This is a genomic window from Pedobacter sp. Leaf132, from assembly GCF_920984695.1.
GTDB lineage: Bacteria > Bacteroidota > Bacteroidia > Sphingobacteriales > Sphingobacteriaceae > Pedobacter.
The window spans coordinates 1-57,671 of the sequence record NZ_CAKLBO010000011.1 but is presented as its reverse complement, the minus strand read 5'-3'; the positions used below and the strand labels follow the sequence as shown (position 1 = coordinate 57,671).

The window sequence follows — 57,671 nt, the reverse complement described above, 5'->3', positions numbered from 1 at the left end:
GTAATGGGTAAAACTGTACCATGGCGTGGATGAAAATCCATGTTTACGGCTTCATCAATTACTTTGAAACTGTTCAAATCGGTACTTTTTATAAACTGATATTTACCTTTCATGTACACATCATACATTAGGATGTATTCGTTACTATTGTTTAATTTAAAAACGCCGGCACCTTCTACAGCATCTTTAGTTTGCTGCAAATATTTATCTTGAAGCACATAACCTCTGGTTAAACTTGATGAAACAGCCTTTTTTATTCCATTTCCATTTCCTTCAGTTTTGAAAAAAAGATTATATTTTCCATTGCTGTAAATAATATCACCATCTATACACGAGCCATTAGTCGGACTAAAAAATAATTGTTTAGGCTCGCTTTCCAAATCTGTAAAATCCTTATTGGCATAGGCATAATAAATAATATCGGGCTGATTTCCATGTTTCATAGACCAGTATACCATATATTTTTTAGCCTCTGAATCGTAAATTGTTTGGGGCGCCCAAACCCTTTTTAAGCTATCCTGGTTTTTAAATCGGGTTTGAATATTTACAACTTTGGATGTCCAGTTCACTAAATCTGTTGATTTTAAAAGCACCATTGCCCGGTTAGAATCCCAGCCTTTTGCCGATTCCATATCCGTTGCAACCATATAGAATGTTTTTCCATCCTCGCCTCTTAATATATGTGGGTCTCTTACACCACCTGTAGAACTAATTTTTGCCGAAGAAATAATCGGTTGATTATTATTTAGTGCTTTATAGGTATAACCATCTTTACTGATGGCAAAATGTATGGCTTCCTCATTTTTATCATTACCAGTAAAATAAACAAAGAGATAGGCATCTAACTTTTGCTTATCACTCACTTTTTTCTGCGCAAAAATTTGCAATGGAGCAAAAGCCAGCAAAACATACATCCAAAACACTATTTTCATATCAATTTATATTGTTCGATTTTAATTATTAAACTAATTAGGTACAACCCATTTAAGCACTTTTACTTCAGTTGGCTTAATTTCAGCTTTACCTTCTCCATCAACCTGAGTTACATTTTGTACAAATAAATTAAGTATCTGCTTATTCTTCCACAATTCTGTATCGTACGATGGCTCCCAATCTCCCACGCTATATGAAGTCAAATCATTGATTGACCATTTATTGCTTAAAATATCCTGATTAGTTGCAACCGAAACTTTGCTACCTCTTTCCTCATCACGAAATACTACAGCTACGCCATATTTATTTTGTTTTCTCCAGGTGATAATCTGCGGACGCGAAATTGGAATCTTTTTGGTACCGCCGCCTTTAAGTGTAAAATCAGTTTTTCTAAAATTTAAACTATTCACTTTCCAGCCCAATTTATCCATGTACACTATATGATATTGAGGAAGCTCAGCAGGCTTGTTTCTCCAATAACCGGCAATAAATGCATAGCCATGATCATCAGCAAACATTGAGGTTTGGTTAATTAATTCGCTGTTTTGGGGAATTTTAAGCGCATACTCTGCATTCGATTCTGTAATTGGCAGTACATATTTTTCGCCATTACTTTTAATCCAAGTTAAACCACCATCTATAGATTTTGCATAAGCTAAATCGTGGTTACTTGCCACATCCGGACTTTCTCTCCACACCCAGGAGATGTGCAACCCACCCAATTGATCTGTAGCAACCTGCCAGTAAGCATTTCTTTTGCCCTCGCCGTTTATTAATCCATCCTGTACCCGAACCCATGTTTTGCTTTTGATGGAATATCGGTTAATCATCAAATTTCCGTTACCAGAGCCACCATCACGATAGAAAAACATTAAATCGCCGTTGGCGAGCTTATAAAATTCAGGATAACTTACTTTACCTTCTTTATCATTGAGCATTGCCGATTTCTCACTTAATTGGAGTGAGCCCGGTGCTATAGATTTTGCATAATTTAATTGGTTATTGTGTTGCCCCCATGAAATATGCAAATATCCGGAGCCATCAACCGCAATGCTTATAGATTTATGCGCATCCGTTGCATCGCCCTTGTAAGCTGTTTTTTGGCAAATCCAGGTTTTATCTTTTGCAGATCGCTTTGCTAAAACAACAAACTGATTATCATCATAAAAAGCCGAAAATTGTAATTTTTTATAGCTTACAATAGAGTTTTTGCGAAAAATAACTGCATTAACAGAATTTTTAGACCAACCATCTTTCGCTATTACACCAGACTGATAATTTTGTGCAGCACAATTAAATCCAACAAAAAACAAACAGACAATTAGTTTAAAGCCAAAGATTAATTTGAAAAGTATTTGATGATTTATTAACCTACACATATTATTGAGTTTTGCTAACACCTTCTGATGTCATGATTATACGCCTAATGGTTCCGTTAGCATTATAATGCAAATAATCGATACAAACCGACCTTCTATAACTGCCACCTTCGGTATTGATAGCGCCATTATGATAAACAAAATAACTTTTCCCTTTAAAATCGATTATGGATTGATGATTTGTATTTGAATTGCCTGCAATTTCATTAATAATGCCTTTATATTCCCATGGACCGTTGATGTTTTTACTCATCGCATACACTATTTTTTCAGGAAAGCCTGATGCATACGAAAGGTAATACCAGCCTTTTCTTTTGTGTACCCACGGCGCTTCGGTAAAGGCCGGCACACTTACCATTTGAATTGGTCCATCAAACTCAACCATGTTGGCTTTTAATTTTGCGTAGTAGCACTTGGTATTTCCCCAAAAAAGATAAGCCTGACCATCGTCATCAACAATTACTGTCGGATCGATATCATCCCAGCTAATATCTGTAGCCTTTGTCATATCGTTGGTTACTAAAGCTTTGCCTATTGCGTCTTTAAATGGGCCACGTGGGTTATCGGCAACCGCAACACCAATTGCCTTTCCTGGTATTGTAGCGTGTGCAGTAGCTACATACCAGTAAAATTTTCCATTACGTTCAATAACCTGAGATGCCCAGGCATCGCCTTTTGACCAACTAAAATCTTTATAACTCAGGGGCGATTTATGCGCTTTCCAGTTTTTCATATCGGCAGAAGCATAACATAACCATTCATTCATTTCATAATCATTTTTGCTTTTTGGTGCAACATCATGGCCTACGTATAAATAAACAGAATCGCCATAAACCAAAGCTGACGGGTCTGCTGTGTATTTATCTGTAATAATTGGATTTCCTTTAGCCTCCAAAACCTGCTGGGCATTTGCTTTAAAAGCAAACGGAATATTTAAGCCGCTTATTAGTATTACTGTTATTAAATTCTTCATCAATTAAGGTTTTACAGTGATACAATATTATTCAACTACAGCTACAAAACCACCAAAAGGTTTAATAGTTATTTCAGTTGATTTTAATTGTAAATCAGTTTTTTTGAAAGAAAATTCTGAATCACCATCGGTAATTAGAGTGGCTTTATTTTTTCCAAATTGAGAAAGATCAATCGTAACTGTTTTATTTTGTTGCCCGCTGTTTATCCCGGCTAAATACCACTTATTGCCTGCTTTACGAGCCATAATAACATATTTACCAGGGTAACCATCTATAAATTTAATGTCAGTAAAAGATGCCGGGAAATTTTGCAGATGTGTTTTGATAAAATCCGGAACACTTGCAATTCCTTCTGGAGTTTCTGCCAAATGCTGTACACCCGACTGAAAAATTATAGGCAAAGCCAATTCAAAAACGCTGCTTGTTTTCCTATTTATATTCGGGATTTTTGTGAGAGTCATGGGTGTAAAATCCATCGGATCGAAAACATTCCGCGTAAAGGGAATTGTGGTGGCATGGTATGGCGCTTCATTTGCGTTATTTTGGTCGAACGTGATAAATTCCATACCTTTTATAGATTCCATTGTAACCAAATTTGGATAAGTACGCTGCCAACCTCTGGGTAAAGTAGCGCCATGGCAGTTTACGTTTAAACCGTATTTAGCAGCATCCTCAAAAATTTCCAGGTAATATTTAATCATGGATTGCCCATCACCGCCAAAAAAGTCTACCTTAATGCCTTTTATACCCATTTTTTGAAGCATGGCAAATTCTTTTTGCCTGTTAGCTTTTGTAGTGAGCTTGTTTTTCGGTGTATATTTAACGGTATTCCAATCTCCTGCAGAGTTGTACCATAAAATTAAACCTACATTTTTTGATTTAGCATAATCAGAAAGTTGCTGCATTTTCTCGAAGCCAATTTTTGTATCCCAATCCACATCAATTAAGCAATATTCCCATTTCATATCAGCAGCAAAATCTATAAACTTTTTTTGCACATCATAAGTAATGGAATTATCTTTCAAAATTATCCAGCTCCACGATGCTTTTCCTAAAGGATAATCGGCAGGATTGATATTTGGCTTTTGTGGATAGGCTAAATCTGTTCCCAGAGTAGATTCTGTTATTGTTTTTAAACTTCCTATGGTAAGAATTCTCCAGGGCGTAAACCATGGCGAAATAGATTCTGGTTTAACATTACCGCCTGTAAAAGCTTCACGCTCATCAGGAAAACCGATTTCGTAGTTTCCATCCGGAGAGTTTTGCTTTAAACGCGTTGCACAATAATTTCCATCTAAACCGGCTTCAGAAATTAAGACCCAATTATCACGATAGTGAAAAAGTGCCGGATAAACCCAACCTGCAGCACTTGGAGCGGCTTCGCCTACATTAATTTCTTTTTTATAATATTCTTCATAAGATGGATTTGTGCTTTCCCAACCTGTTTTTGCAACACTCATTGGCTGCAACCAGGCTTTAGTTTCAGCGAAGAAATTGTAAGAGGTTTGTTCTGATAAAATACGTTTTACCGCAGCATCTTTATCCGGAAAATGATATCGGAAAGCAATCCCATCGTTTGATACCTGAAAAATGATATCCAGTATTTTACCGGATGCAGTTTTTAAGTGAAAAATCCGTTTTTTAGCCTGATAATGATTGTTTAGTCGCTTTGCGTTTTTGAGCGTATAAGTATCGGATACATTTGTAATATTGGAAACCGATAAAAGCGTTAAATGTGACGAAAAATTTTCATCAGCTCTAACCAATCCCAGAGCAGAAGCTTCTAAAACCTGTTCATTTTTTTTAAAGATGGAATAGTAAGCTTTGCCATTGCTCATTTTAAATTTAACGGTAAGGTTGTTATCAGGACTTGAAACAGCATTGGAATTTTGAGCCTTTAAAATACCATTTGAGAAAAGCAACAGAAAGATTAGCGAAGTAAATTTATAAAACATAGTTTTTGGTTAAGGAAATGGTAATCGAGTATTGAGCTACTGATTTTTCCACCGAAATATTTGGTTAATCGAAGTAGCAAAATTTTAAAAGTATAAACAGGGGGTCAAATCACTTTTTAAGGGGGGTATTTTGGTAAAATGAATATTCGTGGTCTACATTTAATTAAAGGAATTGAGGTTGTAATATTTATGAAAGGTTTTTCTATGTTTCTTTACAAATTCTGAAGGCGTTAAATTAAATAGCTTCTGAAAGTGTGTTCTGAAATATTTTATATCATTAATGCCAACTCTAAATGCCGCTTCGTTAATATTTAAATTGGTATTGATAAGCAGTTCTGCAGCTTTCCTTAATCGTATAAAACGCACAAAACTACTTATAGACTGGCCTGAGGTTGCCCTGATTCGCTTGTAAAGATTAGAATGGCTCATACCTAAAGCTGAGGCTAAAATCTTCACATTAAAATCTTCTTCCATTATATTTTCTTCGATTATGGTGATGCACTTTTGAAGAAAACCTTTGTCTTCTTCAGATACTTTGTGCGCATCAGATTTTAAGGTTATTTCATTATAAAAATAAGATTGTAGATTTTGCCTGTTTTTTATAATTCCGTGAATTTTTGCCGTAAACAATTCCTTATCAAAAGGCTTTGTAATAAAATCATAAGCACCAACTTCAATCCCACTCAAGCGTACCTCATCACTTGGGTCGGCGGTGAGCAATATTACCGGTATGTGGCTTAATTCTGAATCTTCTTTAATGGCTTTGCAAAGCTCTATCCCATTAAGCACATCCATGTTCACATCAGAAATTACAATATCGGGCAATACTTCTTTACAAATTTTTAAGCCTTCAAGCCCGTTTATAGCCTTGTAGATTTTAAATTTATTCTGAAAAATCTGTTTTACATAGTCGATAATTTCCGTATTATCATCCACAACTAAAATGGAGTGTAAATCAGAAATAAGTAACTCTATGTTTTTTTTACTCTCGTTGCTTTCATAAATTTCTGATACTTCATCTTCATCTTGCGCAATAAGTTCGTTAACATATACCAAATGATTATCGGTATAAGCTGGCTCTACATTTTCTGTTGCTACACCAAGCGGCAACTCAATGCGGAAAGTGGTGCCAACATCTTTCAAGGATTCAAATTTTATTTTACCCTTATGCAATTCAACGAAAGTTTTAACCAGATATAATCCAATACCAAAACCAATTTTTAATGATTCTTTAACCGTTGCTTTGTAAAATTTATCAAAAACTTTTTCTCCAATTTCATTTGGTATGCCTGGTCCGCTGTCGCTTATATCAATATTTACTTTAGTATCGTTAGCAGAAATTTTTAACCTTACCGATCCATTCGCCGGTGTAAATTTCATGGCATTAGAAATTAAATTGAACAGGATGATTTCGAGTTTATCACGATCTGCAAAAATATCTATTGAATCATCTTCACAATCGAAAACGTAATTAATGTTATTGTTTTTAGCCATGTAGGCAAAACACAAGAAAATTTCGTGGGCAAATTTGGATAGATTAATTTTGCTCAGCTTTAGCTCCTCATTTTCATTCTCCATCTTTCTAAAAAGCAAAAGCTGATCTACCAAACTGAGTAAACGTTTAGAGTTGCGGTAAACTACAGTTAAGTCGTTTTTTTCATGCCCGGCTTCTTTTGCACTTAAAATATCCTTTATTGGATTTACAATCAGGGTTAATGGCGTTCTAAGTTCGTGGGAGATATTGGTAAAGAAATTAAGCTTCTTTTCGTTCAGTTCTTTCTCACGCTCCATTTTTAAATTGGTTATCTCCACTTCATGCTTAAGGTTTCGTTGTTTATTTCGATAACGCTGAAATACATAAATTACAGCAGAGATTAAGATAAGATAAATGGAATAAGCCCACCACGTTCTGTACCATGGCGGCAAAATCCTGATAATAATTGTTCGTTCGTTATTGGTCCAATTGCCTTCGGTATCGGTACTTTTTATTCTAAGTTTATACTCGCCCTCATTTAGCCTTGAGTAATAAGCCGTTGAGAGTTTGTTTACATAGTTCCAGTTTCTATCCCAGCCCTCCAGATAATAGGCATAAGCAATTTGATCCTGAAAAGAAAACTCGATTGCAGCATAATCTACCGATACCGCCAAATTATATGGAATTGATATCTGTTGAAGATCGACAATTGAGGTGTTTTTATAATTAGGATCTACATCAATCGGGACATTGTTTATCTTAAAATCAGTAAGTACAATTTTCGGCGTTCTACGATTTTGTTGAATTTTATCAGGATAAAAGATGTTAAAACCTTCTATTCCACCAAATAAAAAAGTCCCGTCTTTAGCTTTTAGTGCTGCATTATAATTAAACTGATTGCTCTGCAACCCATCAGATGTATAATAATTTTTAAATTTTTTCGACTTTAAATTATATTGAGAAATACCATTATAGGTGCTGCACCAAAGGTTGTCATTATCATCGGGCAATATATTTAGAACCGAACTGCTCGGTAATCCATCTTGTTGAAAATACCTTTTATACTTTCCAGATTGTGGATTAAAACAAAGCAAACCACCTCCTTCTGTACCTAACCAAAGCATATTATTCGAATCTTGAATAATTGCCCTGATGGCCATGTTAATGTTGTAATATTTATGTTTTTTAGAAAGCCTGTCTATCTTGATAAGCTGCGTGTAATTGCCTGCCCATAGATTTCCCTTACTATCTTCGATGATGCTATGTATGTCTTTTAATCGATTATCAAACAGCTCAAATTTATCTGTTGTTTTATTGTACAGGTATAGCGCACCTCCCCTAGTTGTACCTGCCCAAATGTTTTTCCTTTTATCCTGATAAAGTTTCCAAATATTAATGTCGTCTGTACCTTTTTCCGGATTGAAGCAGGCGTAATGTATAAATTTTGCTGATTTTTTATCAAAACGATCGATGCCCCCGCTAAAGCTACCCACCCAAACATTCTGTTTATCATCGCACAGAATGCTGGTGATAAAATCACTTTTCAACGAAGCATTATCGGCAGTTTTTGTGTAATTAACAAATGTATTTTGCTTTCTATTCCAAACACTTAAGCCGCCGCCATCTGTTCCAATCCAAATATTCTGCGTACTATCTTCGCAAAAAGAAAGTACAAAATTACTAATCAGCGAGTTTTTGTTAGCAGCATCATGTTTAATGGTTTGAAATTGCGCCGTTGTCTGGTCTATAATATTTACGCCGCCTCTAAGTGTGGCAATCCATTTTCTGTTCTGTTTATCCTGTATAACCTGCCCAATTGAATTACTGGTAACAGAGCCTTTTTCACGGCCTTGCAGAAAACTTTTTAGGCTATAATTCTGAGTATTTAAAACCCTAAGACCATTCCCATCTGTAGATACCCAGAGCTTATCATCTTTATCAACCATCAAATTCATGATATTATCTGATGACGGATAATTTTTTACAAGTGTTAGTTTTTTATCAACCTTATTAAATTGATAAAGCCCATGTTCTGAACCTAACCAAAGTAAGCCTCCATTTCCTTCGGTAATGCAGGTTAAATTTTTAATTTTTGCATCAACAACAGTTATGTTTTTAAGATTTGAATTATACCTGCAAAAGCCATAATCCTTTGCATAGAACCAAAGATTTTGAGATTTATCTACAAATAAAGCTTTAATTGCAAAGCGCTTATTTTTCTTTAGGTTGATGTTTTCGGCAAGGGTTTGGCCATTTGTTAAAATAAATAAACCATGCTCATCAGTAGCGATAAAAACATTTAAATTTTTATCAACCACAATGGCATTTACAGAAAACTGAAAATCTTTGAGCTTATTGTTTTCGCTGTACTTTAGGTTATGAAATTTAGAATCTGAATAATCATAATAAGAAACACCTTTTTGTGTGCCAATCCACACCCGGTTATGTTCTCCGTTAAGCGCCGTAATGTGGTTATTAATTAATGAATTTTCTTCACCCCAATTATTCCGAAATATTTTGAAATTATATCCATCGTAACGATTAAGGCCATCATAAGTTCCCATCCATACAAAACCAAATCTATCTTGATAAAGAGAATTTACAATATTGTTTGAAAGCCCATTTTCTACCCCTATATACTTAATAGATAGCGAGTTATTTTGAGCATTACTCTTACTAAGAAAAATAAACAGAAAAAGAAAGATGGAAAAATTCTTTATCATGGCTACTACAAGAGGAGATTTAAGTTTGGCTAAAACTCAAGATACAAAATAAATGTCTTCATGACGTAAATAAATTCCAACAAAAGAAATTCTGTGTTTGCTTAACATCTATCTACCGAGATAGAAAATTAAGTTTCCACCGTTGGTAAGTTGTTTGTGACTGATTTGATGATTCTTTAAAAGCTTGCCATTTAGCATAATCTTTGTAATAAATTGAGCTTTTTCTGCTGCTTTTACAACCGATATTTTTAAATGTTTTCCGCTATTAAAGTTAACATCAACTTTAGAAAATTGAGGTTTAGTTATTTGATAATTGCCAGAAACCGGATCTACCGGATAGAAACCCAATGCGGCAAAAACATACCAGGCAGACATTTGTCCGGCATCATCATTTCCACTTAAGCCTCCCGGACCATCGCTATATTCATCATTCAAAATTTTAGATACCTGAATTTGGGTTTTCCAGGGCGATGCGGTATAGTTATACAGAAAAGGAATCTGATGACCTGGCTCATTTCCATGCCAATATTCCTTTTTAATAAAGATAGAATCCAGTTGATTTTCGAGTTGTTTTGGACCTCCCATTAATTTTGTAAGTCCAGGCATATCATGCGGCACATAAAAAGTATATTGTCTGGGCGTACCTTCGGTAATATAGGGTTCACGCCTATCGGCATTAAATGGCGAATACCAATTGCCATTTGCAAATTTACCTCTAACCATAGCAACAGCAGGGTCAAAAACATTTTTATAATTCTCAGACCTTTTCTTCAGCGCCAAATAATCTTCTGTATGATTTAAATCTTTAGCAATTGTAGATAATGCATAATCATCATAAGCATATTCCAATGTTCTGCTAACCTGCTCTTTTTTATGAAATGCATCCGGAATGCCATCATCCATTGGTATAAATCCATATCTTAAATAGCTATTAATGCCTCTTCTACCTTTACCATCGAGGTATTTTGTAGAATCGGGCATTATAAATGCATTCTGCCGCATTAGTTGATAAGCATCATTAACATTATAATCTCTAATGCCTTTATTGTAAGCCGATGCCAAAAAAGCGGTACTATGGTCGCCAATCATTGCAGCGGTATAACTATTCCAACATGGAAAAATAGGTAACCAGCCACCTTGCTTACCTTTTAAAACAAGAGACTTTGCAAAGGCGTTAGCCAAATCAGGTTTTAACAATTCTACCAAAGGTAACTGCGCCCGATAAATATCCCACATGGAGAAATCATCATAATAATTTCCCTTATCCATTACTGCTCTTTGGTAATTACCAGAAAATACCGGATAGCCACCATCTACATCATTAAATAATCGTGGATGTTGTTGCGCATGGTACATTGCGGTATAAAAAATTCTTTTCCTCTTTTCATCTTTATCAGAAACTGATACTTGCGAAAGCGATTTTTGCCAATCAGCTGTAGTTGCGGATACAACCTTTTCAAAAGAGCTATCGTTTATTTCTTTCGCTAAATTTAATTTGGCAGAAGCAATGCTGGTAAAGGATGTTCCGGAATAGATGAGTATGGTTTCGCCTTTTTCGAGTTTGAATCCCACATAAACACCTAAGTCTTTTTTGTTACTAATGGATTGAGTTTCATAAATTTTATCTTCAGCGAATACACCACTTATAGCAAATTGCTTTTTAATGCTGATGTAGAAATAACCACTAAAACCTGCCGGTTGACCTGTGCCTTGATAAATCCGGTGCACCGGATTTTCTCCTGAGATTTCGCCGCTTGCTTTATTTACTTTGATAGAACCTTTGTTTTTATCGCTGTTTGGCGTGATTAAAATATATACACTATCTGTTTTAAGCGCCGTAATTTTCATCACGCCGCTGCGTAAAGTTGCGCTTAGCTCTACATTGAGATTATAATTAGGCAAATTAACCTTGTAATAAGATGGAGTTGCTACTTCACCGTTATGCGTATAATCTGCTGCATAGCTTAAGGCATTAATTTTCAATTTACCCGAAATTGGCATAATGGTAAAACTTCCATAATCTTGCGTGCAAGAGCCACTAATCCAATGGCTTGCCCTAAAACCATAGATTTTTTTGTTGTTATAATAATATGGAGCAAGGCATTTAACCTCGGTAAGTTGCGTTTGGGGCGTCCATTGGGTCATTGCAAAAGGTGGCGCCACTGCAGGAATGGTATTGGCCAGGCGCTCGGTTTTATCTTCTATATGCTGGCTTGCTGGCGTGGTACTGGCAGATGTACCCGAAAATGGCTGCACATATTTAACCAAATTTTGCTGCTGAGCACTAACAGCAGCGCAACATAAAATACTAAACAACTGACCAACAATGCAATACCAAAAAATATTACCTAATCTAGCTGATGTAGTTTGATGTACCTTTTTACGCATAGTATGATAATTAATCAATTTAAAGCTTTTTAACCGGCAGTTTTATATTATCCGGAAATTTGGAGTTATCAATAGATAATTTAGGTGTATCCTTTACTAGAATTACATTTTCATTAGCGTTTTCTGAAATATTTAACCCATTAATACGAATGGCATCAGCATCATCAAATGCCATTGCCGGTCTAAAATCTGATGATTGATAAGTAAACCTGACATTATTAAAGGTGATATCTTTTGCATGCCTAACATAAAACCCCCATGATGGCAATTCGCCAAACATATTAAATTCCGGGTAGCCCGCTATGTTTTCATCAACATTGTTAAGCTTATCATTTGAAATGAATGCGGTTTCTTTATTAGAACCACCGCCGTAGGTAACGTCAATGTTTTCGAGCGTTACATTTGTGATGTAATGCCCCGGTATGCCGACAATTGATGCTGGCAACAAATTATGAGGGGCAGATTTTGGCAAGGGACCTTCTATCGGATATCCAGCATCTGGTTTTGCATTTGGAATAGTTGCTTTAACATTTGCAATTCGGATATTTTTTACTGTGCTGTAATTATCAGTTTTGTTTCTATGCCCAAGGCGAATAAAAATGGCATTACCTATGTAATTTCCAATAACACCATCTACATCTACCCCATCTATAAAACCCCCATCAACTGCTTCTAAAGCAATAGCCGAACGATATGTATTATAAACAAAGATATTTTTAACCTTAATATTTTTGAAACCGCCATAAGAACCGGTACCAATTTTAAATCCGTTTGCGCTCGATCTTATCTTGCAGTTTTCTACATAAATGTTTTCGCAAATACCAGGCATGCCTTCAGATTTTAAGCAAATGCCGTCATCAGCTGCATCAATTTCGCAGTTTGTAATCTTAACATTTTTTGAGTTTACAATGTCGATACCATCATTGTTCCAATAGGCTGTGCTTTCTATCTTCACACCATCTACAACTACCTCATTGCATCTTACAAAATCCTGAACCCAACCTGCGCTATTTTTTAATGAAACATTTTTAACGCTTACATATTCGCAGTTTATAAAAGTAACAAGTTTTGGCCTGCTTTTCTCTGAGGGCCGTTTTGCAACCCAGGTTTCATCCTTAAATTTACCTTCATGCAATAAGGAGATTAGATTTTTGACCACTTCAGCACCTCTGCCGTTTATTATTCCTTTGCCAGCTATCGAAACATTTTTCTGTCCGTTGGCCGATATTAAGGCTTTGGCAGAGTCGCTTCCATAATGCAAACGATTTGTGCTTCCTAATAACTCTGCATGCTCACTTACAAAAAGGGTTACATTATTTTTCAACTCAATTGCTCCGGTAACAAATTGCCCTTCTGGGATGTAAACCTGCCCGCCAGATTTTGAAGCAGCATTTATTGCTCGTTGTATAGCTTCTGTATTTACATGCGACAGACCTGTTTTTGCACCAAAATCAATAATGTTATAGACCTTATTTTGTGCATTAAGGCATAAAGCGCTCACTAAGAATAAAATGATTATCTGAATTTTTTTCATCAAATTTTATTGATTTATTGATGCGCCGCAGCAATAATTTTGCGATATTTTGTATGTAAAGCGATTGCAGTTTGTACGGGATTACCAACCGTATTTAGTGGATAATCTTTTCGCATGTTAACCCACTTCCATTCCCATTTACTTACCTCATCGTTAAATTGCGCTATATTAATTGGCTTTTTCTGTTGTATAGAATGTTCCATTTTGCCGAAAAATAGTTCCCAACGCGGTTTATAGAAATCGTTTAATAAGCCACTCCATTGCCTGCATGCGTATTCATTTAACGGACTTTTTGCATCGCCCCAAAGTGTAATTAAATCTTTAGCATTCATTTCATATAAAGCCTTTTCTTCAGCGTTATTGCCCCAGGCTCTTGCCTGGTTTACCCACGGACCAAGCATAAAATCTTTACGTGTGGCTAAAAGCTTATCCATATCACTTATCAAATCTAAAAATTTGGCTTTTTCTATTTGATAAGTTTTTAAATCGCCTTTTTTATAAGCCTCTACAAATTTCCTATGAACGGGTAAAGCGTAATTTGCAAGCACTTGTCTGGTTACATCAACAATATCATATTGAAAACCATCACTCGTTTTACAAGCTGATGAAGCTTTTACAAACTCATCCCAGGCTGGTAATAAATCTTTTTCATTATAATTTAAAGTAGTTTTTGCCCATCTGGTTAGCGAATCCAGTGTCGGGCGGGCTTGTATTATAGATTCAGCACCATCTCTAATGTATTTATCTTTTGGCACTGTATAAACGGTTTTTCTTAAAATATCCCATGCTTTAACTGCATTAGCGTTTTCAGTGCCGTACCTGTTTCTAACAAATTTTGGCAACCAGGTGTTAACATTAATCGGGGTAGATTGCCAGGTATTGGCCATCATTAATTCATAAAGTACCGGGTTTTGCTCAATCCCTTCCATACTTAAACCAATACCACTCATTTTTCCGCTTTGCGGATTGTTAAGTGCATCGGCAGGCTCGGTAGCAACCACATCCATGCGACCAAAAAGATTTGTATTGCCGCCAAAATTGTGCAGCATATTCCAAATCCAGGGTTTACCATAAAATCCGTTTGTACGTTTCCAAACGGGTTCTATTTCTGTGGCTAAATCTAAAAGAATCATTTTATCATCTGGCACAGCTTTTAAAAGGGCTTCCGTTTGAGGGTCTTTCCAGAATTTTCTATCGCTGTAAAAAAGCCAGCCTTGCATCACCCAAACGGCTTTAGGATCTGCGGCAGACATGCCCGCATAAACTTTTGCAGTAAGTTTGCTCAAATATTCTGGCTCAGAAGATGGTGGTTCATTTTCATTAAAAGTATCTGCAGAGTACAAATGATCTGTTCCTAACATTTCCGTTTGTTTCAACAAAAATTTCTTACCAATTTCAGCAAACATCGGGTCTTCGGCATCCAAAATATAGGTATCTGCAAAACCGTTAGTCCAGTTTGTGGCTTTCAATTTCGCATTCGGAAATTTATTTTTAAATGCAGCCGGAACGTGACCCGTAAATGCAGGCAATACAGGTTTCATACCTAAAGCCCGTTGGCGGTTTAGTATTTTCTTTTGTAATTCGAAATGGCTTTTCATCCAGCTTACAGGAAGCGGACCACCCCAACCATCAATATTGCCCATCCAAAACCACGAAAAATAAGCAGGGCCTGTAAAAAATCCCTTCAGTTCATCGTCAGAAAAACCCATTTCTTTGTACAATAAATACCAGGTATATTCTTCGCCGGTAATGGCTAAAGGCATGTTAATACCATGTAGGGCCATCCAGTCTATTTCCTTTTCCCATCTTTCCCAGTCCCACCAGCTCATGCTGTAATTAAATGTGCAATAATTTAGGTAATAGCGGTACTCATAAGGCGTTAGTTTCCTAACTTTTTTACCAAGCAAAGGTAGCTTAGCGGGCAATTTTAAATTAGTGCCATTCCATGTAATTTGGCAATGCGCATATTCTGTTAAATAATGATAAAATGCAGATGCAATGGCTACTCCACTACTCCCCCTTAAAACAATTTTATTTTGTTTGCTTTCGATTTCGAAAACGTCTTTACCATTTTCTGAAGCTATGCTTTGTGTAGTAAAATATTGATGGTGTTTTGGCAAAACACGCTCAATAAGCTGATTAGAAGCGGTTAAAAAATCCTGCGACCATGTTTTACAAGAAATGAAGGTGAGCAGAGAAACGGATAATAATATTCTGTATTTCATATTTTTAAAAACCACTTTTTATCGTACAAAAATTTTAATAAGCAAATTTGAATAATGAAAACGCCGAACCATAACGCAGCTTGGTGATAATCATCAGCTAAAAAATTAATAAGGCCACCAAACACGAAACCAGAACTAGATTCGAAATTGAAGAGACCATGAGCGCAAACATAAATTAATATAGAATTTGTACCAATCCAAACAAAAGGCAGGCTCCATTTATAAATAGATTTTACATCGATGGTGTAATAAAATAGTGCAAAAATTAAGATGCTAAAACCCCCAGCATAGAGCACGAAAGAACTTGTCCACATGGTTTTATTAATTGGAAAAACTAAGCTCCAAACTAAACCTAAAATAATACATAAAATTCCGGCAAGTGCCATAAACATTGTTTTTTTTGTAGGATTTACTTTTGGCAAATCAGCCTTTAAAAATGTACCTGCAAAAACGCCCATCATTGCAGAACAAATGGCGGGTATTGTACTAAGCAACCCTTCCGGATCATAAAAAACCCTGTGCAGCTTGCCCGGCAGAAATAATCTATCAACATAAGCTGCGAGGTTGCCTTCGGGTGTTAAAACCCCGCTTCCAAAACCGGGCACAGGTACAAAGATCATTAGCAGGTAATACCCTAACAAAATACCAATGAACCAGTAAATTTGCTTTTTTAGCGAGCTGTTTAAATAAATTAGCGCAGCAAAAAATGTAGAAAGCCCAATTCGCCCTAATACACTTGCAAAACGGGTGTTTTCATATCCGTTAAATTTAAATAAGCCGTTTATAATTACACCAAGTGTGATAAGGATTAAGGTTCGCTTTATTAAGGCGTAATATATTTTTTTAGAATTCTGTTCTTGCGGATTTTGAAGATATTTATGATAAGAAAAAGGCATTGAAACTCCGGATATGAAGATAAAAAGCGGGAAAATCAAATCATAAAAAGTAAATCCATTCCAAACAGAATGGTGCAATTGATTGCTTACACCTATAAAAAACTTTTCGAAAAAAGATAGCGAATTATTGGTGCCAATAGTCCAATCAGTTGCATTACGAACCAGTCCGTTTTTTTTCATAATGGCATCTGCAATGCCATGAAAAATGCCTTCGCCATTTACAATCCAAAACATATCAAAGCCCCTTAAAGCATCTAAAGAAATTAATCTTTTTGGCTTAGCACCTGATTCTGTTTTAGCTGTTTGTTCTGAATTCATTTTATGGTTTTAACGCAGCAAGCTGCCGTTAAAGATTATTTAGTAATTGTAGTATTATAAATTACTTCGCCTTCATCATTAATGGTTTGCACTTTAATTTGATTGTTGGTTACGCTAAATAAGAAAAATCCATATTCAGAGGCGACCATTTCGGCATAAGGAATTAGTTTTACAGCTGTTTTTTCTGAAGCTGCACCCGATATAAAATGGTGAGTTTTCCCGGCAGGCTTAATGTGTTGCAAACTATGCTCATGCCCGGTTAAATAAACATCAACATCATATTTTTTTAATGTAGATTCTAATGATGAACGAACGGCTTTTGTATCGTAACCTTCGGTTCGGCTGCCGCCTGTATATATTGGATGATGACCAACCACAATTTTCCATTTTATGGATGGATCAGCTTCGCTTAGTGTTTTGGCCAACCATTTCTTTTGTGCAGTAGTATCTTGTCCTTTAACATTCGGGCCATATTCTGCGTTGTTGTAAAATTCCTTTATTAATGGATTTGTATCGATAAAGGCAATCAGAACCTGATTATTTACATCACCGTTTATCGGGAATTTCTTTGCGTAATAGCGAGCCGGCATTTTCCATCTACGACTAATTTTTGAATATTCTACCTGTGCATCGGGATTTGATTTATAATCGTGATTTCCTAAAACCACGTACCAATCCCATTGAAGAGAGAAATCTGTGTAAATATCTTCAAAAGATGTTCTAAAAAGCGGATCTTGGGCACTAATCACTCCACTAGGGTAAAAATTATCGCCAGTAGAAATAATGAATTGGGCCTTAACATCTGTAGCGGTTATGCCCATTTGTTTGGCTACTTGTTTCTGATGGTCGGCGCCATTACGTCCCCAATCGCCCATGGCAATAAAATTAAGTGCTGCTGGTTCTTTAGCAATAATTTTAGGATAGGCTGAATTTGCTGGTGCAGATTTTAATAAAACCTGTGCATTTGCAAAAACACACATTAGCGAGAAGGATAATACAAGTAGTGGTTTAATCATAGGTTTAGTTTGGGATGTGATTTATAAAATATAAAAATCATAAAAAAAGTTATTTCCCCAATAAGAATCGGAGAAATAACTTTTAAGAAAAAAGGATTAATTATATCCAGGATTCTGTTTTAGTTTCGGATTTAAAATTAGTGCCGAAGCAGGTATAGGCATTAAACGGTGGTAGGTCTGTGCATCGGTTTTGAAACCCCATGTACCTTCATATTTACCAAAACGAATCATATCATTACGGTGCCAGCATTCCCAAGCCATTTCTCTGCAACGCTCTTTGTACAAATCTTCCAGCGTAACTGATGTCCAGGCTGGCGAAGTGGTACGAACCGCTCTTAATTGATTGACTAATGATAATGCAGTTTGACCTTGAGTAGGCGTAGCTCCGCGAAGAATCGATTCAGCTTTCATTAACAAAATATCTGAATATCTGAATACAGGTACATCATTGTTTTGATTTCTGCTGGATGAAGTACTGTCACAATAGAATTTATTGTTTCTGTATCCCATGTTCCACGCAATTTCATCATTTCCAGCATCAAATGGTCTCGCTGCATCTCTAAGTGTAACTGCTGGCGTAATATCAACCTGGTAAGTAAGTGCAGCAGAACCATCTGCTCCGGTATAAAACTGATCATAACCTTTTTTTGTTGTTGCTACAGTTACTGGTCTGCCATCGTAAAAAGTCTGCAATCCTTTAATCCATTGAGCATTTCTTTTGTCATTCGCATCATTAAAATTAGCGTAGTATTCTGGCAAAGTGCTCATTGGTGCACTAGGTGTAAACTTTAAGCTAAATTTTTGTTGTAAAGAACGAGGTAGCGAGTAACGCGAATAAATCATATTACCACTGCTAAAACCCGGATCGAAAGGAATAGCAAAAATGAATTCTTTAATTTGAGGTCCATTATCGATGAAAAACATTTTTCTGTAATCGCTTTCTAAACCGTAAGGATTACCGGATGCAGTAATAATAGCATCACATGCAGCTACCGCTTCGTTATACTTTGGTGTTCCAATATATACTTCAGCATTTATATACATTTTTGCTAAAATAGCATAAGCCGTGTATTTGTTTGGCCGACCATAAGTTGCAGCACCAGTTGCACTGCTTAAATTTGGTAGCACCTCTTTAAGTTCAGTCTCAATAAAACTGAATACTTGAGCTCTGGTTTTAGTTTCTGGTGGGGTTGTTTCTCCAAAAGTGGTCACCACTGGTATATTTCCCCATAAATCCATCATCATAAAGAAAGCTAAAGCTCTTGTTGCTCTTAATTCTGCTATCGCAGATGTTTTGGCAGGCGATTCAGCAGCATCTTTAAGTAAAAATAAACTTTGATTTGCTTTACTTATCGTTCCCGATAGCCAGCCCCAACCACTACCAACGTGTCCGTTATCTTTAGTCCATGTATGTTTATGATGGTTTTCAAAAACACCACCATCGTACCAGTTACCTCCACGAGCCGGCATAATAGCTTCATCAGTACTTAAAGACTGCATGAAGAAATAGTCCGTACTCCAGTTTTGACGTAGTTGAGTGTAAACCTGTCCAGTTAATTGAATATAATGCTGTTCGGTTTGTGGAAATGTTTCTGGAGTAAGTTGTGTCTCCACTTTCAAATCCAATTTATGGCAGGAAGTTAGTACGCCTAGCGATAAAGCTGTTCCTGCGATGTATTTGATAAGATTTTTCATCTTCTTATTGTTTAATTAAATGACAAGTTTAAACCAAATAAAAATGTTCTGGTTTTAGGATAGAAGTTATTGGTATCTACACCAGGAGCAGTACCACCTTGGTTAATCTCCGGATCGATACCTTTATATCCTGTTATAACAAATAAGTTATTAGCAGTTGTATATAAACGGATAGAATTCACACCTGGAATTAATCCTCTTTTGAAAGTATAACCTAGTGTTGCGTTGTCTAAACGTAAATAGCTGCCGTTTTCTAAAAATCTGCTAGAGTATTTTGGGGCATTAAAATCGGCTGTCGATTCATTTTCTACCTCAACCGGGATATTAGTAAATTGTGCTGTACTCGGGCGGAACAAATCTGCACGGGTTACGTTCATAATTTTTAAACCTAACGTAGCTCTCATAAACACACTTAAATCGAAATTTTTGTAGCGTATATTGTTTGACCAACCTAATAATACTTTTGGCTGCGCATCTCCCAGCACATAATAATCTGTTTTATTAACTGGAGTTGTTGTTAAATTACCTGCTGCATCATAATATTGTGAAACACCATTTGCATTTTTGCCGGCATATTTGAAAGTATAGAATGTTCCAATCGCTTTTCCGGGACTAAGAATTTGTAAAGTAGCACCACTTTGTCCGGCACCATCTGGAGAAACACTTAATCTATCTTCAATATTAAATCTCGGATCGTCCGATAGAGAAATAACCTTGTTTTTGTTATGCGCCAAGTTAAATCCTGTTGTCCAGCTAAAATTATCTGTAAGTACCGGCGTTCCGTTTAACACAAATTCTATACCCTTATTGCTAAGGCTTCCAACGTTTGCAGTGTAAGAACCTGCTGGATATAAGTTGTTATCAACACCAAATGATAAAATTAAATCAGTTGTTTTCTTATCATACAAATCAACTGAACCAGATAAACGGCCATTTAATATACCGAAATCTAAACCGATGTTCGTTGTAGCTGTTTTTTCCCATTTCAAATCCGGGTTTTCATTTTGGATAGCACCGTAAGCACCTTCTCTTGGCGAACCATTATAATAAAACTGCCCAACATTACCATAAATAAGCTTAGTTGTAAGTGGAGCAAATCCTAAAGAGTTACCTGCGATACCATAACTAGCTCTTAATTTTAAAGTTTTAATTAGCCCAACGTTTTTAAAGAAGCCTTCCTGGTCAATATTCCAGGCTGCACCAACAGATGGGAAAATTCCCCATTTTTCGTTGCTACCGAACACGTTAGAACCATCTCTTCTAATCGAACCTTGTAGCAAATATTTGTTTTTATAATTATAATTTACCCTTGCAAAGTCAGAAATCATTAAAATTTCCTGAAAAGTAGTGCCCGGGTTATAATCAACTCTAAAATCAGTTACTGCATAAGGATTTCCTAAACCTAAATTGTTATAACCTACCTGATTAATTGGAAAGTTGGTTGAACTGGTTTGGAAACCATCATTGTTTAATGATTGTTGGTAAGAATAACCAACCACAGCATTAATATCATGGTCGCCAAATTTCTTATTCCAGGTTAAATAGGTTTCGATAATTTTATTTGTGTTTTGATAAGCATTTCTAATTGCCAAACCATCTTTACCGGTTAACGTTACAAAACCAGGATTTGCCGGTGGGTCTGGCGTATTCCTAACATTGTTATATCTTGAGGTATAAACACTGTTGTAAAATGCACCGTAAACGTTTTGGCTATTCTGATATGAAGCCGAAACATCGTAAGAGAAACCCCACGGTAATTTTAAGTTTACTGTTAAATTCCCTAAAATATTTTTGTTTTTTAGATTCTCTTTACCATTATCAATCATCGAAACCGGATTGTAGTAACTACTCTGAATTAAGTTGTCAAAATAAGTTCCGTCTGGATTTTTTACTGGTGATGTAGGTAAATATGTAAGCATCTGCGCCAATACCGTGTTACGGTAAGGAACTAAATTTGCATTAGTTACCGAATTGCTGATGTTTAAACCAATCTTTAATTTATCGTTTAGTGCTTTTTGCTCAATACCAATACGACCGATAAATCTATTTAAATCGCTCGATTTGATAACACCCTCTTGTTTAAAATAGTTTAAACTTGCATTATAAGTTGTTTTTTCTGAACCTCCGCTTAGCGAAATATTATGATTCTGAGATAAAGCATTACTACGCTGTACCTCATCCTGCCAGTTGGTATTTGCACCTTTATCATTTGCAGGCGTTAGTGCATAATTGTTTTTAGCAAGGAATGCTTTTAGTTGGTTGGCATCCATCATTTCATATCGGTTAGAAACATTTTCTACACCAAAATATCCATTGTATGCAATTTGAGTTTGACCGGCCACCCCTCTTTTAGTAGTCACCATAATTACACCGTTAGCCGCTCTGTTACCATAAATTGCAGCAGCAGCAGCATCTTTTAATACATCAATAGATGCAATATCATCAGGCGCCAAGATGGAAATATCTGCACCAACAACACCATCAATAACAAATAACGGAGATTGAGCACCTTCTCTTAAAGTAGAAGCACCACGCAAAATAATTGCTGCATTTCTGTTCGGGTCTCCACTCCGTGTGATGTTTAAACCCGGTACTTTACCTTGCAACATCTGCCCAACATCGCTAATGGCACCTCTGTTTAAATCGTCGCCTTTAACGGTAGAAATAGAACTGGTTAAAGCTTTTCTCGAACTTTTACCATATCCTACAACAACAACATCGTTTAATGATGCGGTCGCATCTACAAGGGTTACCTGGTAAGTTGAAGCATTGGTAACTGTAACTTCTTTAGTTTCGTAACCCATAAAACTAAAGAGGATTTTATCGCCGGTTTTGGCAGTAATTGTAAATGAACCATCAGCACCAGTTGAGGTTGCTTTGTTGGTTCCCTTTACCACAATTGATGCACCTGTAACAGGTTGTTTCGCATTATCAGATAAAGTTCCGGTAATTTTTCGCTCGGTTTGAGCGTAGGCATTGTTGAACGATTGTGCAACAAGCATGAGCAGCAAAAGAATGCAACTGTACTTTAAGCCTGTAATTCTAAATCTCATGATTTTGTAGATTTGGGTTCATAAATTGTTAGTTAAATTTGGTTATTTAAGATTTTTATAATTAGAACTTGATATTTACCGGAAGATATTTGGCAACTAAATCCTGATAGTAAGGTTTTAATTCTTCCCAGCTTTTTTGATTAGGATTTTTTGAATACAAATCATAAGGATTGAATAATCTCACCCATTTAAATAATTCGTGATCCTTTTCGCTCATTAAATGATTGTATGCATTTTCTCTGTGTTGTGCGTAAAAAGAGTGGTAGCGTAACATGTATAATCCAGATTCAGGAATATATGGTTTCATCATGTGGTAAACGTATTCATCGTGCCCCCACGACATGTGTACATTATCCAAACCACAATTTTCTGTATAAACACCTAATTTTGTGTTATACAAAGGATTGTTATAATCGGGATTATTCACAAAAAACTCTGAGTAAACAATTTTATCCGAATAAGCGCAACCCACCGGAAATGTATCGCCAACAACAGCCCATTGAGGTTCTCCGTACAAGCAAAGCACTTTACCCATATCATGTATAAGTCCAACTAAAACCATCCAATCCGGGTGGCCATCATTTCTTATTGCTTCAGATGTTTGCAATAGATGTTGCATTTGATCCAAATCTGTATCCGGGTCAGAATCATCAACCAGTTTATTTAAGAAATCAAATGCACTCCATATCGGCATTTCCTCTTTATCAAACTTTAAATATTGAGCTTTCTTTTGCTGTACAAAATCATAAGTTTGATAAGTGTGGTTTAATCTGTAAAACTCCTTTACACCGTCTTTTTCGGTTTCTTCGTAGTTTCTAAATTGTTCTTCCTTTTTATCTACATTAATGCTTGCCGGGTCTGGATAACGGATTAGAATATCCTCCTCCCATTGATCTAAATTTTTCAAAGGATTTTGATCATCCTTCGAAATTAAATTTTCGTTTCTCATAAGGCTAGAAATGATTTGGTTAAAAATTTCTTTGGTTTTATGATTTAAAGTTGTGTTTTTGAAATCTTAAACTTTTATTTTTCGCCAACTATATTTACGTAAACGATTAAGTAAATTTTAAATGTTATTAATTAAAGCGTTGATAAACAGATAAATAAGTTATATTTTTGAAAAGCTGCAATTGACCTTCGAAACAGACTGCTTAGAGGTGAAAATTTATGCCTGGTGTAAATACATGTTATTATTACGAATATTTTTTACTTTCGTGAGGTAGGATATATTAAGCCAGTTTACGCAAAGCTGATAAGTTATTATTTAATAACGCAAATGCTTTAATTTAGCTAGAAGCCAGAATTAAATCGCGAATTGTATTTTATTCGTATAATTATCATCCAACGCTATCGGGTATCAAATTGCTTAGTTTGATATTGGTAAAAAACAACAAAACAGAATTACTAAAATGTCGGGAGAGGTAAATATCAAAAGGCTTGCGCAGGAGTTGAACATTTCTATTGCAACAGTTTCAAAGGCATTAAATGATAGTTATGAGATAAGCCAGAAGACAAAAAACAGAGTTTGGTCTTTAGCTAAGGAACTTAACTACACACCTAACCCTGCTGCAAGCAACCTAAGAAGCAACAAAACCAAAACTATAGCGGTAATCATCCCAAATATTGCCAACAACTTTTTTTCGCTTGCCATAAAAGGCATCGAAGAAATTGCAAGAAATTATGGCTACCATGTTTTAATTTATCAAACGCATGAAGATGCCGAGATGGAAATGTCTTTCACCAATAGTTTATTAAATGGTAGAGTTGATGGCATTTTAACATCGGTATCGAGCAATAAATACAACAAAGAATTTTATAGCGATTTAATAAAAAAAGTGCCCTTGGTGTTTTTTGATAGGGTTTATGAAACCATTGATGCTTATAAAATTACAACAGACGATTACCAGATATCATTCAATGCCACTCAACATCTTATTGATAAAGGCTGTACCAAAATTGCATATTTATACGGTTTAGAAAAACTTCCTGCCGGGATTGCCCGGTTTACCGGTTATCAGGATTGCCTTAAAGCAAACTCTTTATCGTTTTCTGAAGATTGTGTAATAACGTATACCGAAAAGGAGGAAGACAATATCGAAAACATTAAACAGCTTTTTAAAAAAAATAAACCAGATGCCCTATTTTCTTCCATCGAAGAATTTATTATACCTGCCTATTCTGCCTGCCGCGAGCTTAAATTAAATATTCCAGGTGATATTAAAATCTTAAGCTTCTCAAATCTCAATTCAGCGAAATTGTTAAATCCTTCACTCACTACCATTAGCCAACCTGCATTCGAAATTGGAAACGAAGCCGCCAAATGTTTATTCAAAATTTTAAATAAAAAAGGCATTGGTGACGACCAAAATATAGTGCTGTCTTCAACTTTAATTATACGCGATTCAACAGGATTATAACGCAAAAACCCGAAAACGTTTAAGTAATTAAATAGGCTTACAAACCACTTAACTTTAAGTTTTTTTCAGACTTTTAAAAAAAACCAAATATATTTTCTTTTTATGAATCATCTATCAGGGCTTGATTGTGCTGTATTCTTCATTTACTTTATAATTGTTTCTACCTACGGCTATTGGGTTTACCGTAGTAAAAAGAAGCAACAAACAGATACGAAAGATTATTTTTTAGCAGAAGGTTCACTTACATGGTGGGCAATTGGTGCTTCTATAATTGCTTCAAACATATCAGCCGAACATTTCATTGGCATGTCGGGTTCTGGTTTTGCCATGGGTTTAGCCATTGCCAGTTACGAATGGATGGCTGCAGCCACACTAATCATTGTTGCTGTATATTTCTTACCGATTTATTTAAAGAATAAAATTTATACAATGCCGCAATTCTTATCGGCAAGGTATAATAATACGGTGAGCACTTTAATGGCCGTTTTTTGGCTTTTGGTATATGTTTTTGTAAACCTAACCTCTATATTTTTCTTAGGTGCAATTGCAATAGAAACCATAACGGGCATACCTTTCAGCACCTGCATTATATTTTTGGCAATATTTTCTGCATTAATTACACTCGGCGGCATGAAAGTGATTGGTTATACTGATGTAATTCAAGTAGTTGTATTGGTTATAGGCGGTTTGATAACTTGCTATATGGCGTTAAAACTCGTTGCAGAAAAATTAGATGCACCAACAGTTTTAGGCGCATTACCTTTACTTAAAAGCGAAGCCGCAGACCATTTCCACATGATATTTAACAAAGGTGATAAGTTTTATAACGAATTGCCGGGCATTGCTGTATTGGTTGGCGGACTTTGGATTAATAACTTAAATTATTGGGGCTGTAATCAATACATTGTTCAACGTGCTTTGGGCGCCGATTTAAAAACCGGACGAAGTGGATTAATTTTCGCCGCATTTTTGAAGTTATTGATTCCGGTAATGGTAGTTATACCTGGTATTGCTGCTTTTGTACTTTACCAACGCGGATATTTTCAGGCAGAAATGCTTGATGCCGCTGGAGTTGTTAAACCCGATCATGCTTATCCGGTATTAATGAATTTGCTTCCAACAGGTATCAAAGGGATGGCGTTTGCTGCCCTAACCGCAGCAATAGTGGCTTCTTTGGCAGGTAAATCAAACAGTATTGCAACCATTTTCACACTCGATATCTACAAAAAATACATAAATACCAATGCTTCTGAACGTAAAATGGTTTCTGTAGGCAGATGGTCTGTAGTTATTGCATCTGTTATTGCAATTATTGTTGCACCCGCATTGAGAAGTTTCGACCAGGTTTATCAGTTCATTCAAGAATATGTAGGTTTTATATCTCCCGGCGTGTTTGCAATTTTCTTACTCGGTTTTTTCTGGAAAAGAACAACTTCAAAAGCTGCGCTTTCAGCGGCATTACTAACCATACCATTATCTATTTTACTTAAATTTTTACCTACGCTAACTAGTGGATGGTTTGAGCCTATCCCATTCCTAAACCGGATGTCGTGGGTATTTGTAATCATAATAATTTTAATGGTTTGCATTACGCTATCCGATCCGGAAAGTAAAAACAATAAACAAGGTTTAGAAATCGATAAAAGCATGTTTAAAGTAACACCATCATTTGCTGTATCTGCAGTTATTATTTGTGGTATACTATCAGCATTGTACATCGCATTTTGGTAAGCAATATTTTTTTATCAAACATATAACTAATAACATATAATGAAGTTTAAAGCCGTTCTTATAATTGTCTTTATTTTTGCGATGAGCTTGGTTTCTAAAGCGCAGTATAATATTATCGCTTATGGAGCTAAAGGCGATGGAAAAACAAACGATGCAGCAGCAATCCAAAAAGCAATTAATGCTTGTAACGCTGCAGGTGGCGGACAGGTTTTGGTACCCGCCGGGCATACTTATTTAGCTGGTCCTTTCGATTTAAAATCGTTTGTAGAGTTGCGTGTTGAAGGCGGTGCTAAAATACTGGCTAGCCCTGATGAGCGCATATACACAAAAAGTGCTTTCAGAGATAATAAAGGCGAAGGTACGATTTGGATTGGTGGCGAAAAATTAGAACAAGTAAGTATTACCGGTGCTGGTGTAATAGATGGAAACGGCATCTCGTTTATGGGAGCAGAACTTGAAGATTCTTATGTTTTAAAGCCTTTTAATATTGTAGATCCCCGCCCACATTTATTAACGCTTATTGGTTGCAATAAATTAAATATTGATGGCGTAACCTTTCAAAACTCTGCATATTGGACGGTTCATTTAATAGGTTGTAATGATGTTTCTATCTCAAACATCACACTTTTAAACAGCATTAAAATTAGAAACAGCGATGGAATTGACATCGATCACAGTAAAAATGTAAGGATTACAAACTGTTATATAGAATCTGGCGATGATTGTATTTGCCTTAAAAATCGCCGTGAGTTTGAAGAATATGGCGCTTGCGAAAATATTGTAATCAGCAATTGCACCATGACTTCCAGCTCTTGCGCCATCAAAATTGGCTCAGAAAATATGGATAGAATTAGTAACGTGCTTATTAACAACTGCAATATCAGAAATAGCAACCGCGGTATAGGCATTCAAAATAGAGACGAAGGAACGGTTAGTGATGTAATTTTCTCAAACTTAACTATCGAAGCAAAACTTTTTTCTGATGTGTGGTGGGGCAAATCTGAACCAATCTACATTACAGCTTATCCGCGTGCAACGGCAAACAATAAAGATGCGGGCTGGCGTTTACCAAAAGGCCAAACTAAAGGCTTTGTAGGGGCTGTAAAAAACATCTACTTCAGCAATATTCGTTGTACGGGTGAAGGTGGTGTTTACATCAGTGGAGCATCGCCAGAAAAGATATCGAACATAAATTTTGATCAGGTTAGCGTATTAATGAATAAAACCACAACTCTACCGGGTGGTATATACGACCGCAGACCAAGTAACGTTGAAGGTTTGGTTAAAAGCCCGATTGCAGGATTTTATTTTGAAAACACAGGCAATATCAACTTGCTAAATAGCGAGGTTATCTGGGGGAAAAATAAACCGGATTATGCTGGTAAAGCGGTAGAAAAAAAGAATGTATCGAAATTAAGAATGGTGAATTTTGCCGAAAGCAAGAGTGAATAAGGGATAGCAAGATGAACAAATTATACAAAGCAATTGCAATTTTTATATTTTTCTGCCAAACAACAAATGCTCAGCAATTTAAAAAACCAATAATACCTGGCTATTTTGCCGACCCAACTGTAGTTAAAAGCAATGGTAAATATTTTATTTACGCTACAATAGATCCTTGGGGAGGTGAAGAACTGGCTGTTTTTGAAACCAAAGATTTTATCAATTTCAAAAGACATAAGCTAAACTGGCCAACAAAGGCAATGTGTACAAGCCCAACTTCAAACAATTCGATGGTTTGGGCGCCTTCTGTAGTAAAAGGGAGAGACAATAAATTTTATATGTATGTTTCTGTAGGTAGCGAAGTTTGGGCTGGTATTAGCGAATCGCCTCTTGGGCCATGGAAAAACATGCTTCCAAACAATAAGCCATTAGTATCTGCCAAAGATTTTCCGAACGTACATAATATAGATGCCGATTGTTTTCTGGATGACAACGGGCAAGCCTATTTATATTGGGGCTCGGGCTTTAATTGGATAAATGGAAAATGCATGGCGGTGAAGCTAAAAAAAGACATGCACAGTTTTGATGGTGTGCCGCAAGATGTAACGCCGCCTGGTTATTTCGAAGGCCCACACATGATAAAAAGGAACAACCAGTATATGCTTATGTTTTCTGAAGGCAAGGCCATAGACGAAACTTATCGTGTTGGTTATGCAATAGGTAAAAGTCCTTTCGGACCTTTTGTAAAGGGTAAAAACAGTCCGATATTATCTACAATACCAAATAGTAAAACCATCGGACCAGGACATCACACTGTGTTTACAATAAACAAGCAAGACTATATACTTTATCACCGCATTGTTCCTCAAAAGGAAAAATATGTGTTAAGAGAATTGTGTATTGATAGTTTGATTTACGATAGTGAAGGGAATTTTAAAAAAGTTGTTCCAAGATAAATTTTGTAAAATTCAGGCTAAAAAATTTAGTTGAAGGTAGGTTAATATTAAATACAAATGGCTTATCAATTCTGATAATCTGGTCGGAAAAATCATTTTTTGACTCAAATTTCTTAAAAAAGTTTTCCACAACTGTGAAGTCTAAATGCCAAATTTGTCTATAATCATACTTTAAACAGTTTAAACCTATTTTTTACAGAAAGAGTACAAAAAGTGCCCAAATTTTGATTTTAGGCACATTTACCTAAATTTGGAATATACCAAATCCAAATATATGTATCAATTAACAATACCTGCCGACCAAGTAAATGAAACATTAAGCAAGCACATTTTAGCCGATGGTTTCGATTTAACTTACGATATGGAAAAAAGCCATGGCGCTTATATTTACGATTCGAAATACAACAGAACCTTATTAGATTTTTTTACTTGTTTTGCATCCGTTCCGTTAGGATATAACCATCCTAAAATGGTTAATGATGAAAGCTTTAAGAAAAATTTGTTAAACGCTGCAATCGCTAATCCTTCAAACTCCGATGTTTACACCCAGCAATACGCTCAGTTTGTAGATACATTTTCAAAAGTTGGTATACCTGATTATTTACCACATGCCTTTTTTATTGCAGGTGGTGCGCTAGCTGTAGAAAATGCAATTAAAGTTGCTATGGATTGGAAAGTTCAAAAGAATTTTGAGAAAGGCTATACTGAAGAAAAAGGGTTTAAGGTTTTGCACTTTGAAAAGGCTTTTCATGGTAGAAGTGGTTATACCTTAAGCTTAACCAATACCTTACCAGATAAAACTAAGTGGTTTGCTAAGTTTGATTGGCCAAGAGTAAGCACGCCTCAGGTTAAATTCCCTTTGGAAGGCGAAAATTTAAACCATGCCATACAAACCGAAGAAGCATCAATAGCGCAAATTAAGCAGGCTTTTGCCGACAATAAGGATGATATTTGTGCAATTATAATAGAACCAATTCAAAGTGAAGGTGGTGATAACCATTTGCGTGAAGAATTTTTAATTCAGTTAAAAACCCTCGCAGATGAAAATGATGCTTTTTTAATTTATGATGAAGTACAAACCGGTGTGGGTTTAACTGGCAAGTTTTGGTGCCATCAACATTATAGTGAAGCTGCAAGACCAGATATAGTAGCTTTTGGAAAGAAAATGCAGGTTTGCGGCATCTTGGTTGGCGATAAAGTAAATCAAATCCAAAATAATGTATTTAAAGTACCTAGCCGTATAAATTCTACCTGGGGTGGCAATTTAGTTGATATGGTTCGCTCAACACAGATATTACAAATTGTAGAGGAAGATAAACTTTGTGAAAATGCAACCAAACAAGGTAATTCCTTAAAAAACCAATTAGCAGGTTTAGCCCAAAAATTTGATAAGATGAGTAATGTGCGTGGTAGGGGTTTACTTTGCTCTTTCGATTTCCCAAATAAAGATATGCGTAATGCATTTATTGCCAAAGGAATTGAACAAAATGTGATGTTTTTAGGTTGCGGAGATAAAACCATTCGCTTTCGCCCGGCGCTTTGCATAGAGCAAAAACATATTGACGAGGGATTGACCGTTATGGAAAAAATATTGCCTTTATTGTAGGCATGAATAAAAAAATCTTCTCCTATATCTTAACAATCGGCATTTTAGCATTGGTTGCTTTTATGATTAAAGGTACTTTTAACCAGCCTGGCATAGCCGATATGAAGGCTGGTTTTAAAGAAATTGTAAAATATAGGAATGCTAATAATACAGGTCCGGTGCAACGCATTTATGTTGTAACCGTAAAGGATTCTATTTGGAAAGAAATGGAAGATTATGGAAATTTCATGCCTCACTCTAAATACGGAAACACAAAAGTTTATTTCTTTATGGAAGGCAGAAATATCCCTTCGGCATTGCAGCCGGGTGATGTAAATTTTGATAAAGCATATAACAGTTATTGTATTGGTTTATATGAGAAAAGCGCAATGAGTCAAACTGTATTTAATAAGTACCCGTTTAAGTAGCCTGAAATTTAATTCAGTTTTTTTTACATGCCTGAACGCCTTGTAAGCCGTTGTTTATAAACCTGGTAGTAGCGGCAGCCCCCGATTTTTTCTATCGGGGCTATAGCGAATAACAGGACCGCTGAAAGCTAAGAACTACTGAACGTTCATTTTCAAATTATTGTGCATAATAATTATTTAAAAAACGCTCCATCCTTAAGGCACCCCTCTAAAAGAGTGGAATTACGTATCACTTATTCGAAGCAAACAATGTTTACTTCTAGCCTTTATCTTTACGCCTTTAAGCAGCCAATCTCAATACCCAATACTAAATACTGAATACTAATTTTATAATAACCTAAAAATCAGCAACATTTATTAAAAAAATCTTTTCTATTAATTAAAAAAGTTTTACCTTTGCAGTCCCTAAATAGGGAAAAAAGGAGATAATTAATTAATGGCTAAAAAACAAGTAGCAGAAAAAGAATTAGCAGCTAAAACAGCTGAGCTTCAGGGAGAAGGCGGACGCCTGACTGAAAAAGAAACTATTGAATCAGAAGCTGATTCAGTTTCGATCGAATCGATCAAATCATCATTAGCAACACCAACAGAAGATTTTGATTGGGATGCAGATGAAAAAGTTTTCGGTAATTACAATGATGCAGACCGTAAGAAGTTTGAAGATATGTATGCTGGAACATTTAATCAAATCACTAAAGGTGAAATCATTAGCGGTATTGTTGTTTCAATTAACAACAAAGATGTAGTATTAAACGTTGGTTTTAAATCAGATGGTTTAGTTTCTACTTCAGAATTCCGTGATACACCAGATTTAAAAATCGGCGATTCAGTTGACGTTTTCGTTGAAGCACCAGAAGATGCTAACGGTCAGTTGATCCTTTCTCGTAAAAGAGCTAAAACTCAAAGATCTTGGGAAGCTATTAACGAGGCTCTTGAAAATGATAGAATCATCAACGGTTTCGTTAAGAGCCGTACTAAAGGTGGTTTAATTGTTGATATCATGGGTGTTGAGGCTTTCTTACCAGGTTCTCAAATTGATATTAAACCTATCCGCGATTACGATGTATACGTGGGTAAAACAATGGAATTTAAAGTTGTTAAAATTAACCATGAGTTTAAAAACGTAGTTGTTTCTCATAAAGTGTTAATTGAAGACGATTTAGAATCACAAAAAGTTGAAATCGTTTCTAAATTAGAAAAAGGACAAGTATTAGAAGGTACTGTTAAAAACATTACAGATTTCGGTGTGTTCATCGATTTAGGTGGTGTTGATGGTTTACTTCACATTACTGATATTTCTTGGGGCCGCATAGAGCATCCGAAAGAAGTTTTATCATTAGATGAAAAAATCAACGTTGTTGTTTTAGATTTCGATGATGAGAAAAAACGTATCGCTTTAGGCTTAAAACAATTAACTGCACACCCTTGGGAAAACTTAAACGCTGACATTCAAGTTGGTTCAAAAGTTAAAGGAAAAATCGTAACTGTTGCAGATTACGGTGCTTTCTTAGAAATCATCCCGGGTGTTGAAGGTTTAATCCACGTTTCTGAAATGAGCTGGTCGCAAAACTTAAGAAATCCACAAGAATTCTTAAAAGTTGGTGACGAAATCGAAGCTGAAGTTTTAACTTTAGATAGAGACGAGCGCAAAATGAGCTTAGGTATTAAACAATTATCTAACGACCCATGGCAAGAAGTTGCTGCTAAATTCCCAGTTGGAAGCAAGCACAAAGCAACAGTTAAAAACATGACTAACTTCGGCGTTTTCGTTGAAATTGAAGAAGGAATTGATGGTTTAATCCACATTTCTGACTTATCATGGTCTAAAAAAATCAACCACCCTAACGAATTCACTAAAGTTGGTGATGTATTAGACGTTGTTGTTTTAGAATTAGATGTTGATAACCGTAAGTTAAGCTTAGGTCACAAACAATTAGAAGAAAACCCTTGGGATACTTTCGAAACTATCTTTACTTTAGACTCAGTACACCAAGGAACAGTTGTTAAAGTAACTGATAAAGGTGCTGTTATTGCTTTACCATACGGTGTAGAAGGTTTCGTACCAACTAAACACATGGTTAAAGAAGATGGTACTTCGGTTAAAGCAGAAGAAACTAACGACTTCAAAATCATCGAGTTTAACAAAGAAGCTAAACGCATCGTTGTATCTCACGCTCGTATTTGGGAAGAAGTTAAAGCTGAAGCTGTAGCAGAAGAAAGAAATGCTAAGAAAAAAGAAGCAAAAGCTGCTGTAACTGCTGTTAAGAAAGTTAAAGATTCTGTAGAGAAATCTACATTAGGAGATTTAGACGTATTAGCACAATTGAAATCGCAATTAGAAGGCGAAGAAAGCAAAGCTAAAAAAGGCTAGTTCTTTTTAACTGAATACATAAATCCCGATAGCGAAAGTTATCGGGATTTTTTTTGTGTTATTTTTTTTTTGCCACGGATACACGGAATACAGGGAACTTCACAAGGTCTTCATTGCGAGGAGGCTTTTTAGCCAATAGCTTGCCCCGACACTTCGGGGAAGCAATCTCATTTTACCTCACCCTGTGAAAGTTAACAGTATATATTTTTTAATCGCCATCCCTCTCCTTGAAGAGAGGGAAATAAAGTGAAGTGGGTTTAACCCATTTTGCTTTTCACTGCCCACAAATCCCTCTCTTCAAGTAGAGGGAAAGTACATACCGAGCTCTACTCCTAACTTTAATAGGGTGAGGTTTTATAGAGTCGATTGATTTTTAAGCAAATACCTCACCCTGTGAAAGTTAGAAGTATATATGCTTTTGTAGCTATCCCTCTCCTTAAAGAGAGGGAAATAATGTGAAGTGGGTTTAGCGCATTTTGCTTTTCACAGCCCACAAAATCCCTCTCCTTAAAGAGAGGGAAAGTAGTTGCAGCGTTTCACTACTAACGCTAATAGGGTGAGGTTTTATAGAGTCGATTGATTTTTAAGCAAATACCTCACCCTGTGAAAGCTTGAAGTATTTATGCTATTGTAGAGATCCCTCTCCTTAAAGAGAGGGAAATAATGTGAAGTGGGTTTAACCCATTTTGCTTTTCACAGCCAACAAATCCCTCTCTTCAAGGAGAGGGAAAGTAGTTGCCGAGCTCTACTCCTAACTTTAATAGGGTGAGGTTTTTGAAAACGAAAACAAGCAATAATCGTTCACTCCTGCCCCGCTGTCCTTTCAATCTTTTTGGCGAACTGTCATGCTGAGCTTGTCGAAGCACCTAACCAAAAAGGATTTCCCTCCCATCGGGTTTATGTAACATCATTAATTCGTTCTAGCAAACCATTTCCTATCATCCGCCTATTATTACTACTTTTGAAATGAAATCGACTAATTATGAAAAATCTTTTAATCTTACTTTTAGTAGTAACATTTGGCCTAAAAATTTCTGCCCAGGAAGTAAATATTATTCCACAGCCAGTTAAGCTTGAAGTGAAAACAAAAGAATTACCTTTTACAATAGATACTGCAACAGTTATCTATACAAATGATACTTTAGCTAATTCTTCGATAGCATTTTTTCAAAATTACCTTCATCAGAACTATAATTTTCAACTTAAAACAACTACAATTCCAGATGTAAATCGAACCAATGTGATAAACTTAATAATTGCTGAAAAAACTTCTAATCGAAATGAATATCATCTAACCGTTAGCGACAAATCGACAACTATTAGTTCATTATCAGATACAGCTGTTTTTCAAGGCATTCAAACCCTAATTCAACTTTTGCCAACATCAAAATCGGCTTCACTCCAAATTCCTGCAGTTTCAATTATCGATTACCCTCGTTTCGATTACCGTGGAATGCACCTCGACGTAAGTCGCCATTTTTTTGAAGTAGATTTTGTTAAACAATACATCGATTATTTAGCTTTACATAAAATGAATTATTTCCATTGGCATTTAACTGATGACCATGGCTGGAGAATCGAAATCAAAAAATACCCGAAACTTACTGAAATTGGCGCCTGGCGAAACGGCAGCATAATTGGCTTGTGGCCTGGAAAAGGCAACGCAAATATTAAATATCAGGTTTTACCGACAGAAGTTAAGATAACGCCGAAAGATGCAATTATTAAAACAGACGGCATTAAACATGGCGGTTATTATACCCAAGAGCAAATTAAAGATGTTATCGATTATGCAGCCAAACGTTACATTACCATTATTCCGGAAATTGAAATGCCTGCACATAGCATGGCTTTGCTCGCTGCTCACCCCGAATTAGGAACAGAACCCAACAAAAAATATGCGGTAGCCGAAACCTGGGGTATGATGAATAAATACAATAACGTATTGCAGGCATCTGATACAACCTTTAAATTCTTAGAAAATGTACTTTCAGAAGTAATGGATTTATTTCCATCTCAATACTTGCACATTGGTGGAGATGAAGCCTCAAAAATATGGTGGAAACAATCAACCGTTTCACAGCAGATAATGAAGGCTAACGGACTTAAAAATGAAAGTGAGCTACAAAGCTATTTCATCCAAAGGATAGAAAAATTTGTAAATAGTAAAGGCAAAACCATCATCGGTTGGAATGAAATTTTACAGGGCGGCTTAGCTCCAAATGCTGTTGTTATGAGTTGGCAAGGCGAAAAGGGAGGTATCGAAGCTGCAAAGCAAAACCATAAAGCCATCATGACACCAGAAAACATTATGTATTTTAACCATGCTCAATTTGTTAAAGAAGATAGTTTAACTGCAAGCAAAGTATCGCCATTGGTTGATGTTTACAATTATGAGCCCATTCCAAAAGAATTAACACCAGAGCAAGGAAAAAATATTTGGGGCGGACAAGGCTGTTTATGGAGCGAATACATCACCACTCCTTCCAAAGTTCAATATTTGCTCTTCCCACGATTAGATGCATTAAGCGAAATTTTATGGAGCCCAAAAGATAAAAGGAACTATATCGATTTTCAAAAAAGGCTTAAAACGCAATTTAAACGATATGATTTAATGAACATCACATACTCAAAACGATATCTGGAAAATTAATTTTCAAATTTTGTAATTTTTTGAAATAACACCCTACTAACTGCTCAAATAAATTTAAAATGTTATGGATAGCAGGAATTCAAAATTTGGCTTAGCAGGTTTTTTAATTATAGTAGCCAGTCTTCAAACAACACAGTTTTATGTTAAGTATTTTCTTTTAACAATGGCTGCTATATTTTTAATTAGAGATATTATTCGTTACCAAAAAGAATTTAAAGCCAATCGTTTTAAAAAATAAACAACAGGATGATTGAAAATTCTTTTCTGCAAAAGGTAGAGGAACACAAAGGAATTATTTACAAAATGATAAATCTATACGCCGATGATGATGAAGATCGGAAAGATTTATACCAGGAAATTATATTCCAAAGCTGGAGCGCTTATGCTCGGTTTAAAGGAGATGCTAAATTTTCTACCTGGCTTTACAAAATTAGCTTAAACGTTTCCCTCTCCTTTTTAAGTAAAAAGAAAAAACAAAACCACATAACTACAATTAATCCAGATGATTATCGTTTTGAATCTCCTGAATTACCTGAGCGGGCAGATTGGCTTTATCGCTGCATCAGAAAACTTACAGATGTTGATAGAAGCATAATTATGCTGCATTTAGATGGCTTTGACAATACCGAAATTAGCGAAATGATTGGCTTATCTCGCAACAATACAAATGTTAAACTTCATCGCATCAAACAACAATTGGCTTCACTTTTAACAGGAAAGTAAAATGAATTTAGACCAAGAATGGCAAAACTTAAGTGCCGAGCTAAATACAAAAGCTGAGCAAATAGATATTACTAAATTTACTATCGACAAAGAATCGCACACGCTGATGCAAGATTTATTATTTAAATTAAAATGGAAACTGAGATGGATTCGAATAATTGATATTCCGCTTTTAGTATTCGCATTCATCGTAAAAGGTGATTTAAAATTCCTGCTGATTTTTATATTCCTCACTTATGAAATATCAAGGGCTTTTGGAATGATAAAGTTTAGTAAAATTAAAACAGGAATTGATTATAATGCAAACACAAAAGATGTTCTAATCAATAATTATAATACAATAAAAGAAATTTTAAGAGGCGAAACCGTTTTTGGCTATATATTTTTACCACTTGCTGGTCCTATAGGTTTATTTGCTTATAAATTATTTGTTCACCAATCTTTTAAACAAGTAATTAGCCAACCAAATATTTGGTATCAATTTTTAGCAGTGGCTTTAATTGGAATACCATTTATTTTTATTGCCAGCAAAATGAATGATAGCATTTTCAAAAAGCCGCTAAATGAACTTAAAAACAAAATAGCAGAGCTTTCCTAATCGTAAAATTTACTTTTTAATTCTGGCGTTGGCACCCAGCAACTTTCTTGCTTACCCCACCACTTATAGCGGTTTTTTGCAATAATATCGTAAAACCAATCGCGTATAAATTTTGGGATAATGATAAAACCATAAAGCAGTGGCCAAAGTCCGTTTAGTTTTTTTGCAACCCGCAAAGCGGATGATGATTTAGTGTAAAGCTTACCATTTTCAAGTAATAATGTAGAATTTAAAATTTCTGGATTCACCGCAAATTTAGGTAAAACTGCCCTGGCGTAATTCCCCTGCAAAGCCGTAAACTTAAAATAATTCTTTTTATCATGTTCAATTACAAACTGAACTGATGCATTACATAAACTACAAATTCCATCGAAAAAGATTACCGGTTGCGTTTCCATTATTTTAAAGTTAAACAATTATTGCATAGCCCGAGGTGTTACCATTCAGCTTAACAAAATAATAGAAGAATTGCTTTACATTAAACAATAAATGGACTAATTTTAATTAAAACAAAAGATTGAAAAATGTACATTTCTATAAATAACGAATTGTTTTCAGAGGCTGATGCAAAAATTTCTGTGTCAGATTTATCAGTGCAAAGAGGTTTTGGGATTTTCGATTTTTTGAAAACGATAAACAATCACCCTGTTTTTTTGAATGATTACTTAAATCGTTTTTTTAATTCGGTTAAAGAAATGAATATGTATCCTAATTTTGATAGGAACCAAATCCGGGAAGCTGTTTTTGCCTTAATAAATAAAAATAACATCCCCAATTCGGGCATAAAAATAATATTAACCGGTGGATATGCTGAGGATGGTTATACGATGACAAAACCAAATTTAATTATTATTCAAACGCCATTAAGCATTATTGAAAACCCAACCAAACCAATAAAATTAGTTAGCTATAATCACCAAAGGCAATTACCACAAGTTAAAACTATTGATTATTTACAAGCCATTAGGTTGCAAGGTTTTATAAAAGAAAATAATGCTGATGATTTATTATACCACAATAATGGCTTGGTAAGAGAATGCCCGCGGGCAAATATTTTTATGGTTAACGATACGGAAATTATTACTGCAAAAACAGAAATTTTGGGTGGGATAACCCGAAGTAAAATTTTAAGGATGGGAATTGAAGCCTTTACCGTTATTGAAAAAGATTTTACATTGGATGAGATGTATGCTGCAAAAGAGGTTTTTATAACCAGCTCTACCAAAAATGTATGGCCGGTTTCTTTTATTGATGGGAAGCAAATTGGAGATGGAAACCATCAGATTGCAAAAAGCTTGAACAATAAATTATTGAATCTAATTAATGTCGATGTAAATTCGGAAGTGGTTGCGTAGGCTTTTACTCGCTAATTATATTACAGATTTTGCCAATTAAACCGGATGGAAACGGCAGCCCCGAGTGACCGGACCTGAGCTAAGGGAAACGAGGGCTACAGTGTACAGCCGGAAGAAACATAAACAGAGGCTACAAACCTCGCTTTTCGAAAGAAAATATAACAATTTAGCTATCAAACGATTCAACAATTTCCTCAAGAACTTTTAACTTTCTACTTTTAACTTTCTACTTTTTCTCTATATTTGCCCAATCCTTCTTCAATGCAAAAGAAAACACTTCTTGACGGACAAAAAATTCAGATTACAATTAAGAGGCTTTGCCATCAATTAATTGAAAACCACGACGATTTCTCGAATACCGTTTTAATTGGCATTCAGCCTAGAGGTCCTTTTTTAGCCGACAGGATTCAGGATGAGCTACAAACCATTTTAAAGAAAAAGAAAATTTTAAAGGGAAACCTTGATATTACCTTTTTTAGAGATGATTTTCGTAGAAAAGATGGTTTGGTAACGGCCAACAGCAATTCAATAGATTTTATTATCGAAGGCAAAAAAGTTATTTTAATTGACGACGTACTTTGGACCGGAAGAACAATTAGAGCTGCACTTGATGCTTTATTGGCCTACGGCAGACCCGAAAAGGTTGAATTACTTGTTTTAATTGACAGAAGATTTAGCAGGCATTTACCAATTGAACCCGATTACATTGGATTACAGGTAGATAGCGTAAGCGCACAGCATGTTAAGGTTACCTGGGCAAGCGAAGGTGGAGAAGACAAAGTTATATTATTATCAGATAAGCAATAGCAGAAAATGGCAGCAGACAAACTATCAACCCGACATCTTTTAGGTATTAAAGATATTAACCGGAATGATATCGAATTAATTTTCGAAACTGCAGATAATTTTAAAGAAGTGATAAACAGGCCGATAAAAAAGGTCCCATCGCTTAGGGATATTACTATTGCCAATATTTTCTTCGAAAACTCTACCAGAACAAAACTATCTTTTGAACTTGCCGAAAAAAGGCTTTCTGCCGATGTGGTAAATTTTGCAGCGTCGTCATCATCGGTAAGTAAAGGCGAAACTTTAATAGATACCGTTAACAATATCTTATCGATGAAGGTTGACATGGTGGTAATGCGCCATCCTTATGCAGGCGCTGGTCAGTTTTTGAGCAAACATGTTAAAGCACAAATTGTAAATGCCGGCGATGGCGCACATGAACACCCAACGCAAGCGTTATTAGATGCTTTTTCAATTCGTGAGAAACTTGGTGATGTTGCCGGAAAAAAAGTAGTTATTGTTGGCGATATTTTACATTCGAGAGTTGCAATTTCTAACATATTGTGTTTACAGCGTTTAGGTGCAGAAGTTATGGTTTGTGGCCCAACTACGCTTATACCAAAACACATTCATCAACTTGGCGTTCAGGTAGAACACAACCTTATTAAAGCTTTAAACTGGTGCGATGTGGCAAATATGCTGCGCATTCAGTTAGAGCGTCAGGATATTAAATACTTTCCATCGCTTAGAGAATATGCCATGATGTATGGCTTAAATAAACAGATTTTAGATAATCTAAACAAAGAAATTATCGTTATGCATCCAGGTCCTATTAATCGCGGCGTGGAAATTACCAGCGATGTTGCCGACAGCAAGCAATCTATCATTTTAGATCAGGTAGAGAACGGAGTTGCTGTTAGAATGGCTGTATTGTACTTGCTGGCTAGCCAAGGTTAATCTTTTGTTTTATTAATATTAGTTATCGAACTGTTAACTAACTACCAAATGCAACAATCAAAGCATTTAACTGATTGGCAAGAAGCATCTTTTTGCACATTTCAATTTTCTTCATAACAATTCGAAAATCCATTCGTTAAACTTGTGTTATTAACAGTTGTTAATTACTTCTGTTGATAAGCATAGATAGTATTTATAATTTAGTACCGACCCAATTTGAAACCGATGCAACTATTACAATAGAGCAGTTATATGCTGTTAATAGATTTGTAAAGTTCATTACCATTGAGAAAAGATATACACTAATGAAAAAAAAATACCTACTGGTTCCGCTTTTAATGGCAGGAAGTTTTAGCAGTTATGCGCAGGTAAGCGCTGTGCAAAACCTCAACAAAAACTATCAAACAGGTTTAGAACTATTATATAATGAGAAATACACCGCCGCATCGCAGCAATTTAAGCTGGTAGAGCAAGTACGTGTAAAGCCTTCATCTCAATCTGAAAGTAATGCTGAATTAACCTTACTAAAAGAAAATGCTAAATTTTATGCAGCTGTTTGTGCATTAGAACTAACCAATAGCGATGCAGAGAGTTTATTTCAATCTTTTATTCGTGATTACCCGCTAAATCCAAACACTAAACTCGCTTATTTCTATGTTGGAAAAACTTATTTCAACCAAAAAAATTACGAAAAAGCATTAGAGTGGTTTGAAAAAACCGATCCTTCTACCCTTTCGGCCAAGCAAAGAAACGAATATCAGTTTAAGCAAGGTTATGCTTATTTTCAACTAAAAGATTACGAAAAGGCAGAGCCACTTTTCGAAAAAGTAAAAAAAGAAGAAGGTGAATTTCAGGAAAGCGCAACCTATTACTTTGCTTACATAAACTACCTGAACAAAGAATACAAAACGGCGCTTGCCAATTTCGAAAAACTTAAAGGTTCTCCAACTTATGAGGCGAGTTATCCGTATTACATAACATCTATGTATTACCTGGATGAACGCTATGATGATGTAATTAGCTATGCAATACCTGCTATGCAAAAAACTAAACAACAGTTTGAACCTGAAATGTTAAGTTTGGTTGCGGCATCGTACTTTGCAAAATCTGAGTTTAAAAATGCAGAGAAATATTTTGCTGATTTTTATTCAAAAGATAAAAATGAAACTAAAAATAACCTTTTCATCTACCAATACGGCTATTCATTATTCCAGAATAAGAAGTACAAAGAATCTGTTGCCGTTTTAGAGAAATTAAACAGCGATGATGTTTACCTACAAAATGGTATGCATACTTTGGGCAAGGCTTTTATTCAATTAAATAACAAAGAAAAAGCGCAAAGTGCATTTTTTAGAGCTTCGCGTTTAGATTTTGACAAAATTATTCAGGAAGAATCATGGTTAAATTACGCAAAGCTTAGCTACGAATTAAACTTTCATCAACAAGCTCTGGAGGCTACACAAGGCTTTTTAAAGCAATTTCCAAAATCAAGAAAAATTAATGAAGCCAAAACATTATTAGGTGAGGTTTTATTAACAACAAAAAACTACCAGGCCGCAGTTGATATTTTAGAGCCTATTCCTGATAAAAATTTAGAAGCAAAAGAAGCTTATCAAAAAGTAACATACTTCCGTGGATTAGAATTTTATAACGAAAGAGCTTTCCCTAATGCATTATCAATGTTTTTGCGCTCAGAAAAATTCCCAGAGGATAATGAGATTAACGCTCTAAACACATACTGGAAAGCTGAATCGATGTATGAACTACGTAAATTTGGCGAGGCAGTTTCTACTTTCGAGAAGTTTTTGAAAATGCCTGATGCTGACAAAACAGGCGTTTACAATTTTGCAAACTATGCATTAGCTTATGCTGCATTTGAAGATGAAAAATACAGCAAATCTGCCACTTATTTTGAACGTTTTTTAGCTGGTAACGATAAAGACCAAAAAACAATTGATGATGCAACGATTCGTTTAGCCGATTCATATTTCGTGAATAAAAGCTATGGCGATGCAATGAACAACTACAATAAAATCATCAGCAGAAAAACCAGTGCAGAAGATTATGCACTTTTTCAAAAAGGTATGATTCAAGGTTTGGAAAATCAGTACGATACCAAAATTGCAACCATGCAGGCTTTATTAAAGCAATTTCCTAATTCTAATTATGCAGATGATGCTGGCTTCGAAACCGCTTACACATATTTTAATAAAGGCGATTTTGATAAATCTAAATCGGATTTGGTAGAATTGGTTGCAAAATATCCACGCAGCAGCTATGTGCCAAAAGCATTGGTAACCATTGGTTTGGTTCAATATAATCAAGATCAGGATGATGCGGCTTTAGAATCTTTCAAAAAAGTAATTCGCGATTATCCAAGTGCTGATGAAGCTAAGCAAGCAATGGAATCTATCAAAAATATTTATGTAGATAAAGGCGATGCAAATGGATTTATTTCTTATGCAGGCACAACTCCATTAGGAAATTACTCAAATAGCGAACAAGATAATATTGTTTTCGCGGCAGCAAATAACTTGTATTTAAAAGGCGATGCTAATGGTGCTTTTCAAGCAATTAATGCCTATTTCGATAAATTCCCGAAACCAATCCATGATAAGGAAGGGAAATTTATCAGAGCAGAATCTTTAGTAAAAATGGGCAGACCTGAAGATGCTATTAAGGATTATGAATTTATTTTAAATGACTGGACAAGCGACTATACAGAGAGATCGTTATTAAGTATTTCTAAGTTGTATCTGGATCAGAAAAAATACAATGAGGCAATCGTTTACTTAAAAAGATTAGAAACTACAACAGATTATAAAGCGCATTATTCTTACGCAATTAACAATTTATTAAAAGCTTACACCGCTTTAAATGCGCCTGATGATATGCTTAAATATGCGCAGTTAACCAAAGAATCTGAAAAAGCATCTGAAGAAGAAAAAAATAGCTCAGGTTTATTTGCTGGTAAAGCTTATTTATTAAAAGGCGATACCACTACAGCCGTTAAAGAATTTAAAAATGTTGTGGCAAGTACCAAAACCATCGCGGCAGCAGAAGCAAAATACAACCTTGCATTTTTAGAATATACAAAAGGTGATTATAAAACTTCGAGCAAAACATGTTTCGATTTGATAAACAATATGGCTTCTTATGACTATTGGGTTGCCAAAGCTTTCATTCTTTTATCAGATAATTACGTTGCATTAAAAGATAATTTACAGGCAAAAAGTACGCTATTGAGTATCATCGATAATTACGATAATAAAAACGATGATATCATTCCAACAGCAAAGCAAAAATTAGAAAAAATAACTCCGAAGAAATAAAATTATGAAGTCGATTAAATATATATACAGCTCACTATTTTTTCTTTCTGCGGGATTAATGACAGTTCAGGCCCAGGAAAAAAAGCAAGAAGAGAAAGCAACGGTTAGCGAAGAAATTGAAGTTGTTCGCCCGTACAAGCCGATTTTGGCTGAAGCCGTAAAATTAAGACGTAGCCCAAATTTGGATGATGTAAAAACATATAAAGCCAGATTAAATTACAGTGTTACCGATAGAAAATTAGAAATCAATAGTGACATACAAAAGCTTCAGGCACAAGCTTTAGTTGATGAAAAACAAACCGAATTAATAAATAATTACGTTAAAGGCGGTTTTGGTTCGCTTTCTACTTTATTAGGTGAAGTGTACATTAACAATGGCAGAGATGAAGCCCTTCAACTTGGTGGATATTTTAAGCATTTTAGTCAGGAAGGAAAATTAAATAAGCAAAATAGCAGCTCGCAACAATTAAGCCTTTTCGGCAGAAGTATTTTAGAAGAAAATACCGTTAGCGGACGAGTAAATTTAGAACGCAATGGCGTATATTTTTATGGTATAGATGATACTCGCCCATTTTTAAATCCAAACCCCGAAAAACAAGCTTTTACGCTTATTGAAGCTGAAGGCGAACTGGTGAAGAACTATAAAGAATCTGAAACAGATTTCAGCTACGCTTTAAAAGCTAATGCATATTTGTTAAATGATAGATTAGAGGCTCAGGAAAGTTATATTACTTTAAACGGATATCTGAATAAAAGAATTAGTTCTTTAAATTTAGGTTTAGCCGCTGCAACAGAGTTTGGCAACACAAAAGATATTTCTACAAATATCGGTAATAACATATTCCGCTTAAATCCTTACATCCGTTTGCAAGTTAAAGGTGCAAAAGTAACTGCCGGTGTTAATTTAGTGCAGGAATTTGGTACAAATAGCCGCTCAAGAATTTTCCCGGCGGTAACAGCAGATTTTACTTTAATTCCAGATTATTTACAGGTTTTTGGAGAAGTTAAAGGCGATGTAAACCGCAATTCGCTAAAAAGTTTTTCTGATGAAAATCCATGGTTAAATACGAATGTGAATATTAAAAATACAGTAGAAAAATTAAGCCTAAGTGCGGGTGTAAAAGGCACAGGCGGACCTGGATTTGGTTATAAAGCCCGTTTCTACATTAAACAATTAGAAGATATGCCTTTGTTCGTTAATAACTTTGGTGAGTTTAATAAATTTGATGTGATTTATGATTTCGGAACGGCCAAAATTACCGGCTTAGAAGGTGAAATTTCTGTTCAAGTGAGTGATGCACTAAAGTGGACAGGTAAATTAAATGTTGATGATTACAAACCTGCCCAGGAAACTTACAGTTGGTTTAAACCAGGTTTAAAAGTAAGCTCAAACTTAGTTTATAATTACAATAAAAAATTAAGTTTTAATGCAGGTGTTGTAATTCAGGATGATGTAAAAGCAAAAATAAATATTCAACAACCGGTTGCTCCGGCAGCATATTTAATGCCAAACCCATCTATCGAATCTATTGTTACAGTTAAGGGTTTTGTAGATTTAGGCATTGGTGCAGATTACCGCATTAACAAAAAATTTGCAGTTTTTGCAAAAGCTAACAACTTGCTAAATACTAACTACAGCAGATATTTATATTATCAGGTAAACGGTTTTAATATTTTTGGAGGCTTAAGCTATTCTTTCTAATGCATTAATTATATTATGCTGATTTAGAATAAAACGCTAATTTTACCCGAATGGACATCTTATTATACCTTTCAGAACTCCTCAGGCAACAAAACTCAATCGGCATAACCGGTTTAGGTACTTTCTATAAAAAGAAATTTGCTGGCAGATACGATAAGGAAAAACAATCTTTTCTTCCTCCGGGATACACTTTAGAGTTTAATAAAGAAGTAAAAGATGAAGCGCTACTTGTTAATTATATTGCAGAGAAAAGAAATATATCAAAGGATAGTGCGGCATATTACGTTTCAAAATTTGTAGAAGAAACGAATACGAAATTAGAGGAAGAACATGAAGCTGAACTTGAAAATATTGGAAGATTATATTTTACGGAACATGAAGGTTTAAGTTTTGAACCTTCAGAAAATGTGGTATTGGGTTCTGAATATTTTGGATTGCCAAAAGTTAAAGAAACTCAACCATCTGAAGATAATATTTTAAAGAATGATCAAGTTTCTATTGAAAATTTAGAAACTGAAGTTGAAGATATAAATGAGGATGATAAGGTATATGATGAAATCGCAGAAGCGCCAACGCATCATAAAGAGGAAATAAAAACTGTACATCCATCACCAGAAATTGAAAATATTGAGCTTGATGAAGTTAAGGACGATTTAAAAAATACTTTATCACATAGTAAAAGCATTGAAGAAGTTGAAGTTCCTGAATTTATAAAAGAGCAACACGAAGAGCATCCTAATCGTTTTGGACATCAGCCAGAATCTGAAGTGCCTAAAACCTTTATAAATTTAGAAGAACCAGAAACGATAGCTGATGAAGAACATATAATCGAAGCGCCTGAATTTATTAAAGAACAGCATGCAGAGCATCCGAATCGCTTTGGCCACGACCCAATGATTGAAAATGTTATTGCTGAAGAAGAAAAATCTATATGGCCAAGTATATGGATTGGATTAATTGTTTTAGTAATTGCAGTAGGGATTATTTACTTTGCTAAGCCAGAATGGTTTGGTTCACAAAAAGGTGCAATTGCAGATTCAACTGCAGTTAAACCCGATACAACTGAAAAAATTATTGCTGTAGACAGTAGCCAATTAAAACAAGATTCTGTAGCAAAAACTGACAGTATTTTAAAAGCAAATCAGGTTGAAAATTTAATTGATTCTGCAAAAAAAACGCAGACTATTGGAATTAAACCTCCATCGGCAGTAAAAAAGGAAATAACAACTGTTGTTAATAATTCGGCAAGTGCAACATTTGATGTAATTGCGGCTTCTTTCCAATCAGAAAGTAAGGCGAAGCTTTTTATAAAACAAATGGAGCGATATGGCTTAAATGCTAAAATTGCCAATTTACCCGGGAAGTTAAAAAAGGTGAGCATTGCATCATTTAAAACTGAAGCAGAAGCACGTACTCAAAGACCTTTACTTGCGAAAAAAATAAAAATTAAAGAACTAGACATAATTCAAGTAAACAACACACCATAAAATGATAACTTTATTAATTCAGGATACCACACAAGCATTACAAGACACAGCAAACGCGGTTAACCAGGCTTTAACACAACCCGCTGAAGAGCTACACTTTATTGATTTATTGTTTAAAGGCGGATGGGTAATGATTCCATTGGCATTTTTAGCTTTTTTGGCTTTGGTTATATTTGTTGAGCGTTATTTAACTATTAAAAAAGCAACTAAAGATGAATCAAATTTAATGGTTCAAATCAGACAATACATTCAATCTGGTAATTTAGATGGTGCGATGGCTTTGTTAAGAAATAACAATTCTCCCCTATCTCGTATGTTACAAAAAGGATTAAGGAGAATTGGTCGCCCGATAAAAGATATTGAAGGTGCTATTGAAAATGTTGGAAAACTTGAGGTTTCTAAACTTGAAAAAAACATCAGCATTTTAGGTATTGTTGCAGGTATTGCACCAATGCTTGGTTTCGTAGGTACAATTGTTGGGGTAATTACAATTTTTCACCAGGTATCTATTAAGGGAGCAATTGAAATTGGAACAATTTCTGGTGGTTTATATACAAAGATGATTACTTCGGCTACCGGATTAATTATTGGTATTATCGCTTATGTATTATACCACATCTTAAATATTATGGTTGAAAAAATTATCCTTAAAATGGAAACTGATGCCATCGATTTTATTGATTTATTAGAAGAACCAGGTAAATAATGAATTTAAGAAAAAGAACAAGAGGCTCGGTAGAAGTTCATACATCGGCATTAAACGATATTATGTTTTTCCTGATGCTGTTTTTTCTACTGGCATCGGCTGTAGTAAATCCGCAGGTTGTTAAATTATTACTTCCACAATCTTCTAGCGGACAACAATCTACAGCTAAGAAAGCTGTAACGGTAAGCATAGACGAAAAGTTTAATTATTTCGTTGATAAAAAAGCTGTGCCTGCTGAAGGTTTGCAAGCATCTATCGAGGCTTACCAAAAGGCTGCACCAGATATGACTATCATTTTATATGTAGCTAAAAACGTTCCGGCAGAAAATATAATGGTTGCTTATGATGTAGCCAATAAATTGCGATTAAAGCTTGTATTAGCGGTAGAGCCTAAAAAATAATGAATACCACAGAAGAAAATAATTATCCAAAAGCCATTGCCATTTCTACAGGAATTATGGCTGTTTTGCTTGCAATTAGCTTTTTAATTGTGATAAATTCTTTTGAACCGCCTGAAGAATTTGGGATGGGTGGCATGGTTGTAAATTATGGTACTGCAGCCGAAGGCATGGGCGATGATTACACGAGTATCGAAGAGCCTTCTGCCGACCCGAACGCTAATAATAAAGCACCGGATAAGGTTGTGCCCGAAGAAAAAGTGACAGAGAATACAGCTGTTGAAACCGGCGATAAGGAAATTCAGACGCAAAATACCGAAGATGCCATTAGTGTAAATACTAAGCCTACTAAAACAGCTGCCAAAACACCAACTACTGCAACAGAAGAAAAGCCTAGTAAACCAACAATAAACCAGAATGCATTGTATAAAGGCAAGAAAAGCACTGGCCAGGGCGGCGGCGATGGTACAGGTAGCACACCTGGTAATCAAGGTTCTGTTAATGGAGATCCATTAGCAAATAATTATGGCGAAGGAGGCTCAGGTTTTGGCAATACACCAATACCTTTAAGGCGTTTTTCCAATTTGGTTACACCGAAAGACGATGGTCAAACCAGAGGAAAAATCGTTATAAGAATTAGTTTCAATAAATCTGGTAACATTACGAGTGCCAGGCAAGAATTAAAAGGCTCTACAATTACTGATACCGAATTAGTTAATAAATGTATACAGGCAATTATGAGTTCTAGTTTAAGCAAATCTGATATTGGAAATGAAAGTCAAACTGGTGTAGTTGTATTTAACTTCAAAGTAAATTAAAATATCAATTTAAACTAAAGTAGCTGATGGTCTGTTATCTCAGAGCATTTTTAAATTATAATATTTAATTCCATGGTCTGTGTCTCACAGACCATTTTTCATATATAATCTTTAAACAATTACATGTATCTCTAATAACATTTATAAATTATAATATTTAATCCATGGTCTGTGTCTCACAGACCATTTTTCATATATAATCTTTAAACAATTACATGTATCTCTAATAACATTTATAAATTATAATATTTAATTCATGGTCTGTGTCTCACAGACCATTTTTCATATATAATCTTTTCATAATAAAATTAGTCAGCCTATATTTGATGTTAATTATGAACTACCAGCAAACGCTTGATTTTTTATACAGCAAACTCCCGATGTTTACCAGAGTTGGTGCATCAGCATTTAAAAAAGATTTAACAAACACGCTGGTATTGTGTGAAGCTATTGGCAATCCTCAACGTAAGTTTAAAAGCCTGCACATTGCAGGTACAAATGGCAAAGGCTCAACATCACACATGTTAGCTTCAATTTTACAAGCGCAAGGTTACAAAACCGGACTTTATACCTCTCCTCACCTAAAAGATTTTCGTGAACGCATTCGCATCAACGGAAAAATGATGGGCAAAGCAGATGTAAAAAATTTTGTTCAACATAATAAAAAGTTAATAGAGGAAGTTGAACCCTCATTTTTTGAAGTTACAGTAGCAATGGCTTTTGAATATTTTGCTAAACATGAAGTAGATATTGCAGTTATAGAAGTTGGTTTAGGCGGGCGATTAGATTCTACAAACATTATCACACCAGAAATTTCTGTAATTACAAACATCAGCCTCGACCATACCAATATGCTTGGTAACACGCTAACCGAAATAGCTGGCGAAAAAGCAGGTATTATTAAAAAAGGTATCCCTGTAGTTATTGGTGAATCTCAATTAGAATCTGAACCTGTTTTTATCCGCAAAGCGAAAGATGAAAATGCTCCAATACATTTTGCTGACCAAACCCTTCAAACAGAAAATATTGAAATTAAAAACAACAAGCTTTCTTTAAATATTTTAAACCAAAACAAAATCAAATACAAAAATTTACAATGCGATTTGACTGGTCTTTATCAACCCAAAAATATTTTGGCTGTTGTTAAAACTATCGAAGTTTTAAATGAAAATACTAACTTCAATATAGATGATGAAGCGCTTTACGATGGACTGAAAAATGTTAAAAAATTCACCCAATTGCAAGGAAGGTGGCAAACTTTACGCAAAAATCCTTTAGTAATTTGCGATACAGGGCACAACGAAGCCGGCATAACTGAAGTTATCAAAAATATCGATAATACGCCGTACCAAAAACTCCATATTGTTTTCGGCATGGTTAAAGATAAAGACATAACAAAGGTTTTATCGCTTATGCCATGTAATGCCACCTATTATTTTTGCAAACCTGATATAGAAAGAGGTTTAGATTCAGTAGAACTTAAACAGCAAGCTTATACTTTTAATTTGATTGGAAATGGCTACAATTCAGTTATCGAGGCTAAAAATGCAGCCATTTCAGCAGCAAAAGAGAATGATTTGGTATTTATAGGTGGCAGCACGTTTGTAGTTGCCGAAGCGATATAAAAACTTTACAAAAACTTCAAAAGCGCTTCATATTAAAATACTTACTTTTAGCCTTTAAACTAATATATAATGAAGAAAATTTCGTGTTTATTTCTTTCCCTATCGTTACTCTCTCAAACTTTTGCATCCGCCCAAACAAAAAAAACGCCAGCCAGTGCAGCCAAAGCCTATCCAGCTGAAGTTGCAAGACCAAAATTAGTTGTTGGTTTAGTGGTTGATCAGATGCGTTGGGATTATCTTTACCGATTTTACAACAGGTACTCAAACGGTGGTTTTAAAAGATTAATAAATGAAGGTTTTTCTGTAGAAAACACATTAATCCCGTATACACCAACTTATACAGCGGTTGGCCATACAACAATTTACACGGGTTCAGTTCCGGCGGTTCATGGTATTATTGGCAACGATTGGTACGATGCTGAAACGAAGAAAAATGTTTATTGCACTGAAGATTCTACCGTTGTAACCGTTGGGAGCACGCCATCTTCAGAAGGTAATATGTCGCCAAAAAACATGCTTACCACAACCATTACGGATGAATTACGCTTGGCTACAAATTTCAAAGGAAAGGTTATTGGCATCTCACTAAAAGATAGAGGTTCTATTCTGCCGGCTGGTCATGCAGCTAACGCAGCTTATTGGTACCAAGGCAGCACAGGCAACTGGATTACGAGTAGTTATTATATGAAAGAAGTTCCGATGTGGATTGCTGATTACAATAAAATGAAGCTTGCAAATAAATTTTATGCTAAAAATTGGGAAACATTATATCCAATCAACACCTATACAAGCAGCACAGCTGATGAAAAAAATTACGAAGGTAAAAACAGTACCTTCACTCACCTTTTAACTCAAAATATTGATAAAAATTTTGATGCGATAAGAAGTACACCATACGGTAACACCATTACCTTGGATTTAGCTAAACTTGCAATTTTATCAGAAGATTTAGGACAAGACAATGTTACAGATTTCCTGGCAGTTAGTTGTTCATCAACAGATTACATTGGCCATGCTTACGGACCAAATTCGGTAGAACTTGAAGATACCTATTTACGTTTAGATAAAGATTTTGAGGATTTCTTTAATTATTTGGATAAAAAAGTAGGTAAAGGAAACTATACTATATTTTTAAGTGCAGACCATGCTGTTGCTCACGTACCAGGTTTTATGAAAGAAAATAAACTTCCGGCGGGCATTGTAAGTGATAGAGATATTGTGTTCAAATTAAATGCATTCTTAAACGAAAAATTTAAAGTAAATAATGTGGTTCTAAAATCAATGAACAACCAAATTCATTTTGACCACGATAAAACAGACAATTTAAACATCAGTTTTGATGTAATTAAGGCAGCTTCTATAGAATTTTTGAAAAGATTAGATGGCTTTGCAAACGTAGTTGATGTATCTAGAGTTTCTTTGGCCACAATCCCAGAAGTACAGAAAAGAATGATTACCAACGGCTATAATGCCCGCCGAAGCGGAGATTTATATTACATTTTAAATCCTAATTGGTTTAACGGAAGCAGTACCGGTACTACTCACGGAAACTGGAATCCTTATGATGCACATATTCCATTAGTATTTATGGGTTGGGGTATTAAGCCCGGTGCAACCAATAAAACTCATTATATGACAGATATTGCGCCAACACTGGCAGCGCTATTGCACATTCAAATGCCAAATGGTACGGTTGGAGAACCAATAACAGAAATCACAAACAAATAAAATTGAGCCACCATACTAGGTGGCTTTTTTATTTATAATGAGTATCAATTCTATTAATAAAATAACCACGTAATAAGTAATTCTTACATTTGCATACACCAGATATAATTTGAGAGATTGAGTTCTTCTCTAAACACTGCAATATGCAACAAGTAGAAATATATAAGCCTAAAAATAAAATCCGATTCGTAACAGCTGCCTCACTTTTTGATGGTCATGATGCAACCATAAACATCATGCGTAGAATTCTACAATCGTCAGGTGCAGAAGTTATTCATTTAGGACATAATCGGTCTGTAGATGAGGTGGTAAACTGTGCCATCCAGGAAGATGTTCAGGGAATCGCCATGACTTCTTATCAAGGCGGTCATATTGAGTACTTTAAATACATGTTCGATTTACTTCAGGAACGCGGTTCAGGGCATATCAAAATATTTGCAGGTGGCGGTGGCGTAATCCTTCCTTCAGAAATAGAAGAACTGGAGGCTTACGGTATTTCTAAAATTTATTCTCCTGATGATGGCAGAAGAATGGGTTTACAGGGAATGATTAATGATATGTTGCAAAAAACCGATTTTGTAACTAAAACAGAAATTAAAGATGAACTGGCTGATATTCAGAATAAAGATATCAAAGCAATTGCTGGTGCAATTACTGTAGCTGAAAACGACCCCGTTGCCGCTCAGAACTTTGTTGATGAACTTAAAAAACTATCTAACAACAATAACGCTCCAATTTTAGGAATCACGGGTACCGGTGGAGCAGGTAAATCATCTTTAGTTGACGAATTAGTACGAAGATTTTTAATTGAGGTAAAAGATAAAACCTTAGCTATAATTTCGGTAGATCCTTCAAAAAGGAAAACTGGCGGGGCATTATTAGGTGATAGAATTCGCATGAATGCGATAAATAACCCAAGGGTTTATATGCGTTCATTAGCAACGAGACAGGCAAATTTGGCGCTCTCTAAAAATGTTCAGGAAAGCATTGATATTTGCAAAGCCGCTGGTTACGATTTGATTATCGTTGAAACATCAGGCATCGGCCAATCAGACACCGAAATAACCGAACATTGTGATGTTTCACTTTACGTAATGACTCCCGAATTTGGTGCTGCCACGCAATTGGAGAAAATCGATATGCTTGATTTTGCAGATTTGGTTGCAATTAATAAGTTCGATAAACGTGGAGCATTGGATGCACTACGTGATGTACGTAAACAATATAAACGCAACCATAATATTTTCGACGCAAAGGATGAGGAAATTCCTGTATTTGGAACAATGGCATCGCAATTTAACGATCCTGGAATGAACAATTTATTTGTCGCCTTAATGGAGGAAATAAAAGTTAAAACAGGAACCGATTTCCATGCGAAAATGGAGCTTACTTCAGAACAATCTGAAAAAATTTATATCATTCCACCCGATAGAATTCGGTATCTGGCAGAAATTGCAGAATCCAGCCAAACCTACAACGAATGGGTTGATAAGCAAACTAAAATTGCAAGGAAAATGTATCAGTTAAAAGGTGTTATAGATTTAGCTGAAGAAAATAAAAGCCTTGCAATTGGGACTGGCTTAGCTGAAGCTTACACATTCTTTGAAGAGCAATTAGATGGTGAATGTAAAAGATTACTTCGCCAATGGCCAGAAACTAAACGAAGCTATAAAGAAGAATTCTTTATCTACAAAGTACGGGATAAAGAAATTAAGCAACCGCTTTATTACGAATCGCTATCGAAACTGAATATTCCTAAAGTTTCGCTACCACGATATGAAGATTGGGGAGATATACTTAAATGGTTACTTACAGAGAATCTTCCCGGAGAATTTCCTTATGCTGCCGGAGTGTTTCCTCTAAAAAGAGATGGAGAAGACCCAACCAGGATGTTTGCGGGTGAAGGTGGTCCAGAACGAACAAACAAAAGATTTCACTATGTCTCCTTAGGTCAACCAGCGCATAGACTGTCAACAGCCTTTGATTCAGTTACATTATATGGTGAAGATCCGCACATCCGTCCGGATATTTATGGTAAAATTGGAAATTCAGGTGTAAGTATTGCCACGCTAGATGATGCTAAAAAACTTTATTCGGGTTTCGATTTATGCGCTCCATCTACTTCTGTATCGATGACGATAAATGGTCCCGCTCCAATATTATTGGGTTTTTTCATGAATGCAGCCATTGATCAGCAATGTGAAAAGTACATTATCGAAAATGGTTTAGAAGATGAAATTGATAAAAAAATCACTTCTATTTATCAATCTAAAAAAATTGTTAGACCAACTTATAATGGTAAACTTCCCGAAGGCAATAGTGGTTTAGGTTTAATGCTTTTAGGCGTTACCGGCGACCAGGTTTTACCTGCAGATGTTTACTCAAAAATCAGAGCTTATGCCATAAGTTCAGTAAGAGGCACCGTTCAAGCTGATATTTTGAAGGAAGACCAGGCACAAAATACCTGCATTTTCTCAACAGAATTTGCGCTGAGAATGATGGGTGATATTCAGAAATACTTTATCGATGAAAAGGTAAGAAATTTCTATTCGGTCTCAATTTCAGGTTACCATATTGCCGAAGCTGGTGCGAATCCAATTTCTCAGTTGGCCTTTACCCTTAGTAATGGATTTACATTTGTAGAGTATTATTTAAGCAGAGGCATGCATATTGATGATTTTGCACCGAACCTTTCCTTCTTTTTCTCAAATGGAATCGATCCTGAATACGCAGTTATCGGTCGTGTAGCAAGGAGAATTTGGGCTAAAGCAATCAAAAATAAATACAAAGGAAACGACCGTTCTCAAAAGTTGAAATATCACATTCAAACTTCTGGCCGCTCATTACATGCCCAGGAAATAGACTTTAACGATATCCGTACAACTTTGCAGGCATTATACGCTATATATGATAACTGTAATTCCCTACATACAAATGCTTACGATGAAGCCATTACCACGCCTACTGAGGAATCTGTACGCCGGGCGATGGCCATTCAGCTCATTATTAATAGAGAGTTAGGATTAGCCAAAAATGAAAATCCACTGCAAGGAGCTTTTATCATAGAAGAATTAACAGATTTAGTTGAAGATGCAGTTCTGGCCGAATTCAAAAGAATTAACGACCGTGGAGGCGTTTTAGGCGCAATGGAAACTATGTACCAGCGAGGTAAAATTCAGGAAGAAAGCTTGTACTATGAAACGTTAAAACATTCAGGAGAATATCCCATTGTTGGTGTTAATACATTCCTGAATAAAAATGGCTCTCCAACAATTGTTCCTGGCGAGGTAATCCGAGCTACAGAAGAGGAAAAACAATACCAGATTGAAACCCTTAAATCTTTCCAAAAGAGAAACGAAGAAAGTTCAGATGCTATCCTTAAACAACTGCAGAAAGCAGCAATAGCCGGCGAAAATATATTTGAACACCTTATGGAAGTTTGCAAAATTTGCTCACTCGGGCAAATTAGTAACGCTCTCTACGAAGTAGGCGGACAATACAGAAGAAATATGTAGAACAAAAAGGCCACGATTAAATCGTGGCCTTTGTTATCTCTCAAGTGTTTACCCAGCTATCCAGCTAAACTTATAATCAATAGTCGGGTTTTTCATGCGCTCTGCAACGCGTAAAAGCCTTCCAGGTAAATTCATAATGTAGTCGCGGGCTTTCTCACCGGCCTCGTCTAAATCACGCATACCTTCAACATTCCAATCAACAATTAATTGCTGCATAATTTCAACATAATCAACAGCAGTATAAACACCTAATCTCTGTGCTGCATCTGTAAAATGTCCAAAAGTTTGACCAATTTTCAAACCTACTTCACGAAGAAAGTGTGCAGGCATTACAATCTTCTTACGCATCATATCTTCAAAAGCTATCATTGCCTCATTAGGGTCAACTTCAAAAATTCGATTCATAAAATCTTTATACGCCTTAGCATGACGAGCTTCATCAGAAGCAATTACACCACACATTTTTGATAGTAAGGTATCACCATCTTTCTTCGCTAAAGATGCAACTCTTCTATGTGAAATATTTGTTGCCAATTCCTGGAAACTGGTGTAAATAAAATTTCTGTAGGGGTCATGTCCCGTTCCAATGTCGAAACCATCAGCAATAAGATATTGGGTCGAAATTTCCATCTGGCGCATATCAACCCTTCCAGAAAGATATAAGTATTTGTTTAACAAATCACCATGTCTGTTCTCCTCAGCAGTCCAATGTCTAACCCACTTCATCCAACCACCTTCTTCATCACGACTGTGTCCATCAACCATTGCCAACCAAGATTCATAAGTAGGTAAAGCTTCCTCGGTAATAGTATCGCCGATTAAAACAGCAACTAAATCGTATGAAAGATCCTTCGCATTCTCACGTAAGTTTCTTACATCTTGATAAAAAGTCTCGCTTGTAGAATCAGGTAAGAAATCAGATGGTTGCCAATTTGTATCAATCGGCTTTAAATAACTTCCCATAGATTCCAGCATATATTTTTCAATATGCGTCATTACTTCCCTTCTCTTATCTGCAAAAAAACTCATTATTTATCTTATATATTGTATCCGCAAAGATAACCAAATATTATGGAAACCTTATAATATTAACACAATTGAGACTAATGAGTTTTAAATATTACTTAAATCAAAATTTAATATATCGAATTAAAATTTTCTAGCACTTTAGCCGTCATAAAGCAAATCCAAATAAGTGTATAACGCTATAATGTTTTGAAAACGAAAGCTGGTTTTTCATCGGTCCATCCAGCCCTGCTGTTGTTCCAATCTTTTTGATGATTGGCAGCAGAAGTTTTGAAAAAGCTTGTGCACTCAAAAAGGATTTCCACGCCATCAGGTTTAGCTGGCCTGGTCAGCTGCTTCGTTGAACAGTTTCAACGCCAATACCAGATTAACAAATTCTTCGACATTGAAACCTTAGCTGTTCTCAGACGCCTTAGATGGTAAAATCGTTTGGGTTTATGTACACAATTCCTGCTAATCCTATTGCAGCAATGAATATAAAGCATCACTCATTTCCATAGGCAACCAGTGCTCTTCACTATCATACTAAGATGCCCTCAGATGCCTTAGATGATAAGAACCATTTGTATTTATCTGCGCAATTCCTACCAATCTGCGGGCGTTATTCCGGCTCTTTTAGTTACAGTGAACTTTCAACTTTGAACTTTCAACTTTGAACTTTGAACTTTAGACTCACAAGTCCCATCGTTGTGCAAAAAAGCTTATAAACAAAGAAAGCCTTGCAACAATTGTTACAAGGCTCTTCTTTTAAGATTTGGCACCGACCTA

General features: G+C 35.5%; 39 protein-coding genes (1 of these 39 running past the window's edge). 23 read left to right on the top strand and 16 right to left on the bottom strand.

All coding sequences use genetic code 11. From position 1 onward, the window contains the following. The 13 genes from LUA86_RS16825 to LUA86_RS16765 form a co-directional block, all read right to left on the bottom strand. A protein-coding gene (locus LUA86_RS16825; RefSeq protein ID WP_231464938.1) for a family 43 glycosylhydrolase crosses the window boundary here: on the bottom strand, positions 1-932 show its start. The gene continues 1,219 nt to the left of window position 1, outside the view; 932 of the gene's 2,151 nt are visible here — the first part of the coding sequence; its start codon is at positions 930-932; its stop codon lies beyond the left edge, outside the window. Positions 933-965: 33 nt separating this feature from the next. After that, positions 966-2,312: a BNR repeat-containing protein gene (locus tag LUA86_RS16820; RefSeq protein WP_231464935.1), complete on the bottom strand. Its 1,347-nt coding sequence runs from the start codon at positions 2,310-2,312 to the stop codon at positions 966-968. 1 nt (position 2,313) lies between these two features. Continuing rightward, entirely contained in the window at positions 2,314-3,285 is a 972-nt protein-coding gene (locus LUA86_RS16815) for a glycoside hydrolase family 43 protein (RefSeq protein WP_231464934.1), read from the bottom strand. Between the two features lie 27 nt (positions 3,286-3,312). Continuing rightward, positions 3,313-5,241 carry a glycoside hydrolase family 97 protein gene (locus LUA86_RS16810; protein ID WP_231464932.1) on the bottom strand — a complete coding sequence of 643 codons (1,929 nt, stop codon included), beginning with the start codon at positions 5,239-5,241 and terminating at the stop codon, positions 3,313-3,315. Between the two features lie 159 nt (positions 5,242-5,400). After that, positions 5,401-9,438, bottom strand: a complete 4,038-nt coding sequence (locus LUA86_RS16805) for a hybrid sensor histidine kinase/response regulator transcription factor (RefSeq protein ID WP_231464930.1) — start codon at positions 9,436-9,438, stop codon at positions 5,401-5,403. Positions 9,439-9,546: 108 nt separating this feature from the next. Further along, complete coding sequence (locus LUA86_RS16800) at positions 9,547-11,826, bottom strand: GH92 family glycosyl hydrolase (protein ID WP_231464928.1); 2,280 nt, start codon at positions 11,824-11,826, stop codon at positions 9,547-9,549. A 19-nt stretch (positions 11,827-11,845) separates the two neighbouring features. Next, positions 11,846-13,360 (bottom strand): glycoside hydrolase family 28 protein, encoded by a 1,515-nt coding sequence (locus tag LUA86_RS16795; RefSeq protein WP_231464926.1) that lies wholly within the window; start codon positions 13,358-13,360, stop codon positions 11,846-11,848. 14 nt (positions 13,361-13,374) lie between these two features. Then, on the bottom strand, positions 13,375-15,585 hold the full coding sequence (locus tag LUA86_RS16790) for an alpha-N-acetylglucosaminidase (protein ID WP_231464923.1): 2,211 nt from the start codon (positions 15,583-15,585) through the stop codon (positions 13,375-13,377). Beyond that, positions 15,582-16,799, bottom strand: a complete 1,218-nt coding sequence (locus LUA86_RS16785) for an acyltransferase family protein (protein ID WP_231464921.1) — start codon at positions 16,797-16,799, stop codon at positions 15,582-15,584. Before LUA86_RS16785 ends, LUA86_RS16790 begins: the two co-directional genes overlap by 4 nt. Positions 16,800-16,834: 35 nt before the next feature. Next, positions 16,835-17,815: a tartrate-resistant acid phosphatase type 5 family protein gene (locus LUA86_RS16780; RefSeq protein ID WP_231464919.1), complete on the bottom strand. Its 981-nt coding sequence runs from the start codon at positions 17,813-17,815 to the stop codon at positions 16,835-16,837. 96 nt (positions 17,816-17,911) lie between these two features. Beyond that, the gene (locus tag LUA86_RS16775) at positions 17,912-19,510 is read right to left on the bottom strand and encodes a RagB/SusD family nutrient uptake outer membrane protein (RefSeq protein WP_231464917.1); all 1,599 of its coding nucleotides are present in this window, start codon (positions 19,508-19,510) and stop codon (positions 17,912-17,914) included. Positions 19,511-19,521: 11 nt separating this feature from the next. Beyond that, positions 19,522-22,563, bottom strand: a complete 3,042-nt coding sequence (locus LUA86_RS16770) for a TonB-dependent receptor (protein WP_231464915.1) — start codon at positions 22,561-22,563, stop codon at positions 19,522-19,524. Between the two features lie 61 nt (positions 22,564-22,624). Then, positions 22,625-23,512, bottom strand: a complete 888-nt coding sequence (locus tag LUA86_RS16765) for an inositol oxygenase (RefSeq protein WP_231464913.1) — start codon at positions 23,510-23,512, stop codon at positions 22,625-22,627. A 460-nt stretch (positions 23,513-23,972) separates the two neighbouring features. Here LUA86_RS16765 and LUA86_RS16760 point away from each other — a divergent pair, with 460 nt between their 5' ends. The 11 genes from LUA86_RS16760 (at position 23,973) to LUA86_RS16710 (ending at position 37,468) form a co-directional block, all read left to right on the top strand. After that, positions 23,973-24,980, top strand: coding sequence for a LacI family DNA-binding transcriptional regulator (locus LUA86_RS16760; RefSeq protein WP_231464911.1), 1,008 nt, complete (start codon positions 23,973-23,975; stop codon positions 24,978-24,980). A gap of 102 nt (positions 24,981-25,082) precedes the next feature. After that, positions 25,083-26,711 carry a sodium/sugar symporter gene (locus LUA86_RS16755; RefSeq protein WP_231464909.1) on the top strand — a complete coding sequence of 543 codons (1,629 nt, stop codon included), beginning with the start codon at positions 25,083-25,085 and terminating at the stop codon, positions 26,709-26,711. A gap of 39 nt (positions 26,712-26,750) precedes the next feature. Beyond that, entirely contained in the window at positions 26,751-28,163 is a 1,413-nt protein-coding gene (locus LUA86_RS16750) for a glycoside hydrolase family 28 protein (protein ID WP_231464907.1), read from the top strand. A gap of 11 nt (positions 28,164-28,174) precedes the next feature. Beyond that, positions 28,175-29,110, top strand: coding sequence for a family 43 glycosylhydrolase (locus LUA86_RS16745; RefSeq protein ID WP_231464905.1), 936 nt, complete (start codon positions 28,175-28,177; stop codon positions 29,108-29,110). Positions 29,111-29,384: 274 nt separating this feature from the next. After that, positions 29,385-30,716 carry an L-lysine 6-transaminase gene (lat, locus tag LUA86_RS16740; RefSeq protein WP_231464903.1) on the top strand — a complete coding sequence of 444 codons (1,332 nt, stop codon included), beginning with the start codon at positions 29,385-29,387 and terminating at the stop codon, positions 30,714-30,716. Between the two features lie 2 nt (positions 30,717-30,718). Then, complete coding sequence (locus tag LUA86_RS16735) at positions 30,719-31,123, top strand: hypothetical protein (protein ID WP_231464901.1); 405 nt, start codon at positions 30,719-30,721, stop codon at positions 31,121-31,123. A gap of 436 nt (positions 31,124-31,559) precedes the next feature. Next, a complete protein-coding gene (gene rpsA, locus LUA86_RS16730) occupies positions 31,560-33,494 on the top strand; it encodes a 30S ribosomal protein S1 (protein ID WP_231464899.1) in 1,935 nt (644 codons plus the stop codon). 982 nt (positions 33,495-34,476) lie between these two features. Then, a complete protein-coding gene (locus tag LUA86_RS16725) occupies positions 34,477-36,147 on the top strand; it encodes a beta-N-acetylhexosaminidase (RefSeq protein WP_231464897.1) in 1,671 nt (556 codons plus the stop codon). Positions 36,148-36,211: 64 nt separating this feature from the next. Then, positions 36,212-36,385, top strand: coding sequence for a hypothetical protein (locus tag LUA86_RS16720; protein WP_231464895.1), 174 nt, complete (start codon positions 36,212-36,214; stop codon positions 36,383-36,385). 8 nt (positions 36,386-36,393) lie between these two features. Continuing rightward, on the top strand, positions 36,394-36,870 hold the full coding sequence (locus LUA86_RS16715; RefSeq protein WP_231464893.1) for an RNA polymerase sigma factor: 477 nt from the start codon (positions 36,394-36,396) through the stop codon (positions 36,868-36,870). Position 36,871: 1 nt separating this feature from the next. Next, positions 36,872-37,468, top strand: coding sequence for a hypothetical protein (locus LUA86_RS16710; protein WP_231464891.1), 597 nt, complete (start codon positions 36,872-36,874; stop codon positions 37,466-37,468). On the opposite strand, the gene LUA86_RS16705 is transcribed toward LUA86_RS16710, so the two are convergent. After that, positions 37,465-37,866 carry a thiol-disulfide oxidoreductase DCC family protein gene (locus tag LUA86_RS16705; protein ID WP_231464890.1) on the bottom strand — a complete coding sequence of 134 codons (402 nt, stop codon included), beginning with the start codon at positions 37,864-37,866 and terminating at the stop codon, positions 37,465-37,467. The genes LUA86_RS16710 and LUA86_RS16705 overlap by 4 nt on opposite strands. A gap of 126 nt (positions 37,867-37,992) precedes the next feature. Between LUA86_RS16705 and LUA86_RS16700 the strand changes: the two genes are divergently transcribed. The 12 genes from LUA86_RS16700 (at position 37,993) to LUA86_RS16645 (ending at position 55,877) form a co-directional block, all read left to right on the top strand. Beyond that, positions 37,993-38,823: an aminotransferase class IV gene (locus LUA86_RS16700; RefSeq protein ID WP_231464888.1), complete on the top strand. Its 831-nt coding sequence runs from the start codon at positions 37,993-37,995 to the stop codon at positions 38,821-38,823. 261 nt (positions 38,824-39,084) lie between these two features. After that, positions 39,085-39,630 (top strand): bifunctional pyr operon transcriptional regulator/uracil phosphoribosyltransferase PyrR, encoded by a 546-nt coding sequence (gene pyrR / locus LUA86_RS16695; protein ID WP_231464886.1) that lies wholly within the window; start codon positions 39,085-39,087, stop codon positions 39,628-39,630. Positions 39,631-39,636: 6 nt separating this feature from the next. Continuing rightward, complete coding sequence (locus LUA86_RS16690; protein WP_231464884.1) at positions 39,637-40,566, top strand: aspartate carbamoyltransferase catalytic subunit; 930 nt, start codon at positions 39,637-39,639, stop codon at positions 40,564-40,566. Positions 40,567-40,871: 305 nt separating this feature from the next. Further along, positions 40,872-43,898, top strand: coding sequence for a tetratricopeptide repeat protein (locus LUA86_RS16685; protein ID WP_231464881.1), 3,027 nt, complete (start codon positions 40,872-40,874; stop codon positions 43,896-43,898). Between the two features lie 4 nt (positions 43,899-43,902). After that, a complete protein-coding gene (locus LUA86_RS16680; protein WP_231464879.1) occupies positions 43,903-45,600 on the top strand; it encodes a TonB-dependent receptor in 1,698 nt (565 codons plus the stop codon). 50 nt (positions 45,601-45,650) lie between these two features. After that, positions 45,651-47,087 carry a hypothetical protein gene (locus tag LUA86_RS16675; protein WP_231464877.1) on the top strand — a complete coding sequence of 479 codons (1,437 nt, stop codon included), beginning with the start codon at positions 45,651-45,653 and terminating at the stop codon, positions 47,085-47,087. 1 nt (position 47,088) lies between these two features. Beyond that, complete coding sequence (locus LUA86_RS16670) at positions 47,089-47,793, top strand: MotA/TolQ/ExbB proton channel family protein (RefSeq protein ID WP_231464875.1); 705 nt, start codon at positions 47,089-47,091, stop codon at positions 47,791-47,793. Continuing rightward, on the top strand, positions 47,793-48,194 hold the full coding sequence (locus tag LUA86_RS16665; protein ID WP_231464873.1) for a biopolymer transporter ExbD: 402 nt from the start codon (positions 47,793-47,795) through the stop codon (positions 48,192-48,194). The genes LUA86_RS16670 and LUA86_RS16665 overlap by 1 nt, the downstream gene beginning before the upstream one ends. Beyond that, positions 48,194-49,009: an energy transducer TonB gene (locus LUA86_RS16660; RefSeq protein WP_231464871.1), complete on the top strand. Its 816-nt coding sequence runs from the start codon at positions 48,194-48,196 to the stop codon at positions 49,007-49,009. The genes LUA86_RS16665 and LUA86_RS16660 overlap by 1 nt, the downstream gene beginning before the upstream one ends. A gap of 335 nt (positions 49,010-49,344) precedes the next feature. After that, a complete protein-coding gene (locus tag LUA86_RS16655) occupies positions 49,345-50,634 on the top strand; it encodes a folylpolyglutamate synthase/dihydrofolate synthase family protein (RefSeq protein ID WP_231464870.1) in 1,290 nt (429 codons plus the stop codon). A 69-nt stretch (positions 50,635-50,703) separates the two neighbouring features. Next, positions 50,704-52,362, top strand: a complete 1,659-nt coding sequence (pafA, locus tag LUA86_RS16650) for an alkaline phosphatase PafA (RefSeq protein WP_231464868.1) — start codon at positions 50,704-50,706, stop codon at positions 52,360-52,362. Between the two features lie 143 nt (positions 52,363-52,505). Further along, complete coding sequence (locus tag LUA86_RS16645; protein WP_231464866.1) at positions 52,506-55,877, top strand: methylmalonyl-CoA mutase family protein; 3,372 nt, start codon at positions 52,506-52,508, stop codon at positions 55,875-55,877. Positions 55,878-55,925: 48 nt separating this feature from the next. Here LUA86_RS16645 and LUA86_RS16640 read toward each other — a convergent pair whose 3' ends face one another. Together LUA86_RS16640 and LUA86_RS19265 are read right to left on the bottom strand one after the other, a co-directional pair. Continuing rightward, complete coding sequence (locus LUA86_RS16640) at positions 55,926-56,906, bottom strand: acyl-ACP desaturase (protein WP_231464864.1); 981 nt, start codon at positions 56,904-56,906, stop codon at positions 55,926-55,928. Positions 56,907-57,082: 176 nt separating this feature from the next. Continuing rightward, entirely contained in the window at positions 57,083-57,208 is a 126-nt protein-coding gene (locus LUA86_RS19265) for a hypothetical protein (protein WP_255713488.1), read from the bottom strand. Positions 57,209-57,671: the final 463 nt, after the last annotated feature.

What these genes read in the sequence shown, in the direction of transcription:
- LUA86_RS16820 (WP_231464935.1), bottom strand. Translation starts at nt 2,312, where the DNA reads ATGTGTAGGTTAATAAATCATCAAATACTTTTCAAATTAATCTTTGGC.
- LUA86_RS16815 (WP_231464934.1), bottom strand. Translation starts at nt 3,285, where the DNA reads ATGAAGAATTTAATAACAGTAATACTAATAAGCGGCTTAAATATTCCG.
- LUA86_RS16810 (WP_231464932.1), bottom strand. Translation starts at nt 5,241, where the DNA reads ATGTTTTATAAATTTACTTCGCTAATCTTTCTGTTGCTTTTCTCAAAT.
- LUA86_RS16805 (WP_231464930.1), bottom strand. Translation starts at nt 9,438, where the DNA reads ATGATAAAGAATTTTTCCATCTTTCTTTTTCTGTTTATTTTTCTTAGT.
- LUA86_RS16800 (WP_231464928.1), bottom strand. Translation starts at nt 11,826, where the DNA reads ATGCGTAAAAAGGTACATCAAACTACATCAGCTAGATTAGGTAATATT.
- LUA86_RS16795 (WP_231464926.1), bottom strand. Translation starts at nt 13,360, where the DNA reads ATGAAAAAAATTCAGATAATCATTTTATTCTTAGTGAGCGCTTTATGC.
- LUA86_RS16790 (WP_231464923.1), bottom strand. Translation starts at nt 15,585, where the DNA reads ATGAAATACAGAATATTATTATCCGTTTCTCTGCTCACCTTCATTTCT.
- LUA86_RS16785 (WP_231464921.1), bottom strand. Translation starts at nt 16,799, where the DNA reads ATGAATTCAGAACAAACAGCTAAAACAGAATCAGGTGCTAAGCCAAAA.
- LUA86_RS16780 (WP_231464919.1), bottom strand. Translation starts at nt 17,815, where the DNA reads ATGATTAAACCACTACTTGTATTATCCTTCTCGCTAATGTGTGTTTTT.
- LUA86_RS16775 (WP_231464917.1), bottom strand. Translation starts at nt 19,510, where the DNA reads ATGAAAAATCTTATCAAATACATCGCAGGAACAGCTTTATCGCTAGGC.
- LUA86_RS16770 (WP_231464915.1), bottom strand. Translation starts at nt 22,563, where the DNA reads ATGAGATTTAGAATTACAGGCTTAAAGTACAGTTGCATTCTTTTGCTG.
- LUA86_RS16765 (WP_231464913.1), bottom strand. Translation starts at nt 23,512, where the DNA reads ATGAGAAACGAAAATTTAATTTCGAAGGATGATCAAAATCCTTTGAAA.
- LUA86_RS16760 (WP_231464911.1), top strand. Translation starts at nt 23,973, where the DNA reads ATGTCGGGAGAGGTAAATATCAAAAGGCTTGCGCAGGAGTTGAACATT.
- LUA86_RS16755 (WP_231464909.1), top strand. Translation starts at nt 25,083, where the DNA reads ATGAATCATCTATCAGGGCTTGATTGTGCTGTATTCTTCATTTACTTT.
- LUA86_RS16750 (WP_231464907.1), top strand. Translation starts at nt 26,751, where the DNA reads ATGAAGTTTAAAGCCGTTCTTATAATTGTCTTTATTTTTGCGATGAGC.
- LUA86_RS16745 (WP_231464905.1), top strand. Translation starts at nt 28,175, where the DNA reads ATGAACAAATTATACAAAGCAATTGCAATTTTTATATTTTTCTGCCAA.
- lat (WP_231464903.1), top strand. Translation starts at nt 29,385, where the DNA reads ATGTATCAATTAACAATACCTGCCGACCAAGTAAATGAAACATTAAGC.
- LUA86_RS16735 (WP_231464901.1), top strand. Translation starts at nt 30,719, where the DNA reads ATGAATAAAAAAATCTTCTCCTATATCTTAACAATCGGCATTTTAGCA.
- rpsA (WP_231464899.1), top strand. Translation starts at nt 31,560, where the DNA reads ATGGCTAAAAAACAAGTAGCAGAAAAAGAATTAGCAGCTAAAACAGCT.
- LUA86_RS16725 (WP_231464897.1), top strand. Translation starts at nt 34,477, where the DNA reads ATGAAAAATCTTTTAATCTTACTTTTAGTAGTAACATTTGGCCTAAAA.
- LUA86_RS16720 (WP_231464895.1), top strand. Translation starts at nt 36,212, where the DNA reads ATGGATAGCAGGAATTCAAAATTTGGCTTAGCAGGTTTTTTAATTATA.
- LUA86_RS16715 (WP_231464893.1), top strand. Translation starts at nt 36,394, where the DNA reads ATGATTGAAAATTCTTTTCTGCAAAAGGTAGAGGAACACAAAGGAATT.
- LUA86_RS16710 (WP_231464891.1), top strand. Translation starts at nt 36,872, where the DNA reads ATGAATTTAGACCAAGAATGGCAAAACTTAAGTGCCGAGCTAAATACA.
- LUA86_RS16705 (WP_231464890.1), bottom strand. Translation starts at nt 37,866, where the DNA reads ATGGAAACGCAACCGGTAATCTTTTTCGATGGAATTTGTAGTTTATGT.
- LUA86_RS16700 (WP_231464888.1), top strand. Translation starts at nt 37,993, where the DNA reads ATGTACATTTCTATAAATAACGAATTGTTTTCAGAGGCTGATGCAAAA.
- pyrR (WP_231464886.1), top strand. Translation starts at nt 39,085, where the DNA reads ATGCAAAAGAAAACACTTCTTGACGGACAAAAAATTCAGATTACAATT.
- LUA86_RS16690 (WP_231464884.1), top strand. Translation starts at nt 39,637, where the DNA reads ATGGCAGCAGACAAACTATCAACCCGACATCTTTTAGGTATTAAAGAT.
- LUA86_RS16685 (WP_231464881.1), top strand. Translation starts at nt 40,872, where the DNA reads ATGAAAAAAAAATACCTACTGGTTCCGCTTTTAATGGCAGGAAGTTTT.
- LUA86_RS16680 (WP_231464879.1), top strand. Translation starts at nt 43,903, where the DNA reads ATGAAGTCGATTAAATATATATACAGCTCACTATTTTTTCTTTCTGCG.
- LUA86_RS16675 (WP_231464877.1), top strand. Translation starts at nt 45,651, where the DNA reads ATGGACATCTTATTATACCTTTCAGAACTCCTCAGGCAACAAAACTCA.
- LUA86_RS16670 (WP_231464875.1), top strand. Translation starts at nt 47,089, where the DNA reads ATGATAACTTTATTAATTCAGGATACCACACAAGCATTACAAGACACA.
- LUA86_RS16665 (WP_231464873.1), top strand. Translation starts at nt 47,793, where the DNA reads ATGAATTTAAGAAAAAGAACAAGAGGCTCGGTAGAAGTTCATACATCG.
- LUA86_RS16660 (WP_231464871.1), top strand. Translation starts at nt 48,194, where the DNA reads ATGAATACCACAGAAGAAAATAATTATCCAAAAGCCATTGCCATTTCT.
- LUA86_RS16655 (WP_231464870.1), top strand. Translation starts at nt 49,345, where the DNA reads ATGAACTACCAGCAAACGCTTGATTTTTTATACAGCAAACTCCCGATG.
- pafA (WP_231464868.1), top strand. Translation starts at nt 50,704, where the DNA reads ATGAAGAAAATTTCGTGTTTATTTCTTTCCCTATCGTTACTCTCTCAA.
- LUA86_RS16645 (WP_231464866.1), top strand. Translation starts at nt 52,506, where the DNA reads ATGCAACAAGTAGAAATATATAAGCCTAAAAATAAAATCCGATTCGTA.
- LUA86_RS16640 (WP_231464864.1), bottom strand. Translation starts at nt 56,906, where the DNA reads ATGAGTTTTTTTGCAGATAAGAGAAGGGAAGTAATGACGCATATTGAA.